Below are 57,671 nucleotides of genomic sequence, written 5' to 3' on the forward strand. Positions count from 1 at the left end.
AAACCTTATCGCTATGATGATTACTCAGGAAGACTTCCAGCAGGCCAGAAGGATCAGTGCCGCTATACAGGAATTTCTTTTTCAAACAGGATTGAAGAATGCGAGATCTACCGATGTTTATAAGACACTGGCAAGACGGGGCTTGATCGAAAAAGATCGTCACCGGGGACTCCATTTCAGAAAGTTTTTATCCCGGCTCAAGGAGGCGAATGTTCTAATGAAGCTTATCCCGCAGGTGCTCCTATACTACCAACGATAAGGGAGACACCGAGTGGCGTTTTAATCTCTCGAATAAGCAGATTGGCATAGGGCCGGAAGCAGGAAGGAAAGTAGCTGTAATTCACCAACCTTTAATGAATAGGGAAGATATTGCATTACTTATTGAGAGGGAAAGAGCGCATGTAGGAGGACTTCCGGTAAGGACAGATAAGGTGTATACTTCACAGGAATGGTTGATAAAAAAGAACTACTCAAGGGCATATGAGTATTGGAGTGATGCTAAGTATTTGATCCTTGAAAGAGTTTACTTGCAATCTAGAAATGTGAATGTGGTAGCCATATTGCTTCAGCGGCAACCACATATTGTCAGGGAAAAGCTTGAGGAAAAAAGATTGCTTGAATGATTACTGCCGCTTGAAATTCATAGTAGGATTCAGGAGTTAGACAAAAAGGCTTCCTGATCGCCCCCTGATACCAGTAATCGCGTGGGGATCGATCGGAAACCTTTCGATTAGTGATGCTAATTAAAAAGCAAGAACACAGTGAGAATAAGATGCGGCCTAATTGAGCCACAACAAAGATAGGGAAGTTTTTGGAATTTCCAAATTATGCCAAACTTTCTTCCAGCATTTCTTCTTTGTACCTGGCAATAAAGGAGATCCGGAAGCGTCCTTCTTCTCTGTAAAAGTAGGTCCTGCGGTCGCGGGAGAACTTGATCGGCGCTCCCATTTCCTTAAGGATCTTGAGATAATCATAGAGGCTGCGTTCGGAAATTCCGATCTTGTTTGCACAGTCAGCAGGAGTGCCGGTGGCCTTCAGTGCGATCAAATGATCAAGACGAATGAGGCGATGGAGTAAGGACTTCATAGCATAAGGTTTGTTGCCTTTTGCGGCAGGTTAAGTAAATTGGTTTTTTATGGCGCGACTAATGCCAGAGCTTTGACCTGGGTAAAAGGTTAAAAAGGTTTTGCGGGGAAAATACCGGCGGTGGGACCTGCCCAACAGGATGTCTGCAAATCCCAGCCGTCGGCTATATATATGGGATTCTACAAACCAGTGCCTTTATAGTTCAGGATATTCCTGTTGTAATACGGTAGCAAGATACGTAGGGCAAGGCGTTAATGTCAAATTTTGTTGGTTTACCAGAGGCAGCTTTTGGTGTTCAAAAAGTTGCTTAATTAATTTTCGATTACCTTTCTTACGTCGGCGGATTTAGTCTCGCCGATGAATACCTGCTTGAGGCGTTTCTTAGAGTCAAAGACGGTGGTATAGGGGATTGCTTTCGAATCGAAATACTTGAAGAAGGCGTTAGTCAAATCTCGGCCCATAGTAATATTGGCGCATTTGTCCATCTTGAAATAAGTATAGAATCCTTTCATATCCTTAAATGGATATGGTGTGACAAAGTAGATTTGTGTCCCCTTCCATTCTGCAATGTTCTTAACGATATCTCTGGCTTCGGCCTGACAGTGCGTGCACCAAGGAGAGAACCCAATGACTACGAAGGGACTGCCGGTGGGAATTTCCGCAGTATTCAATTTTGTAGTGCTGTCAGGTAGTAACACTTCGAATGCAGGCAAGAGCCTTCCTTCCTTTCCTGTCTTAACTGTCGACTTAGTCGTAAAGGCTGTAAATAATATCCAACCTAGCAGGAGGAAAGAAAGAACGCTAAATGAGCTTGTTAGCCATTGAAATTTGGGAGTCGGCGCCTGTCTGCGGTGAATCAGGATGGCCAGCCCGGCCAAAAACACGCAAATGCCATTGAATATTATATGCCGGTCCGGTGGCAGATTCTCTATTATGCCCCCACAGCTGCAGGACAGCTGATTGTCGATTAGTAAGATGGTGCCAACATATGCGGTAAACAAGACCATGAGGATAAAGGTTGCGTACAGGCCATACAGCTTCCATGCAGGGACGAACAGGGCAAAGGCAAGGATGATCTCAAGGATTGGTAATGCCCACACTATAACCCCGGCAAAATTGCCTACAATAGGGGATGACTGCAGCTCTTCCCTGAACGTATGCCAGTCGAGAAGTTTGGCAGTAGCCGTATATAGGAACAGCAGGATAAAGAAAAAGGCGATACTATCAACTAAGAGGGTGCGCTTCATTATTGCTCGGATTTGGTCAAATTGCTTTCCACGGCCTCCACGACAATAAGGTTAGAATTTTCAAGGCTGTTGTCGATCTGTTTGTCTTTTGTAAGGCCATACCGAAGGATGCAATAGAGGGCCCTGAACCCATCCTTCCAGTTGATCTTTTTCCCTTCACTGAACGTCCGTCCATAATAGGAGATACCTACTTCGTAGATGCGGATGTTAGGGACCCGGGCGACCCTTGCAGTGACTTCCGGCTCGAAACCAAACCGTTTTTCTTTCAGGGGCAGACTTTTTAGGATATCGGCCCTGAATAACTTGTAGCAGGTCTCCATATCTGTCAGGTTGAGACCACTGAACATATTGGAGAAGAAAGTCAGCCATTTGTTGCCGATGGAATGCCAGAAGAAAGAGGATGCGATGGGGCTTGCCGCCGAAGAACCTGGTGCCAAATACCGCGTCCGCATGCCCCTCCACAACGGGTTTCAACAAATTGTTGTATTCTCTTGGGTCGTATTCGAGGTCGGCGTCCTGGATGATAATATAGTCTCCGGTTGCCTGGCGGATGCCGGAATGGAGGGCTGCTCCTTTACCCCGGTTGACCTTATGGATGCAGTACTTAATATTGAGGTCGGTATTTTCCTGCATATACTGCCTGACACGAGCGTCGGTGGCGTCTTTGGAGGCATCGTTTACAATGACCACCTGCTTGTTCATATTATTGATCAGGTGTACCTGTTTGATTCGCTCGAGAATGGACATGATCGTCGCCTGCTCGTTATAGGCGGGTATAACAATTGAGAGAGTTTGAGCGGACGAATTGGCCCCGGAGTTCCGGTCGGGGATAAAGAGAAGGTGCTCTCGGTATTCTGGGCGGACGACTATGTCTTGCATGCGATAAGGTTTTGTTTAAGAAAGTTACAAAGGGAACGGCCTGCAAAAAAAAATACACGGTGCACCGAAAGCAGAATTATGTTTCCAAAAGGTATAAATGAGGACACAATGCAGCGAACTAAAATTCAATATATTATATGCACAATGCTGCCGCAGGAATTTATCATTTAAATAATTTGTTATTTTTATTATCTTGCTCTAAGAACCAAAGTGTCCCATCCAAAACTGCTCAAATCCAGAAATCTATTCGGGAGTTTTTAAACCTTGTTTCCTACTGAAGAACGTGACGGTCCCGACCAGCTGTGGCGGTGGTTGAAATATTGCATAAAGTATTGAAACAGGCTCTGTAAATGAAGGAAAAGACTCAAATCGATCAATCTGTATTCGAATCGTTTCTCCGTGGTGATCAGGTGGCTTTCACGAGGATCTACCACTCACTAAAGGGCGAGATTTATATATTTGCCGTCAAGATCACCAAGTCCAGAGAGGACGGAGAGGACATCACGGTTAAAGTGTTTATGAAACTCTGGGAATACAGAGATAGGATCGACTCCCTGGTCCACCTCCGGCGCTGGCTGTTCTTCACTGCGAGAAATTTGTGTATCAATGTGTTGCGGGAGAGACGCTACCCTCAGGAGTTTACGGATGAACTCCATTCCGAGACCGAGGCCAGGGGGTCTCACCCAGACCGACCCCCGCGAACACGCGAGATGGTCTGGGCTTCTTTGATGGAGGAGCTATGGAATATTGTAAATGCTCTACCGATCATGCGTAGGAAAGTGATGCTGATGCGCTTCCAGGAGAACAAGAGCATGGAAGAAATTGCCTCCTCTCTGAACCTAAGTGTCCAGACGGTATATAATCATATGGCCAGAGCCAAGGCCCAAATCCGTAAATTACTGGACAAAGGGCATTTTGAGGGCGAAGAAGCTTTCGTAATTCTGCTGCTGGTAGGTTTCTGCGACATCGCCTCATAGCGGCAAAAAAAATATTAATTTAATAATGGTAGACGATGGTAGTTTGCCGAATTTCCTCGTAATGGCTAAGAGGTTCTCTTTAGAGGGCTTCAAAAAGATGCAAAATTGGTTGTAAACGTCTGCAAAACAAGCAGAAAGGTTAGTTATTGATATGGCAGATACGTACAGAATAGCAACGCTCCTCTTGAAGAGGCTTGAAGTCCAGGACCTCCGACCCTCCGAAGAACTCGAATTGGAGGCTTGGCTCGATCAGGGAGACAACCGGGACTTCTACGAGAAGTCGATTACCCGCGAGACGCTGTATCGCTGGCTGAAGGAAAGAATGGAGATGGACGAGAAGAGAATGGACAAGCGATTCTTTGAATTGTTTGGCTCTCCGGCGCCTGTGAGACCGATTTTCTTCCGTTGGAAGTGGATTGCCGCCGCGGCATGTGTGTTGGTTTTTCTTGCCGGTGGATTTTTGATCTTTCATCGGCAGTCAAGGGTTTCCTCTGAGATTTCGCAACAACAGGTGACGCAGGCTCCGGTCGTACATCCTGGTAAGGATCGGGCTCATCTGCAGCTAGCAAACGGATCTGTCATCGAACTCGATTCAGCAAGGGATGGATCGATCGCCTCGCAGGGATCCACGGAGATCGTAAAGAATGGGTCGACAATCAGTTATTCCTCTTCAAAGGCTCCTGCGTTGGCCGATGCATTTAATATTTTGCAGACGCCACGGGCCGGGCAGTATTCTATGGTCTTGCCAGATGGTACGAAAGTCTGGTTGAACAATAGTTCGGGTTTGAAATATCCCGTCGCATTTTCAGGTAGCCAACGCCGTGTGGAACTATTGAATGGCGAGGCGTTTTTCGAAGTCGCTCCGTCGGCACGCAAACCCTTCACGGTCTTTCTACCTGGCGGCAACAATATCGAAGTACTCGGCACAAGCTTCAATGTATCCTGCTATAGCGACGAGCTGACCCAGAAAACGACATTGGTCGAGGGGAAAGTACGTGTGGCAGCCGGCAGTGGTGGGAACCTGATCTTGGTGCCGGGTCAACAGGCAGAAGAGTCGGATGGGAGGCTGGCCATCAATCATCCCGATGTGTACAGCGTGACTGCCTGGCGACGAGGATTCTTCAATTTTTCGGACGCGGATGTGCGGACGGTGATGCGGCAGATCGCCCGCTGGTATGACGTTTCGGTTGAGTATCAGGGCGAGCCTTCGGTCGAAAAGCTGGAGGGGTCTATATCAAGGAACCAAAACCTTGCCGAGACGCTTGCGTCGCTGGAGGCACTCCATATCCATACGAGTCTGAAAGACAGAACTGTAATTGTTCATCAGTAGAACCGGGGGCTTTGTCGATTATTTCGGCAGCCTATCCATAGCCATTTTACCTACCTACTATGCGTTTGACTTAGTCTCTAACGCATCTTGCCAACCGAACGCCTATTACGATTTTAAATTCTCGTCTTTGATAGTCGGCCATGCCGACGACCGAAGACACTACAGATACGTGAAATGTCACCTGATATCGATCGGGTGTATTTCGAGAGCTTTGATTATCCCTAAACCCGAAACAAGATGACACAAACCATTACTAACCAGCGGCAATTCTTGTCATTTCCGCTACATCCATCCTGATTTAGGCCAACACGTGGCCCAAACAAAAACCGGGAATGTGCTCGCGACACACCCCGGCTGATGCTCCTTTTTACAGAGCCTAGTTGGGTCACTCAATCCTGACGGTATCAGTTTGGCATCACCCAACTACTAACAAAATTATGAAAAAATGCATGAGAACGGCTCTTGCTGCCTGCAAGAGAAGCGCTGACTATTGTCAAAAAGATGGTACCGGCCTTGTAGCGGTCCGGGTAAAGGCTACCATCGCGTCATTTTCGCTCGCTATGAGACTTACGGCTGCAATATTGCTCATCGGGGCGCTCCACGTTCACGCCAGGGGTGTAGCTCAGAAAGTTAGTATCACCGGGACCAATTTGCCCCTGTCCACTGTGTTCCACGCCATTGAGGACCAGACAGGATACGGCGTGTTGATGGAGAAGTCGACGTTACAGGCTGCCAAGCCAGTTTCAATTAGTTTGACCAATGGGACAATCGACGATGTGATGAAAGTGTGCTTTTCATTTCAACCGTGGAAATTGACTTATACGATTTCTGGGAAAACGATCTCAATATCGAAAATACAATCAACGACCGGCAATTTGCCTCTGACGAATGCGCCGGAAATTGCAGGAATTGTCAGAAATGACGAGGGGGCTCCACTAGCAGGAGCTACGATTGAAATTAAAGGCTTGAATAAAAGGGGGCAAACAAATGAAAAGGGCGAGTTTACACTAAAGAACGTGCCCAATGGAAAATATAGCGTTGAGATCAGTTTTGTAGGGTATGAGAAATTTGTTACAGAAGTTAAAGTAGAGGATAATGTATTCAGGCTGTTTGCAGAACTTAAGCGATCTACGAATATTCTAGACCAGACACAGGTGATTGCATACGGGACAACAACCCAACGGTTCAGTACAGGCAATGTGACCACAGTAAAGGGGGCAGATATTGAAAAGCAGCCAGTGAATAATCCGTTACTGGCTTTGGAAGGGAGGAGTGCCTGGATTGTTCATTGCTCAGTCAAATGGCATAGCCGGTGGGGGGATAACCGTACATGTGCAGGGGCAGAATAGTATAGCAAACGGCAGTGATCCCCTTTATGTAATTGACGGAGTTCCGCTGGTTTCTCAGCTCCCAACTACGGGATTAGACAACGTATTAGGCAGCTCATCTGGAGGCGGCGGTATAGGGAATCCATTAAGTTATATTAACCCGGCAGATATCGAGAGTATTGAAGTATTAAAAGATGCTGACGCAACCTCTATTTATGGCTCACGCGCGGCTAATGGAGCTATTCTGATTACGACAAAAAAAGGTAAAGCCGGGAAAGCAAAATTGGACTTGAATGTCCAACAAGGCTGGGGAAAAGTCACACGAAGCTTGAAAATGATGAACACCCAGCAGTACCTGATGATGCGGCACGAAGCTTTTAATAATGATAGTTTGACTCCCGATGTGGGCGACTATGACATCAATGGTACATGGGATACGACCCGGTATACCAACTGGCAGAAGGCATTGATTGGTAATTCTGCTCAATACACCAATATCAATTCCAGCATATCGGGAGGAACCAATGCTTTACAATATTTAGTAGGGGGTACTTATCACCGTGAGACAACAGTTTTCCCTCTTCCAGGCAATTTCGCTGATCAAAAGGGATCAGTTCATTTAAGCCTGAGCAGTGCCTCCTCAGACCAAAAATTTCACCTTCAATTAACTAGCAATTATCTCATCGATAATAACCAACTGCCCAATTACGATCTGACTGCTTCTGCCGTTCAATTAGAACCTGATGCCCCAATGGTGTATAATCCAGACGGTACTCTTAATTGGGCACTCAACTCTTCAGGAACATCCACCTGGGTTAATCCACTGCAGAATCGATACAATTCGTATACTAACAAAACAACCAATTTCATAAACAACCTTATATTAAAATACACTATTCTTCCTGGTTTGGAAATAAGAAGCAGCCAAGGATATACGGTAACGGAGACCACCGATTACACTCCGTTTCCATTAATTGCAGTGGCTCCTGACCAGCAGCCTAATAGTCAGAGAGGGGCCGGTTACGGCAGTAGGAATCTAAATTCTTGGATAATTGAACCCCAACTTACTTACAATAGAGAAATTGGAAATGGCAGATTGAGCGGCCTCCTGGGAACTACAATTCACCAAAATAATAGCAAGGCCAATTCTTTGATTGCACTTGGTTTTAATAACGATGCGACTCTCGAAGACATCTCTCAGGCCACTGAGATTTTTAGCAATAGTTCAAGTATTACACAATATAAATATAATGCCTTATTTGGCCGTCTTAACTATAATTGGCAGAACAAATATTTACTTGATCTGACTGCCCGACGGGATGGAAGCAGCCGGTTCGGCTCAAAAAACCAGTTTCATAATTTTGGCAGCGCGGGTGCAGCTTGGATATTTAGTCAAGAGGGGTTTATGAAGAATATTCTTATTCTTAGTTTCGGGAAGCTAAGAGCGAGCTATGGTACCACGGGAAATGATCAAATTCCGGATTATCAATATATTAGCTTGTATGGCAGCCCTTACTTTGGAGGTGCCGGCTTGCCTTATCAGAATGTCCCGGCGTTGTACCCTCAGGGATTGCCCAATCCATACCTTGAGTGGGAAAATACACGCAAGTTGCAAGGCGGAATAGATCTGGGCTTTATAAAAGACAGAATATTGATCAATGTTACTTACGGACAGAATCGTTCCTCCAACCAATTGCTTGGGTATAAGTTGCCTTCTATCACGGGCTATGGCAGTATTATCCGAAATTTTCCGGCAACAGTGCAAAATACAAGTTGGGAGTTGTCGATGCAAAGCACCAATGTTAAGTCTAGTAGTTTTACGTGGACCAGCAGTTTTAATCTGACCATTCCTCGAAATAAGTTAATTGCATTTCCCGATCTCGCCACATCCTCTTATGGCAGTAATTTAAGAATAGGGCAGCCGATCGGCATTCGTAAAGCATCCCATTATTTAGGCGTCGATCCCTTAACAGGGATCTATCAATTTGCCGACAAACACGGAGCCGCTACTTTTTCACCAACATATCCTGATGATTATACCGCTCTGATCAACACACTGCCGAAATTTTATGGAGGATTTCAAAATCACTTCGCATATAAAGGTTTTCAAATTGACTTCATGTTTCAATTTGTAAAACAAATCGGCGCTCTTGTTATGTTTAATAATTGGAGCGTCCCTCCCGGTTCCTTCAACGATGCAGCGAGCAATCAGCCCGTAAGGTACTTGGACAGATGGCAAAAACCAGGCGATCTTGCAGCAATTGCGAAGTATACCGTCAATAAATACGCTGACGATGTTAATTACGCAGTGGGCAGCGATGCCGCTTTCGGAGACGCTTCTTATATACGGCTGAAAAACTTATCGATTGCATGGGAGTTGCCGAGTTCGTGGATAAAATCAGCCCATTTGCAGAATTGTCAGCTTTATATACGTGGGCAAAATTTGTGGACAATTACTAACTACCAAGGTTTGGATCCCGAGAATCAAACTATTCTTTCATTGCCTCCATTGCGAGTATGGACCGCTGGAATATACTTGAGTTTATAGCAGAAAAGCCTAACATTCAGATTTTAAAGTAAGAAATATGAATTCTCCATCTTCAGATACAAATAGCAACGTGCCGGCGAGAAGAATGTTCATTATAGTAGTGACGCTGTCGGCTATTTCAATCTTTTTCCAGATTTCTTGCAAAAAACTGGTAGACGTGAGTGCGCCGGTGACCAGCATTAACGCCGCAAATGTCTATACGACCGACGCTAGCGCAATCTCTGTCGTCACAGCTATATATAAAAGAATGACTACTGGTTATGAAGGGTTTACAGGACTTGGAAGTATTTCAATGTGGATTGGATTGTCCGCAGATGAACTGACATTATATAAAGGAGTTACAGACGCCCGATATCCTGCGTACTATCATAACGGATTAATTTCTAATACCACGCAAAATTATGGCACTGAGTTTTGGAGCCGATTTTATAATAACATTTTTGTTTGCAATTCTGCAATAGAAGGGTTAAATAATTCCACTTGGTCTGACACCAGCAGTCAGACAGCAACTTTTAGGAGAGGCCAAATTTATGCGAGCCTTTTTTTACTTCTATCTGACAAATATGTATGGGAATGTTCCACTTGCTACCAGCACAGATTGGAATATCAATTCCCTTCTTTCAAATATGCCTAGCCAACAAATATACCAACAAATTATTACCGACTTGAAAGACGCAGAGTCAATTTTGAGCACAAATTATCTTGATGGAACTTTGTTGAACAGCATATCAGATAGGGTACGGCCAACGAAATGGGCAGCAGCAGCGTTACTTGCAAGAGCATATTTATTCAGTGGAGATTACGCGAATGCAGAATCGACCGCATCTGTTCTTATTAATAACACATCATTGTTTACTCTGAGTACATCGTTGAACGATGTATTCTTGGCAAATAGCAAAGGAGTCTATCTGGCAATTACAGCCGACTTTTCCGGGGCATAACACAGAGGATGCCTGGTCTTTTGTAATCCCCTCGACCGGACCTTCTAATGTGTCTGGTGCTAATACTGGCCATCCTGTGTATTTAAGCCAAAACCTAATGAACACTTTCGATTCGGGTGATCAAAGAAAAGTTACTTGGATAGATAGTGTAACTGTGGCCGGCACGACTTACTACTATCCATTTAAATACAAAAGCGCAAAAAAATGATCCTGTAACAGAATATTTGATGGTTTTCCGCCTCGGAGAGCAGTATCTGATCAGGGCTGAAGCAAGAATTCAATTGGGCAAATCGGAAGGGGCTTCTGATTTGAATGCAATAAGAGTACGTGCCGGATTAGATGTATATGCCGGTTCAACAGATAAAGCTTCCTTATTAAACGCTATTCAACATGAGAGACAGGTAGAGCTATTTACAGAACTGGGGCACCGTTGGTTTGATATGAAACGCACTGGTAACTTGGATGCAATAATGGGCGCCCCGGGCAACGCATGTTCAGCGAAAGGCGGTGCGTGGCAATCTTACAAACAATTGTTTCCCATGCCATTCGCTGATATTACCCAAGATCAGAATCTGAAACAAAACACAGGTTATTGAATAAACCGTAACGCACGACTAACTGCCTATTGGAAATAGGGGCTGTTTGAGTATATATTGGTAGCCTTACAAAACTTGAATTTAAAGCCCAATAATAGATGGAAAGTTGCAAATTGAATGGGCGACAATGATTTCTATGTATTAGAAATATGGGTAGATCGTGGAAATTGTAATTTTTCGTTTCTTGCCTTAGAAACAATGGGTGAATATGTGGTCTTATCCGGAAAATGTTATCTGGAGATAAGGCGAGATATAGATGGAATATATGTCGGCTAGTCCTTGGAGTGATAAAATAATCGTGAAAAGCTGGGAAAGAGATGATTAAACATCTGTGCTTTTCTGAGTGATTACAATAAACCTGCGTATAATGGTGTGTCTATGCAAGATAATTTAAATCAATAAATTGAGATGCTTTCAAAAAAAGAGTCTTCCGCTGAGTATTCTTAAGCTGAAAAATACGATTAGCCTAGCAGTTGTTTTTATGCTTGTGACTGCTGATAGTTTTGCATTCGAACGACGGCCTGATTTTTCCGGGTCTTGGATACTGAAAGCGCGGCAAAGTTTAAGTGGGACAGACTATGCCGATGGGCTTCCTGAACAAATGAGAATATCCCAGAATAATTACACCCACACAATTACCATCCTAACAATCACCCCTACAGAACATGGATTGGACACGGGTAACTATACACTAAAACTAGGTGGTTCTCCAATTAATACGGTTTCGCCTAGTGGTAAAAATAAAGTAATTCGATTTGAATACTCAGCAGATAGCATGGGGATGACTGAGACAACTATGTATAGTAGACCCAATGAGAGCAATCCTTATCGCATATCAAAAATGTACTGGAGGTTAGCGGAGGGAGGATCGAATATCGAAATTGTAAGGGAGGATAAATTTGGGAAAGTAGAAGAGAATTGGTCGATTAAAGGGTTGTATGGACGAAGTGGCGCAGGAATAAGATTTGTGGAGGATGAGAACATGCAGCAGGTTAAAGCGAAGGCGAAAGCAGAAGGTAAATTTGTATTTGTGGATTGTTACGCTTCTTGGTGCGGACCTTGCAAAAAAATGGACAAAGATGTATATCCTCTTGATGATTTGGGCCGATTTATAAACGATCATTTCATTTGTATCAAGATGCAGATGGATACATCAAGGGCTGATGATGCAGAGAAAAAAAGCCGATATGCAGATGCTCACTTTTTGATTGAGCAATATGGAATTAATGCCTATCCAACTTTTTTATTTTTTTCTCCAGATGGGAGAATTGTACACAGAGATATGGGATATAAGACGGCCGATCGAATTTGTTTCAGTTGCGGATGCCGCATTGAATCCTGCCCAGCAATATTATACGCAAGTTGAGTATTATAAAAATGGTGCCCGTGAGTTTCCTATAATGAGGAATTTGGCGATACTATCTAAGCAATATGGATTTAAAGATCAAGCTTTAACTATTGCAAATGACTACAAAGTGAATTACATAGACAAGTTGAGCGACCCGGAACTGTGGAAAAAGGATCTGATTGACTTTGTGACTATACAATTCGGTGAATTATTTTACAACGAAGGGTCAAACTGGCAGGTTCTTTCAGTTATTCTATAAAAATCCTGCCAGGGGTGGATAGCATTATGAACTTTCAGGGATTTGCTGATGCGTACGTTAATAATGTGATCAGACAGGAGGGAGATTTATTCAAAAATATGGCATAAAGGCCAATTAATAAACACTAATCCGGATTGGCGTGATATCACAGCAGCGATTACCAATAAATATTCTAGTCAAAAGTTAGAGATCTTGTGGGATACTCACAATTGGATTTTTATAAGAGAACGAATAATTGGAAGGCGTACGCTAAAAAGGTTGATGAACTAGTTAGATTGGTCCCTCCTTGTGCGGGGTGCAAAAGATTTTATGAAAGCAGTGGGTGATATAAGTGACGACATATGGGCTTTGAACGGCGCTGCATGGAATATATTCTTGTCGTCTAATGATAAGCAAGTCATGCGTAGAGGGATTGAATGGACTGAGTTAGCTATCAAATTGGCAAAGAAGGCAAATTTAGATATGGCTTATATTTTTGATACAAAGGCCAATTTACTATATAAAGCCGGAAATATTCAAAAGGCTATTAAATGCGAGGAAATCGCAGCAAAACTAGATGAAAAAGGAGAAATGGCAAAATCTACGAACAGAAAAGCCAGTTATGTTTCTCCGAATAGGGAAACTATTGCGAAAATGAGAGAAGGAATTCCACATGGGAGTAGCCTAATTTTGAAGAAAATTGGATATTAGATGGGTCGATGCCAACCGGGATAGATATCATCGAGAAACATCTTATTGCAAGTCGTAAACGCACGACTAAGGCAGGCTGTTGTGACCTACACCGCCTCTGGTAATTACGAATTTAAGATGACAATGGATATTGCTAACCTTACAAAACCTGAATTTAAAGCCCTAATAATAGATGGAAAGTTACAAATTGAATGGGCGTACATTGATTTCTATGCATTAGAAATATGGGTAGATCGTGGGAATGGTAATTTTTCGTTTCTTGCCGTAGACACAATAGGTAAATATGTGGACATCTGTCAGTCTTATCTGGAAAATTTTATATGGAGGTATAAGGCGAGATACAAATGGGATATTGTGTCGACTGGTCCTTGGAGTGATGTGGTAATCGTTAAAAGCTGGGAAAGAGACGATTAAATATCTGTACCTCCCGGGTGATTGCTTTTCAATTGAACCGAAGTCACATTGGAAAACAGCCCAAAGGGGATAATCTATATTCCGTTCGGGAGCAGGCAAGGGAGATAAAAAAACATTCACCTTCTTTGCAGATCCAGTGACCATTAAAGCTCTTATCAAATATGAAGTATTTTTGTTTCGCTCCAAGTGCTGCTTGTCTCAAGTCTAATTGGCTTTTCTCAGAACGTGGTTACCTCCTCGGTTAAGCCCCAGCTTGATGTGGAGGCTTTGAAGAATTGGCCAGATATCACAGAACCTGCAATTAGTTCCAATGGTATGTATGTGTCATACACTATTGAAGAACCGTTCATTGGAAATAGGAGCTTATTTGTTCGTGCCATTAACGGGAATTGGGAAAAGCGATTTGCAGGCGCTTCCGACGGTTTTTTCTCAGACAACAATAGGCTTTTCATTTATAGAAGCGCTGATACTCTTTCTTTCTTGACACTTGGAACGGATTCTATTTCTAGAGTATCCGGTATTCTTGGCACTCGATCTCCAGAATTGGCAAAAGGGAAATGGGTGGCATACCAGCTAAATAATCCTGAGAAGGAATTGGACCTATGCAAACCTTATTACTGGAAAAAAAAGACAATTCAGTAATGTTGTAGGCTATTCATTCAACGAACGCGGTAATACCTTATTAGTGAAAAGAAGTGTTCATAAGGGAGAAAGACTGATATCTTCTTTGGACTGGGTAGATTTGGAATCCGAGAAGATTGACAACATCTGGTCCTCTTCAAGTGAATCCTTCTCTAACTCACAGATCACAGGTTTTAATTTAGACAGAGAAGGCACCCAGGCGATATTTATAGGTCCAAGTCCCTTGCGAGGAATGCCAAGCGGTAAGAAAAACAAAAAATGAAATTTGGTATTTCCGACTAAGGGATGAACAAGGCGAGTATTAAAGGTCACCGATCAGGCTCGGGAATTGTAAATGGATTGTTTGTAAGAGCCGCTATCCCGCAATTCAGTGAAGATGGCCGGTTCATATATTTTCTTTTGGAACTTCCGAAAAGTTGCTGACTGCGAAGCCAGAGTCTGGAGGTGTGGATGTGTGGAGTTATAAGGACACTTTAATTCAAAGTGTTCAGTTGGAGCACAAGAACGATAGAACGGTTTACAGCGCTGCGATTGCAAGTGACGGCGGGAATGTGATTCAATTGACTCGGGATTACGAAGACATCGCCGTGAAGCCTGCTAGAGGAGAGTTTGTGATTGTATCATACAGGAGAATGAGGCAGGGCGTTGGGGATATGTATTGGTTGGAAAGCCCAGTAAGCCACTACCTGGTATCACTTCGGGATGGTGCCGGAGACGGCTAGACACGAGAGGGGAGAGTGGGTTTTGGTTTTCACCGAGGGGACAATATTTGTTGTATTATGATTCGAAAAAACAGCAGTATTTTAGCTATAACGTGGAAACGACTAAAGCTGGCAGTGTTGTCTACGGCTATTCCTGCGGGTTGGTTAGCGTACCAAAATGAATATTATCGGGGAGAACCAGAAAATATGCCCAGACCTCCTGCCGACGGGGGTAACCGGCTGTTGGCTGGACAATGATGCTGCTGTATGGGTATATGATAATTATGATATCTGGCAATTGGATCTTGCCGGGGAAAAACCTGCGGTAAATATTACCCATGGGCTGGGTAGGGCTGGTCATATTGGGTTCAGGTTGGCCAATGGAACAAGGTACGACAATAATATTGTACATACTCGGGGCGATTCTTTGCTTTTGGTCGCCTATGATATGGAGAACAAATACAACGGTTTTTATCGCCTTTTGACAGGCTCGAGAAAAGGACCGGAATTGCTGGTGATGGGCCCTTGGACCTTTTTACACGCGGAGTTCTCTAGTGAGTTGGACGGGGGCATGCGACCTTTAAAAGCTGGAGCTGCCAACATTTGGGTCGCTAAGCGTCAAAGTGCAATGGAATCGCCTAATTTTTCTTAACACATGATTTTAAGACTTACAAGCCATTGACTCATTTACATCCGGAAAAGGATTACAACTGGTTGACCTCGGAATTGGTAAAATGGAATCAACTAGACGGAACTACAACTCAGGGCATTTTATACAAGCCGGAGAATTTTGATCCGCACAAAAAGTATCCGGTGATAGTCCATTATTATGAACAAATGTCTCATCGTTTGTATGAGTACCCATCTCCGGGATTTTCGGACGGCGAACCTAATATAGCCTGGTTCGTAAGCAGAGGATATTTAGTATTGACGCCGGATATTTACTACATTAATGGTATTGTAGGCAAAAGTGCAGAAAATACAGTAGTCTCCGCTGCGCAATATCTCGCCGGATTGCCATATGTAGACTCCAAGCGAATGGCTATAGCGGGACATAGTTATGCCGGGCACGAAACCAATTACCTGTTGACGCATACCGACTTGTTTGCGGCCGCTTTATCTTCAGCGGGTTGCAGTGATGCGGTTAGTCAATATCTTTCTTTGTCTCTCAATGGGTCTAGTAGCTATTTTATGGGAGACATTGAGTCTCGGATGGGGGTGTCACCCTCTGGCAGAACCCGCAGAGGTATATCGACGAATCTGCTGTTTTTTTAGCAGACCGGGTAACAACTCCTTTGTTGCTTGTCAGAAATAGACAAGACGAGCTTTTTCAACAAGGTACCGGACTCTTCGCTGCATTACGCCGGTTAGGGAAGAAAGTATGGATGTTGCAATATGATCAGGAAGGCCACGTCATAGGGATTAAAAGAAATCAAATTGATTTTACTATTCGAATCACTCAATTTTTTGGGTATTATCTGAAAGGAGAATTGCCGCCAGTATGGATGACAAGAGGGGTGCCGGCAAAGCTGAAGGGAATTCAGACAGGATTGGAATTGGACAATAGTGGATTACAGCCCTGATATATTGGCCAGACTACTGATAATTATTTGCGGCAAACCTAATAGAAGGAAAGCCATTGCATATCTGGTCAGGTGCGCAATTAGTGCCAGTTGTGACAGTGTAATAAGAGGGACCAATGAGCAGGGCGCCGGTAGTTTGTTTCTTTGCACAGCACTGGAAAGTCGAACAAATGTCCTTCGTACTCACATTTCCGAGACAGTAATTCCATCCGAACTTGGAACTTGTTTTGGCTGCTATACCGGCACCTATGACTGCTAAAACAGCGATGGCTGTTAACATAAACTTTGCTTTTTTCATAAAGGATTTCGCTTTTTTGACGCAAAAAGCTAAACTTTGTTTGAACAATAGGCTACACTTGTCGTGATCGTCATTTTGAAGGAGATAGTCTACAAACCTCCAGAAGTGATCCGGATATATTTATTCAAAAGCAAGTCCCCTGATTATATTTACATCAACTTGCCCAATCATTGCTTGCTTTAACTTTTTATTCTTATCATAAATAGCAATATAGGGAACGCCAGGAGTATTAAAGTACGGTCCAAAATAGTTGTTGTAATCCGCTGCTACCGTGATGTTAGAACATTTTTCAAACGAGTAACCTTTGTAGTAGTTTTTCACGTTTTCGAATGGGAAATTGGAGAAAAAATAGAACCGAATATCTTTGACTTTAGAAATTTCACTGATAATACTTTTCGTCTGTGCCTTACAATAAGGACAAAACGGACTGAAATAGAAAAGAACGACAGGTTTGCCTGGCGGAATGTTGTTAGTATTTAGGTGTGTGGTACTGTCCATCAAAAGCAGGTCAAAAGATGGCATCAGTTTTCCTTCGAATCCTGTGGTAATCGTAGGACGCTTTTCAGAACATGCAGATAGACTGATAAGAAATAGGAAAACAAATGTTTGTTTCATAATAGAGATATTTTGCGCATTATGATAATGGAGCTGTTTCTTCAGTAATTGTTTCAAAGTGCTTTGGCGCAGTGTCAATCTTCGTTTGAACTGATCTGGTTTTGTCTATTACAAACGCCAGCAAAAGACCCGCAAAGGTAAAAGTAATAGTCAAAGGAAATAATTGATAGCGTAATTCGATCGGCGCGGCCGCGACACTAAACATCATATTGCTGAGCCAAACAACAGTCATCCATAGAAGTATGTTTTTGCAATTGGGCATGCAGGATTTAAAACCGGCTAGGTTTGAAAAGGCAAGAAAGCCGAGAACAAAGACAAGATTAATGATTGCTAAACCGACAGGGAAGGCTCTCGTAATTTTAATTTGTTTGTCATTAAAATGCGGCAAAAAATACTTTGTTGTTCTCCCAATGAAACCACCTAACTGCTATTTGCTCTACTGTATCTCTTTCAAGATTATAGTAGCCAAGAAATCCCGTTGGGGGAGCATAATATTTTATAAGATTTGGCCATAAATAATATTGGGCGAAAGGGCCGGGATGGCGGGCGATTAAATAACGGCCATAATCTGAATATAAAGGTGCCATGGCTGCCCAACGAATGAAGAAAGAAGTTGTACTGTCTTTTTTCCACCGGTCATTCATATAAACCCTCAAAGGAGAATTGAAATCCCATAAATAGTAAATATCGACATTATGATCTGGGCGCATAAAGGAGGGAAATTGATTAAGGAATATCATATGCTGATTTACCAACCTATGCAGGTCCCTGAACTTTGTAGGCACAGTTAAAGAGGAGTCGAGTGCTGCGTGAGCATAGCCATATAGGGCATTAGACCCCATTTGCCAGCCTCCAAAGGCCGAAAATTGCAAGGTTCGGGTTTCGTTATAGTATTCTTGCCGTGTTCTGTTTATAAAAAGGAATAATAGCATCATAATCGATCCGATGGCGATTACCTTAACTCTCGTAGGCAATTGACGACTGAAAAGAATGACTATTATGCTTATAATCGGGTAATAAAGCGCATTGTAGCGAACGGTAAATGCCGCGACTAAAGTTAGTATGTGAAGTAGTAATGAAAGCCTCCGGATTTTGTATAGTAACCATAATAGTTGCGTAAACCAAATAGTACTCAATGTGGTAAACAGGGCATCGCTGGAAACGAAATTGGAAATATGTGGTATGAGGGGATTTAGAACACAACAAGCCATGATTATTCGGAATAGCCATTTGCCTGGAGAAAATAAATAGCGAATGGAGAACAGGAAATACAACAGACCAAATTCCAATAATAAATACTGAAACCAAACCAACGATATAGATAACCTAGTAATGGGACGAAATAGATCTAAAAACCACGAATATCCGATTGCCCACATGTTGATGAACTCATGATCATAAGCTGCCTGGAGATAAGAGAAAGAATCCGGCGGCATAAAGTTTGGATAAGGATACAAAAACTTAAATATTGAAAACTGTATTATTATTATAGCACCGGATAAATACAGTAATAACCTATTTTCCTTGTCGAGCCAAAGCCATGATCTAAAGGTTTGAGCTGATATTGTATTTTCAAATAACATATGAATGAGAATTGGATGAATGCCGATTCCCGGCCTTTAGTTAGGAAAATAGATCGCATGTTAAGCGGGCAATGTGGTTGACAGATCCGTAGTCGGGGACGGCTTTATGTCTTGTTTCACAGTTGCCATTTGAGCCAGCCAATCAATCAACAGACTCATAAAAGTCATGCTAAGGAGGATCGGAAACACCTGGAATCGAAGGGCAGCGGACGATGCGAAGATGGTGAAACCCGCATTCAGCAGCCACAACATGCCTGCCAGGAAAACACCTTTACGGAATTTCGTATCCTTGTTAAATCCTCCCAACATGGCAAAACTTAGCAATGCAAATAGCATAACTACGTTAATAACTCCTGAAAGAATAGGATAGAAGTTCAACATAGTTATTTTTTTTCCTCTCGTTCTGGTGTTAACAGCTCCTGTTTTATAATGGAACCAGGCTTGGGCAATTGGGGCTACACTGTCTCTATCTGAATTATAGCTTTCGAGAAATTCAACCGGTGGGGCATAATATTTTTGTGAATTTGGCCAAAGGAAATATCTCGCATAATGCTTCGGATATTTCCAAATGATATACAGACCATAATCTTTATAAATTGGTCCCATGGAGGCCCATTTCTTTAATTCTGAAGAAATGGTATCGCCTTTGAATGCGACAGTTTCTCTGTATTGATATAAGGGTAATCTTGGGGACCACATGTAAAATGTGCTCGCCATAATCTTTTCAATTGGATACTTTGCAGTATCGCGTGTATTGTCAAAATAAGTGCGGATCATGTTGTCTAAGTTCCGAAATCGTTTGGGGACAGGAGAGCGATCAGCGCTGTCTACGTAACGGTAAGCGTACATCGCATTGTTAGCTAATTGCCATCCGGCAAACGGAGAGTATTGCCAGTTACCTGTAAGCTGTTGAAAAAGGTTACCGGTATGTAATATAAACAGTCCGATCGAGAGGCCGGCGGCTGTTATTCCTATTAACTTTTTTAGGATGATTTGCCTAGAAAGAGTGAATGCTATAATCGATATGAGAATATAAATCAAGGCATTATACCGAAATGTAAAAGAAATAAATATGACTGCAGTATGACACGCAATTAGTCTGGAGGAAGGACGATGGATAATCCATAATAACAATGAAAACCAAGTAACGCTTAAAGCCGCAAACAGGGCATCGCTCGATATCACGTTGCCCAGGTATAAGAATAGGGGATTAATGACCATGAAGCAGAATAATATTATCTGTATTATTTTCCCCGGGTTATAGAGATAGAATAACGTAAATAGTAGAAATAGAGCACTGGCTTGTAGAGATAGGTATTGAAATGCTACAAGTAAAGTATCAGAATTTGTGAACGCACTAAAAGCTCTCAAGAACATCGAATATCCAATCATGTAAGTATTAATGCTCAGATTTTTTTCAGCAGTTTCCAAATATGCAAATGAATCCCCGTGTATATAACTCGCATAAGGATAAAAGAATTTGAATACTGCAAACTGTATCACAATTGCCGAGACTGCAATCCATAAAATGATATGATTGCGGCGGTTGTGAAAGATAAAACTCTTAAATGATGAAGTATTGACTGCTATAATGTTTTTTTCGTCCATATTTTTTGAGGATTGCTTCTCTACTCGTCACCATACAATCGATATTTGTTCGCTTTGTCGACGATTTAGGCCTAATTCATTTGAAGGAGCTGGCCGTTGAGGCCAGCTCCTCTCTTAATTTACTTAGAAACTAGGCAACTTTAGGGGTTGACCTGGAATTTAATAGAAGCATTACCATTGCATACCTGGTCGGATGCGCAAGTAGTGCCGGTTGTGACAGTGTAATAAGAAGGACCAATGAGTAGGGTACCAGTAGTTTGTTTCTTTGCACCGCCTTGGAAAGTCGAGCAAATGTCCCCTGCAGTTACATTGCCGAGACAGTAGTTCACTGAGAACTTGGAACTTGCCTTAACGGCTAAGCCAGCACCTACGACTGCTACAACAGCGATGCCAGTTAACAGCATTTTTGCTTTTTTCATAATGAAGGTTGCTTTTTGATGTAAAAAGCTAAACTTTTGTTTGAATAATTCGGCCTGTGCTTGTTTCTAACTTCTAACCGGGAGGCGACAGGCCATAAACCGCCGGGAAGTATCCGGATAAATTGTTATGACTTGTTGGATTGCTTCTTCGCCTTAAAAAGCTAACCTTTGATTTCAAACATGTGTTTGACAGGACAAATATCGATCAAGATCGTAGCTTGTTCGGGATGAATCATCGTTCTTTCGGGAGCAATAACCCAGCGAAAGAAAGAGTCCTAATTTTATCTTTTGAGCAAAATTCCACGTTCATCTTCTGTAGCACCTTTCTGTATTTACATCGCGGGGAGGTTTCCTAGATTGCGGATGTGTATTCCGGACGATATTTTTACAAATCATTAATTCTATCGATGCTGTCCCTTTTCCTAGGGGTCGGTATTTTGTATGGCCAATCTTCTTCTCTAAAGGGCTTGCTTGTTGACACTGCAAATGGAAAAAGTATTCAAAATGCCTGCGTCCTATTATTGAAATTGGAAGATTCCACTTTGATGCGATTTACTCGTAGTACCGCCGATGGAAGCGTAACAATGCGTGACCTGCCAGATGGAAAATATCTACTTTTGATTACTCATCCGGAGTTTGATGTGTATCATTTCTTGGTGAAGACGCCGGTTAATCTCGGAACAGTATACCTACAACCTAAGGGTACAACGCTGGCCGCGGCAATCGTCACCCAAAGTAGAGCAATTCTCCGAATTCGGGGAGATACCTTGGAATACGATGCCGGTAGCGTAAAAGTGAAAACCAATGGAAGTGTCGAAGATCTTTTGAAACGACTTCCTGGTGTAGAAGTGAACCAGAAGGGTGAGATTACGGCCCAGGGGGAAAAGATACAGAAAGTTCTTATCGACGGCGAGGAATTCTTCAGCGATGACCCCACTATTACAACCCGCAATCTCAGCGCTAGTATGGTTGATAAAATACAAATTCTGAATAAGGGGTCGGTCCAATCTGAACTTACAGGTATCCAAAGTGGTAGTTCCACAAGGACACTTAACATCTCCCTACGAGAAGATACAAAACAGGGACTGTTCGGTAAACTGGAAGCTGGGCTCGGATTTGAACCAAGACTACAATCAGAGCGCTTTACTCGCAACTTTCAAGGCCAAGCGAAAGCTGGCTATTTTTGGAATGGCTTCCAATACTGGTCAATTGCAGATTACAGGTGGTGGTCTTCAAGGTTTCGACGGAGGGGAGCCTATATCACTCCCTGCTGATGCTGGATCAGTAGATAATTTTGGGGTCAGCGATGTAAGTGGCGGTGTGCCCCGGATCGGCACCGGTGGGGTTCATTACTCGAATAGCTGGAACGGGGACGGCATTCGAAGTGGGACACATATGCTTGCCAATTATCGATTTATTAATAGTAGTATTGAACCATCTTCTCATACATATTTTCGACAATCCTTGCCGGATAGTATCTACGAACAGATTCAGCAAGCAAATTCTCATCGGGCTGACGACCGGCAAAGCTTGTCTGGCGTTTATGAACTCGCACTAGACTCCAGTTCTTGTCTCCGGCTATCCTTTGCCGGACTTAGTGGAAGTGAGCATAATCAGGATGTTTTCATGGATTCCACCTTGCTCAATCGTCGTGAGGTGAACGATAGCCGTCGCAACACTAATGCATATGTAGACAACCGAGGTTCTCTCGCCAACATCACCTGGCGGCGTAGATTCGTCGAACCTGGAAAGACGCTATCTGCGTACCTGGGTTTTAGTAATGATTATGAACGTGTATACGGCTACTTGTTTGCCGAAAACAATTTTTATCTGTCAGATAGTAGTCTATCTTTCAGGGATTCTACAGACTTACGAAAGGACAACAAAGGTAGCACCAGGAATCTCGAGGTTAGTTCCGTTTATTCTACTTTGATGTTCTCAAAGTTTATAGAACTGGTAACAGGCTATAGCCTAGCCTTTACTCATATCGAGTCTCGTCGAAATTCATTCGGGAGGGGGGATGGTAAATACGATACCTACATTGACAGCTTAAGCAGCAAGTATGATTTTGATATAGTGACCCAGCGTGTCCATTTGAACACCCAGATCAAAAAGAAGAGTTGGCTCTACACGTTTGGGACTGATATAAGTTATGCTAATTGCTTTCGGCAAGATATAATGGTGGATACCACAACACATTACCACTTCCTTAGTTTTTTTCCGAGTTTGCATGTTCGATGGAATATCAGCCCCATCCGCGCTTTCAACTTCCATTATTCAGGCAGCGCCACTCCTCCTTCAATCTCTCAAATCCAGCCTATCAAAAGCAACAGCGATCCCCTTAATCTGATAATTGGCAATGCGGGCTTGCAGCCTTCCTACCTTCACAGCTTTCGATTGGGATGGAATGATCATAAGCCATTGATGGGTAGGTATTTCTATTTTGACCTAGTCTACGGCTTTACTGTTCATGCGTTCAGCAGTCGTAATATTGTTGACAGCTTGGGTCGTACCCTTACGCAAACCGTAAATGTAAATGGGAATAAGAATGCGGTTATCTCATTCTTATCGGCATGGAGGCTTCGGCCGTTGAATATAGACTTAGGAGTGAGAGGTAATTTAATCTATACCCGATCGGTAAATTTTGTGAATGGACAATTGAATCGAAGTGACAATTATACACCTTGGGTCGGCGTGAATATAGGCCAAAATGTGCCTGATAAGTTTAATTTCAGTCTAAATTTTAATTATAACTATGCATGGTCGCGTAACTCTGTTAACCAGCGCGCAACCACTCAATATTGGACGGGCCAATGGATTGGTCAATTTGGTGTTAACCTGCCTTGGCAAATGGAAATTAACTCCAACGCCACTTATTCCTGGCGACAGAAGATCGGCCCGATGGATGCAAATAGTGCGTTCACCCTTTGGAATGCCGATTTGGATAAACGTTTCCTCCGAAACGCTTTGACAGTTCGTATTGGTGTCAATGACATTCTCAACCAGAATACTGGTATCAACAGGGCAGTAACAGCCAATCAATACACAGAAACCAGCTTCACGGCTATCCACCGCTACTGGTTGCTCTCTCTGATTTGGAATTTTCGAACAAGGGATAAGTCTGATAAGTAAGCTCAATGCGCTTATTCTGAGAACTCTCGACAGCAATATCTCGTACTCACTTACTGTTCTGTCGCTGCCTGTCGGAACTCACCCGGCGTCTTATTAAAGCGTCTTTTGAAAACTTTAATAAAGCTATTGACGGTTTTATACCCAGTGAGAGCGGCTATTTCTTTTATGTTCCGGTTAGGATCAGCAAGAAGATTGCGCGCCGCCAACATTCGCTCAGAAACAAGATATTCATACAACCCGTCTCCATAAGTCTGCCGAAAGCCGTTCTTAAGCTTGAACTCATTCATTCCAACTTTCTGTGCAATCTCACCAATCTTATAATGATAGCGGATATTCTTGCAGATCATCTCCCGGGCTTCATGGATGCCGTTGATCTCCTGATTAGAATAGGGGCTACGAGGCTGCTGCTGAGCAGACTGACGCAAGAGATGGAACAGTAGCGTCCGAGCAAGCAGATCGAAATACAGTGGATTAAAGGCCCTTTCTCGTGAATGATGGATAAGTCGGTAGATCATATCCTGTATTTCTCTGGTAAGGAAAGAATTATCTTCCGATAACATCGCGAACCTACCAGCACGCACCTTCTCCAAAAAACATTGAAGGATGGGGAAGTAAGGAGCCCATTCTTCAAGAATGGGTAAGCTGTATTGCAGGCGTATGCTAATGTATTCCCTGCCTCCTTCGTGTGAACTGGTAAAGTCAAATACAGGCGAATAAATGATGTTATACTGTCCCTCGCGCAGAAGAACGGCTCCGTGCCTCTCCACTTCCAGCCGGCTCTCATGCTGCAGTGCGATACAGGCGCTGAAGAAGGGGCCTTCATCCTGCATACGGAATACTGTTTTCCTATTGATGTGATATGCATGATAATAAATGGGGCCAGCAGCGCTGGGTAATTCCTGAAGGAGTAGTTTTCCATAACCATTGCTGGCAGCCTGTACCATACTTCCGGGGATAAAGTGGCTTCGCAGCTCGGTTGGAATCTCAGTGCTGAAGGGTAGTGCATCGTTGAGATTTAATGCAAATTTCATGATTGTAATTTGAGTGAAGTTAAAGACCCTGGTTACAAAAAATTAATCGATCAGAGCCGGCAAAGACTAGAAGGGGGTAGGGGTATGTTGAGTTGATTTGGGATTGTTGCTTGTGTTATCCAGCTATCGCAAGTTAATGCCAAATCCCCCTTATATGCAAATTTTGGAATACGCCTAAAAGCGATTTTTAGGTTACTTTAGGCAACTACCGCGCAATTATTGCCGTAAAGCTTGTTGGCGATCGGGACTACTTTTTAGGTTGAATAAGTTCATCTTACTTATAAAAAATGAACCTAAGAATAAGGGCAAATAAAGTCTTACTTCCCATAAAACTCCATAACGAAAGCAATAAAGGATATAAGGCATGCTTAGAACATGATATAATAGAATTGTACGTTTGTTTTCCTTGCTGTTGGAAGTAGTAATTGTAAGAAATAAAAACAAAGCCCAAAAGGAAATCCCAATTAAATTTATTTCGTATAATAGGTGCCCCGCGTCATGATACGACAAAAATATGTTTGAAGGGTCTTTTATTGTGTACCGTAAAAACAAATAGGTTCCTATAAACGCGGTACCTGGTAATGAAATTTCGAGCATAGTTTTTAATGGTAGACTAGACCGCTTAATAAGAAGCGTGGCTATGAGTGACACAGATAAAGCCGAAGATTCTCTATTGAGTGTAGAAAGAACGATGAGAGCACATATCGCTGTCATGGCAAGAATATAATCGTTCCTTTGATATTTGAGGAAAAGGTAGAAAATCAATAACTGAAAAAAATAGCTTGAGATGTCATAATAGTAAAGGGCGAATTGGGATAGGTTGATAACTATTATAGAAATAAAAAGGAAATACCATTTTTCTGAATCAGATAATGAGAAATGGCCTTTAGACTTTAGCAGCAAGATTATTATAATGCTGATGGCGCAGATAAAGAGAGTATTCAGAAGAAAGTAGGCGTAATAAAATCTTTCCGAGCCATCCTTGAGGCAAAATAAAGATAATGTGCGGCGAGGTTCTTCGGGAATAACATTTTGTAATGAGCCATCAATTTTTAACAATAAAAATTTACTTAATATCCTATACTTGAACACGTCATGGTCAAATTGGGCGTGAAAGGCATTTCTGGAAACGCGAACGGCAAAGCCATAATTAGGAGTAAATCCAAAATAGACAATCTCGCTCGTGACGACAGATAATAGGAGAGCAACAACAATAGCCGGAATAAGTCGAAATTTCATGAGCAAATCTAAACACATCTCCCGCAGAATATTTGCGAGATCGAAACTGCTGAAAACTTGCCGTACCGCCTTTCTTCACTCCCCATGGATCTTCCTATACGCCGCGGGCGTCAACTGAAAAATCGTCTTAAATGTCTTATTGAAGGACCGCTGTTTCTTATACCCACTATCCAACGCAATCGCTTTGATCGAGTCATCGGTGTCCACGAGCCGCTTCGCGGCCCGCTGCATGCGCATCTTGACCATATAGGCATGCACGGTGGTTCCGAGCTGCGCCTTGAAGCCCGACTGTAATTTTTCGCGGTTGAGGTTGAATTGACGGCAGAGGCCATCGATGGTGTGAGAATCGTATAGGTGTTCGTCGATATAGTCCCTGATCTGCAGGATCGAGCCGGAAGTCTTTTCTTTTCATACATGGATAGGTTAATGGCGGAGAAGGCCGGTTAAAATACCGAAATTTTTTATCGAATAACCCCGGCGGGACAAGCGGACTATCCCCGTTAGGGACTATTTTTAGCAATAGCTAGAGACTTACACGTACACGATTTTGTAAGATAATTCCTACTGTATGTCCATTGCACTGGCCTTTTAAGCCCGGAATCCACCGCCAAAAGGTGATTTTTCTTACCTTTCTACTTTACCGACCAAAAAACTTGCCCAAATGAAGCTCCTGATTTGCCTGTCCATTTTGCTCTTATCCGCCGGCCTCTTCGCACAACAACCCTTCAACGGGGTCGAATCCAACCTCGGTAACCTCTTCCGACTTTCGAACGCCAAATCCCGCAGCATCAGCCCCGAGAACTTCAACGGCGCCAAAGGCGGCGGCGGCAAAGCCACGACCGGCACTGGCGCCAACGCCTCCCGCGAACTCGGCCAGGGCTGGAAAGTAAGCCCCTCGGTAGACATAGCCCCCGGACAGACCTATACCATCGCCGAGATCGACGGCCCCGGCAGCATACAACACATCTGGATGACACCCACCGGCAACTGGCGCTACTCCATCCTCCGCCTATACTGGGACGACGAGACTACTCCCTCCGTCGAAGCACCCGTCGGGGACTTCTTCGGCCAGGGATGGGGACGCTACGCGGCCTTACAAAGCCTCGCCGTCTGCGTCAACCCCGGCAGCGCTTTCAACTGCTACTGGCCCATGCCCTTCCGCAAAAAATGTAAGATCACACTAGAGAATATCGACGTCCAAAAAATGGTTCTCTACTACCAGGTCGACTACCTGCTGACAGATATACCCAGCGACGCCGCCTATTTCCACGCCCAGTTCCACCGCACCAACCCCTCCCATACAAGACGGACTACGTCTTACTCGACAACGTAAAAGGCAAGGGCCAGTACGTCGGCACCTATATGGCCTGGGGCGTCCACAACAACGGCATGGGTGGGGAGAAGGCGAGATCAAATTCTTTATGGACGGCGACACCGAATTCCCGACCATCTGCGGCACCGGAACGGAAGACTATTTCTGCGGCAGCTATGACTTCGACACCCGAACAAAGAACGCCGCAGGCGTCCCCGAGTCGCACCTATACCGAATTCTCCGGCCCCTACACAGGCCTCCCACAAGTGATCCGCGGCGACGGCCACTACGACAGCCAGCAACGATTCGGCCTCTACCGCTGGCATATCACCGACCCCATCCGCTTCGAAAAAGCCTCAAGGTCACCATCCAGGCCCTCGGCTGGCGCGACGGCGGACGCTACCTCCCTCTGCAGGACGATATCGCCTCCACCGTATTCTGGTACCAGTCCGAACCGCATTCGCCCTTCCCGGCGCTGCCGAAAAAGGACCAGCTCGAGATCAACTAACGCCCAATGATAAAAAGAATAACCCCTATTTTCTTACTTCTAATCATCGCCCATACAACACCAGCCCAGCCGTATAAAAACCCAAACCTACCCATCGCGGACCGCGTCAAAGACCTGCTCTCCCGCATGACCACGGAAGAGAAGGCCGCCCAGCTGCGCAGCACCTGGTCCGCCCGCCCGCACATCAGCGAGAAATCTCTCGCCGACGCACACGTCATGGACTCCCTATTCGGCCAGGGCATCGGCATGATCAATCCAGACTTCGGCAATAACACCGAACAAACCCTCCGATACCGCACCGCCATCAGCGACTATATCCGCACCAAAACCCGACTTGCCATCCCCCCCATCTTCCTCGACGAGTCCCACCACGGCCTCATGGCCTCGGCAATCCGACGTCTTTCCCATGTCCATCGGCTTCGCCTGCTCATGGGATACGGCACTGGTAGAAAAAGTCTATACCTATATCGCCGCCCAGGCATCGGCCCGCGGCACATCCATGGTCCTCGCCCCCGTCATCGACGTGACCCGCGACCCCGCTGGGGCCGCACCGGCGAGACCTTTGGCGAAGACCCCTTCCTCTGCGGACTCATGGGCAGCGCGACCGTAAGAGGATTTCAGGGATCTACCGACGGCAGCATCGCACCCAACCATATAGCCGCTACCTTAAAACATTTCACCGGCCACGGCCAGTCTGAAGGCGGTGTCAATCAGGGACCGACCGACGTCCCGGAACGCGTCCTCCGTACCTTCCATATGGAGCCTTTCCGCCTCGCCGTCAGCCGCGTCAGGCCGGCCGGCATCATGCCCGCCTATCTCGAGATCGACGGCATACCCTGCCACGCCAATCGCTGGCTGCTCAAGGACGTACTCCGAAAAGAATGGGGCTACAAAGGCGTACTCGTCAGCGACTGGTGGGCCATTGACCAGCTGTTCCAAAAGCACCATATCGCCCCCGACAGAAAGACCGCGGCCCGTATGGCCTTGGACGCCGGCGTCACGGTCGACCTACCCATGGGCGCTAACTATACTTTGCTTCCATCCCCTGGTCAAAGAAGGGGCCATCCCCACCAAAGCCCTCGACTCGGCCACGGCCCTCGTCCTCACCCTGAAATTCAAACTCGGGCTCTTCGACCAAAAACAAGAATATTCCATGGCCAAAGCCCAGACCCGTATCGGCCTACCCGAAGGCCGGGCCCTCGCGTTACAGGCGGCGGAGGAGTCCATGGTGCTCCTCAAAAATGACAACAAGATCCTTCCTCTCGGCAAAACCCAGTATCACCGCATCGCCGTCGTCGGCCCCTGCGCCGCCACCAACTATACCGGCGACTACTCGGGCGTTCCCGTTCAAAATGTCTCGTTGCTACAAGGCATAAAGAACACACTCGGCCCGAATACAGATATCGTCTACGCCAAAGGGGTGGACCTCACCCTCAACGGCGACACCATCAGCCTGAACAATTTTCAGTATATCGACTCTATCATGCTGCCCGACCCCGAGACCAACAGAAGAAAGATCGATTCCGCCGTCGCCGTCGCCAGAACCGCCGACATCATCATCTGCGCCGTCGGCACCAACGAGCAGTTCGTCCGCGAGGCCGAAGAATCACACCACTACGGCGACGCCAGCACCCTCGACCTGCCCTCCCAACAGGACGAACTGGTCAAAGCCCTCGTCGCGACCGGCAAACCCGTCGTCGTCTACCTCGCGCACGGCCGCCCCCAGTCCATCAACTATATCGCCGAACACGCCAACGCCATCCTCGACGGCTGGTATACCGGCGAAGAGTCCGGCAACGCCGCTGCACACATCCTCTTCGGCGACGCCAACCCCTCGGGCAAACTCACGATCAGCATCCCCCGAAGCGTCGGCCAGATACCCGTCTACTACAATCACAAACCCAGCGCCCAATTCCTGCCCTATACCACGGAGTTGAATACCCCATTATATCCCTTCGGCTACGGGCTTAGCTATACGAATTATGCGTACTCCGCCCCACGTCTATCCAACACCAGCATTACCCCCGGCGGCTCCACCACGGTCAGCGTCGATATCACCAATACCGGCAAAATGAAGGGAGACGAGATCATCCAGCTCTATGTCCACCAGCAAACCAGCTCCGTCACCAGACCCGTCAAAGAATTAAAGAATTTTAGCCGCATCCACCTCGAACCCGGGGAAACAAAGACCGTCAGCTTCCTCATCGACCGGAACAGCCTCGCGTTCTGGGACCGGAATTTGCACTATACCGTAGAGAAGAGTATCTTTCAGATCATGACCGGCCCAAATTCCAACAGTCTGCAAACAGTAGAACTAACGGTAAAATGACATCCATGACTCGCCATATACTAATCATCCTAACCATTATGTCAACGTTATCCTGTAACAACCCGTCAGATCACGAGGCCACGACCCCGGCCCCAAGAGACAGCGTTCGCCGCAGTTTCGCGGACGACCTGCAGTTCCTTCGGAAATACGACAGCGTCGTCGTCCTCGAGTCCGGGACCTCCAGAGCCATCGTATCCCCCAAATACCAGGGCAAGGTCTTTACCTCCACCAACGCCGGAGACAAAGGTCCCAGCTTCGGATGGATCCACTACAAGGCCTTCGACGGACCCGCCGACCCGCATATGAACGCCTACGGCGGAGAGAACAGACTCTGGCTCGGCCCCGAAGGCGGACCCTATTCTCTCTTCTTCCCGCCCGGCGCAAAAATGGAATTTGCCAACTGGAAGACCCCTGCCGCATTCGACACCGAGGCATGGGACATCACCGACCACAGCACCCGCACGGTAAGCCTTAGGAAAAATATGCAGCTCACCAACTATGCCGGGACCCAGCTGAAACTCGCCGTCACCCGCAGCGTCACGCTCTCACGGACGGCAGCGCCATCGACAGCCTCCTCGGCCTGCCCTTCGACGCCTCCGTCAATATCGTAGGCTATACCACAGCAAACACCATCATCAACACCGGCGACAAACCCCGGACGGAGACAACCGGCATGCCCTGTATCTGGCTGCTCGATATGTTCAACCCCTCACCCTCGGCGGTGATCGTCATCCCGTATAACGGAGATACCAGCAAACCGGCGACTACCGGTTACTTCGGGGAGATCCCCTCCGACCGAATCAAATACGAAGGAAACGTCCTCTTCTTCAAAGCCGACGGAAAGAGCAGGGGCAAACTCGGCATCCACCCGCCCCGGGCCAAACATCTGATGGGCAGCTATGACCCCGACCACCACCTGCTGACCATCACCCAGTTCGACGTCGACCCCGGCGGCCGCTACCTCAACCAGGAATGGGCCACCAACAAACCGCCCTTCAGCGGCGACGCGGTCAACGCCTACAACGACGGACCGTTGGCCGACGGCGGACAGATGGGACCGTTCTACGAACTCGAGAGCGTCGCGCCCGCCGCGGCCCTCGCACCCGGTGCCTTGCAGATCCACCGCCACAGCGTCTTTCATTTTACGGGAACCGAGGCCTCGCTCGACAAGATCAGCCGGCAGACACTCGGAGTGCCCATCGAAAAGATCAAGACCATCTTTCAATAAAAAAACCCGCCTGGTGGCGGGTTTACGTTTGGGAAGAACAAGAAGACAGGCTATTAGTATGGTAATTCAGACGCTCGTTATTCTGAAATAAAACGGATCGTAAAGCTTCCGTCCTCAACATAGTAATAGCTTTTACGGCTGCGGGAGTACACGACAGGCGCTCCAAATTCCTTCATCAATCGGATGTACTCGTACATGCTGCGTTCGGACATGCCAATCTTTTTCGGCAAGTTCGCCAGGAGTGCCGGTCCCCTTGATTCGGATCAAATGGTCGATCCGATGCAATCTTTGGAAGATCTCTTTTTGCATAGCAATAAGGTTTTTTGGTGAATGGTTTTAACCATAATGAAGTTAAGATTCCCCGCCGTAATTCCATACCCGATATTGGTATGTTAGATATTTTATATAAAATATTATACAGGGAAACCCTCAAAAATCCGTCCTTTTTCTAACTATGTGGTTTTGCCGGTCAGCGGCTGGACGGCCTTCACGGCCTTTTCCGCCTTCAGCGGCGCGCGAGAACATAATTCTTGAAGGACATGATCTGGCGACCGCCTAAGAAAGTCTGCTCGATAAAAGTGAGGATGCGGTATTTCAATCGCTCGTGCTTATGGAGTGCAAAATTCGACGCCGTGCCCGACCGGCGCAGCTCGGTGGCCCCAGTTGAACAGCCGGATCCGCTCGTCCATCACGGCGGGGTGCGTATGCCTGTAGACGGACAGATGCGACATATTGCCGAAATCGAAGTCCGTGGACTCCTTGCTCAGCATCTCCTCGGCCCTGGCCTGCCCCTGATGAATACCCTCGAAAACCCTCCGCTTCTTCTGCATAAAATGGGGAGGACGGACCCATCCATAGTGATAGATATAGGCATTGACACGCGCCACCTTTAATTTGTGCGTGCCTTCCTTCTGGCGGTAGTTGACCCCGTCGAAGTTGGGTATCCGCCGGAAAGACTGCGCCGACTCCCAGTGAATGGATGTCCTTGTCGTTACGGACGATCCGGATCTCGTTGGCGTACCAGGCGTGGGAGGTGATATGGTGGTCGTAGTCGCCCCAGAAATGGCGGTATTTGAAAAGGATGCCTTCTACTGACTTATCGTGGAGCAGTTCTTCGCAGCGCTGCCGGATACGGGGCAAATCTTCCTCATGCACTACCTCGTCGCTCTGGACATAGAACAGCCAGTCTCCGGTGCAGGCCTGCTTGGCGATATCGGTCTGGTGCGCGTGTTCCATCCCCTCGGAAATTTCTCGAGGTCCCAGACGGTATGGATGATTTTTATTTTGTCGGAACCGATGCTTTGGATCTCCTGTAGCGTGGTATCGTCGGGGTCACAGTCGCCCAGCGCGACGACGAACTCGTCACAGATGGGGAGAATGGAGGCGATCGCCTGCTTGATGGGATAGTATAGTTTGGCACCGTTGCGCACCATGGTAAATCCGCTGATAGTCATTAGGCCGTTTTTTGGTTTAGAAACCGTAAGGGTCAATTCGTTTAATTGAAGTTAAAAGACGAACAAAAGATTGTGCTTGGTTGTCAGAAATTGATTAAGACGGAATTAAAGCGGATCATCGGGGCGACACGCCTATATATGCGGCTTAACATTAGGATAACCGGTAATTAACAGCGGATGATTAAAAAAGACCGGTGAAAAAGGAAGAAATGGTCGTTTGCAGATTCCCCGGGGGATTTTTCATGGTCTTCCCGGTATAATTCCTATGTGGATAAGCTTTGTTTGGTATAGTTTTCGCCTTCTTTGGGGCGTGTTCGCGCCGCGTGAGGGTTCAATTTGGTCGCAGTATAAAATCCGTTCCTATATGAGAAAGACGATCGTCATCAACGTACTCCTGATACTCGGGTACTACCTTATCCTCCAACTGCTGATCTGGATAGCCATGATTTTTCGATAGGCTATTCGCCTTCCAATAAATCCGGCCTCCTCTCTTCAGTCCTCCTCACCGACTCCTCGTGCCGCCAGTCCTCGATCTTCCGCGGATCGCCGCTGAGCAGGATCTCCGGCACGTCCTTACCACGCCAGGACGCCGGCCGGGTATAAACCGGTGGCGCCAGCAGACCGTCCTCGAAACTGTCGAACAGCGCCGAGGTCTCGTCGTTCAGCACCCCGGGATCAGCCGCCCGATCGAATCCACCAGCACCGCCGCCGCTAGCTCGCCACCCGACAATACATAGTCCCCGATGGAGATTTCCTTCGTCACATACATGTCGCGGATCCGCTGGTCGATCCCCTTGTAGTGCCCGCAGATGATCAGCAACCTGCCCTTCAGCGAAAGCCCATTGGAGATCCGCTGGTTCAGCCGCTCGCCGTCCGGTGTCACATAAATGATCTCGTCAAAAGGCGCGTCCTTCGACAACGACTCGATCGCTGCCGCCAGCGGCTCGGGCATCATCACCATCCCGGCGCCACCACCGTACTGATAATCATCTACTTGTCCGTATTCGTTGACCGCCCACTGCCGCAGGTGGTGGACCCGGATCTCCAGCAGGCCTTTATCTTTTGCACGCTTGATGATCGAATGGTTGAAGGGAGATTCCAGCAGCTCGGGCAGCACGGTAAGTATGTCGATGGTGAGGCTCATGACGCAAACCTACAAAAATCGGGTGTTTTTACGGTTGATGGAGCTAAAAGGTCTGGCTAACTTTATCGCGTTGACACCGGAACAAGACAAATTCAAGGACTTTTATTTCAGGAACGCGCGGAAACTCTACCTCTTCGCGGAAAAAGATCGACGACGAAGACGCCGCCCGCCATATCGTCGACGACGCCTTTATCGCCAACCAGGAGACCATCCTCTCCAAAGACGAGGACACCGCGATCAGATGGATGTATACCACCATCAAATGCGACTGCATCGACTTCCTCCGCAAATACAAGACTACCCCCGAAAAAAGATTGGAATACATCCGGTGGGCCCTGGCACAGCCAGACTTCTGGGAAGACGAGGAGATGGTCCGCACCGAACTGCTGCAACGACTATACGACGCGATCGAACAACTATCCCCCCGCGAAAAAGACGTCGTGCGGGCCCTGCTCCAGGACGGAAAGGCCAAAGAGGCGGCCGCTAAAATGGGCATCGCCGAGACCTCCTTCTCGAATACAAAAAGAAACGCGCTGAGAAAATTATTGCGTTTTTTGGGTGGAACCGACGCCGTCATCCTGCTGCTAATCAATCTCTTACTGACCGATGATTGGAAAAATTAAAAAATAAGTGTTCCGGGTATGGTAGAATCAGGTGGTTTTGACGAGATATAGAGTAGAAACCTATTCCTGAACAAACCCTCCTATTATCACATGAAACGACGGAAATTTCGTATTCCCAGGCGCATGCTCGACCTGGACGACGAAGCCGATTTTGGCAAGGACTGGACGAGATTCAACGAGATCGATATCCAGGCCCGCTGGAAAGACCTGCAGCCCCGCCTAAACGCCCCGGCGCCGGTCGAAAAACCCATGATTCGGGCATTCCGTCGCTACGCCGCCGCGGCAGTCATCACACTGCTGATCGGCGGAGTCGTACTATGGACCCTATCCAGCCGCCGCGAGACCTCTATCCAGACCCAGCCATCCGCAGCCACGACCACCCGGTGCTTACCGTGGCCTACGAAGGACAGGGCCCCATAGCCTTCGACGACCAGCTCGGCGAGAGCCTCGTAAAAAGGAAGGACTCGGCTTCCGTCGCCGCGGCAGACAGCTGCTCGTCAGCTACCTCAGCGCAGGTGCCAGCAACGGCAAACCCTTCACCGTCAGCTCGCCCTCCGGCGACAACTACGAGGTCGTCCTGCCCGACAGCAGCACGGTCCTCCTCAACGCCCGGACCGACCTCACCATCGGCACCGGCTATGGCCTAAAGACCCGCGCGACCCGACTAAAAGGCGAAGCCAATTTTGTCGTAAAACCAGTACCCGTAGCGACCCACGAGTCACCCGACACTGGCCTTCACCGTCGACGTGGTGACACCCGAACCGCTCAAACACCTCTTCCGTTCGATAGGCATGGAATTTCCGGGTCTCAGTATAACGGTGAGGGGCACCAATTTTGACGTCCGCGCCAACCCCGAAGACCACAGCATCCGCACCATGCTGCTTCGCGGCACCATCGAGGTCCGCCGCCCAGGCTCGGCGCCGGGAACACTAAAGGAGGGAAACGCGTACATATTCGGAGAAACCGGTCAGGCCCGGATCGTACAACTAAAAGACCTGGCCGGACAGGACGCATGGAAGAACAACGAATTCTATTTCGACAACGCACCCGTCGGGGCGATCATGGCCGAACTGTCCCGCTGGTACGGCGTCCCGATCAAATGCCCGGATGACTTTACCGACCCGTTCGTATTCACCGGCTCCCGCAACCAGCCCATCCGCTCGGTTCTCGACCAACTGAAAGCCACGCGCCACTTCAACTATAAAATTACCCGCGACACGATCTTCGTGTCACGCTGATCAGACACCACACCATTAAACCTTGTTCCGGCCCGCACCCGCGGGCCGGAACTCTATCCAAAATTTTACCTCATTTGATCAGCGCGTTCAGCCTCTTCTGCATCTCCTCCATCTTCCCGATCATAAAATGCCCCTGGGCCCCCGTAAGCCCCCCAGCGCGTCGATCAGCAGCTGCAAATGCTGGATATCCGAAAGCTTGTCTTCCACCGAGCCGACCTTTTCCCAGACATCTTCATAGCTCGCGACCACCTGGTCTTCGTATGCGTCTTTGGCGCCGGCGCCGGCCTGCGTGGCCATCACCAGCCAGTTGGCCAGCAGCAGATTCGAAGGACTGATCCATTCCTGAAAGATCTTGCTCCGCGGACCGGCGACATACAATAGCCGCAGACTGCCGATGGCGTCCTGTATCTGCTGTATGGTTGGCAAATGGGTGTCGACTGCGCCCCACTCCTGCCGCCCGGCGGCAACCAGCAAATTCTCCAGCGCAATCCAGTTGGACCAGGGATAGGCGTCGGGCTTTTGCTGATGGGAGATCCGGTAGTATTCGGCGGCTTTCCGGATAGCCTCCTCCATGCCCACGGCATCTGCCTTGTACAGACAGGTACGCCTTTTCCACGCACTGCCGCGGATATTGTAGCGCTCCGTCGTCGGACTCACCACAAGAAGAGCCGCGAGATAGTTGTCCACCTGGTCAAATTCAGCCACAAGGAACTTCGGGTCTCCTTTGCAGGAATCGGCCTGCTCCTTCAACAGCTTCGACCGCAGGTTGCAGTAGAGGTCCATAGCTCCCGTGGAATAAGAGCCCTGATCGGACCGGATCAGCTGTTCGTATTTGGCCGTGGCGAGATCGTATTTACCGAGGCTCTTATAGATCCTTGCTTCGAGTTCGGTGATACAGGGTCTGCGGAGACCGCGTTTGTCCGTCTCCTGTGAAATAGCCTCCAGCCTGCCCAGCAATTCTTCCAGCGGATAGTCACCCGTCCGCATATCGCTTTCCAGATTCATGAGGTCGGCCTCGGCCTGACTGGTTACGACATACTGTCTTTCCTTGTATTCCCTGTCACCCGTCCGCAATCGGAAAAAGGATTGCCATAACACTGATACGCCCCCAGGTGTTGTTGCCGGGGAATTCGTTATAGATGGTTTCCCTCGCGGCCCGCACCGCCTCGCCGAAAGGCTTACCCGCGAACATATTCGTATAGAACTGCTCTGCAAACCGGTTGGCGGCAGCATCGTTGACGGCCCATCCCGCTACCACCACGGCCTTTACGCCGTTCTCGATCAGCTGGGTGCCGATATTCGCGGCCAGCCTGTACCGGGCCTGTGAGTACTCTTCCGCCTTGAGATCTATATTGCCCAGATAGCAACAGTTGACAAAGACCAGGTCGGGGGTATCGCTCATCTGCGCGATCTGTGTCGTCGTCAGAAAATTGTCTTTGCCGATGACCATCCCCGACAGCCTGGGACAGTCGCGGTTGAAGATGCCGTGCCCGGCCAGATGGATGATGCGGTAGGAGCCGGACATCAATTTCTGGACGATAATATCCTGTTCTCTCCGGATCAGCGGAGTGACGTCGTAGTTGTGTTTTAACAATACGTCCGTGACGCTCTGCGCCTCCGTCTCCGCACCCAGCAGCTGCGGCAGAAAACCCTTCAGCTGGGGATCGCCGATGACCAGCGCCTTTTGGTTCGTGACGATCTCGATATTCAGCCGGGAATTCGAAGTGGACAGCTGCCGGATCATACCGGCATTGATACAAAGCGGTTTCGCCTCGGCGCCCTTGTGCTGCAGCAACTCCCAGGGATAACCCGCCGTATACTTATCCAGCACCCAGGCGATATTGCCATGACGCTTGAGCCTCGCCTTGAAATCGTTGGGCATCAGCAGCTCGAATATCGCCGCGGCCTTCTCCTGACTCCAGTCCCTGCTCACGGAAATAGTCTCGATCAGCCGGTCGATCACGCCTCCGATCGTGCACAGCTCCCGCGCCTCTTCCCTCGCCGCACCCGTAGAAATGGCGAACTGCATGCCTTCCACGACGTCTTTTTTGTCCTCGTTGCGGACGGCGCAGATCGTGATCCTGCTCCACCAGTCCTTCCCCTGATCGACGCTGACCATCAGCCGCGACCCATGACGCTCCCGGATAGCGTCCCCGGGCAGGATATTCAGCACTCCCCCCATTCCCTTACCCATATTGTGAATGGCGTAAAAACAACCCAGCGCCCTGTCCTGATACTGCTCGATGAATTCCACTTCCTCGATGAGTTTTGCTTTCTCTCCATAGAGACCCGTGATCCGATCATTGGCATTGACGACGCCCTGCAGGATCGAATGGATCGAGTTGTCGATGCTCAACCCGCCATAGCCACAGCCGATGATCAGCGAAGAAAGACCGACGGGACCGCTGAACTGACCGGCGTCCAGCTTCTTCCGGCCGTTGACGATCAGCAGGTATTTGGAGGCCGCCTGCTCTGCCGTACGGGCCAGGTCAAAAGCGGTCAGCTTGTCCTGCTGACCAATGCCCGCAATGATCGCCCCCTGAAATCCATCCTCCTTGTAGGTGAGCAGCACGTCACAGGTGCCCAGCGCGCCGGGATAGATCCCCAGCTTGTTTCTTTCTTCCAGCTGTCCCCCCAGCAGCTGGTCGATCCTTTTCTCCGCGTAGAGGACGCTGTCGTATTCGAAATGCCCCGCCAGAACAGGATATTCGGCATATTTCAGGTCGCCGTGCGCCACGCTGACTTTGACCGGCAGAACGCTGCTGGTTGTATTGGTTTCACCGGAAAGACCCATCAATGTCCTGTAAATGCCGGCTTCGGAAAGATCGAAATCCGCCGTCTGCGGTTTGCGGAATATTTTTTCCTCCCCGCGGACCAGCGGGCGAACGGTCGTGAACAGCGATGTCCGCCCCTTCCCGAGTATTTCTTTGATCCCACTGAACATATCGGGAGAGTCGGAAAGGTCGCCGTGCGTATGATTGACATAGTAGACGTTGTTATCCCTGATCATCGACTGCGGAATCCCCATATCCCATGTGACGCTCTCGTCGCCTTCGCCGGTACTCAGGAAAACCAGCTCTTTGCTGCCGTTGATGTCGTCGATCCGGTATCCGCAGGCCGTCTCACGCCCTTTTCCGGCAATATAGACTGCGTTTTTGAAATCCAGATCCGGCATAGCCGCGATCACGCTGGTCCGGTAGGCCCTGAAATCCGAGAGGTATTGGGCACTGACGGTGTCTCTCGGTACCGGCCAGGTGGCGTCCCCGAATGCAACGGCGATATCCACCCAGGTATTGGCAGAGGCAAAATCATTCGGAGCCGAATTGGTCAGCGGAAGCAGACCGAGTATTCCGGGAAACTGTGAGAACATATTCAGCAGTGTCCGTTTGCTGTGCTTCAGGTCGATCCTGCTCAGCGTCCGGATGATGGAGTCTTCTCCCATCAGGACATTCAGGATGCGGAATGAACCCAGCAGGGGAGAGCCCAGAAAGACGAGCTGGAAATTGGGAGAGGCGTTCAGCTGCTGCCAGGTCCCGGGATAGAAGACCATCAGGTCTCTGACGACGACTCCTCCCAGAGAATGGGCCACCACCTTGATAGGCTGTTTTAGCGCAAGCAAAGATCTGATCTGTTTATCCAGTAATGCGGCCGCGTCCTGAGAGGATTTTCGCCAGTCGAATGCAAAGGTCACCACGTCGTAGTCGGTGCTGAGGGCTTCGCCCAGTCGTCTGTAGGACGTTTCAATGATGTTTTTTACGCTGATACCGGTGGCAGACATATCGAGGTCCATCAGGGATCCGAACCCCATGCTAAGGAGTTTCAGCCATAACCGGTCGCCATTCCTGTCGATACAGGAGCCCATGATGCCGGGTAGCAGGACGGCGATCGGTCTCTTGCCGCTGGGATCGCCCTTGTAGTATTCGCCGCCGGGAACGAGTCCGCCGCGTTCGAATTCCGCGAAATCCGCCGGCATGTCCTCGGGCGCGGTCTGCAGCGCCAGCGCGATCATCGCATTCGTCCGTTCGTTCCTGAAGTAGTGGAAATGGTCGACATTGGTTCCGCTGTCGAAAAAATATTTAAGCCGGTTCTTTCGCTTCGATCCGGCATACATCGAATCTGTGTTTACGACCAGGTCGTTCTGTTTCATAAAGAACAGTCTCCCGGCAATGATCAGCAGTCCTTTGGGGTTGACCGACGGTTTGCTGTTGCCGGAAATGGCGATGACAGGTCTCTGTATGACAGTTTCCTGATTGTTCAGGATATTGATGAATGGCGAGTCGGGGTTCATCGCCTCGAGACCGGGCAGCACTTTCAGATTGTCCTTTTGACCGACGGCTGCCATCAGGAGGTTCTTGGTGGCATCGAAGATCGGATTCAGCTGAACAGCGGTCGTAACGCCAATCAGATGCAGCGAAAAGTTGAGGAAATGGTCCAGCCGTTTGGACAGGATAGTGGTTCCGCCCGCGGGACAAGCCACGCGGATGAAACGGCTCAATTTGAAACGTTTTTTCAGATAGGCCTGCTGCAACTCTTTAATGTCCTTCACGTCCTGGTCCCTTCCTTCCTTTTCAAGATAGTCGATCTCTTTTTCGGAGAATGCAACAGAGCTGCTATCATCGCTGCACCTGGCGAGTATCTCTCCCACCAGTCCTCCACGGGAATGGGTAATGATATGCAGTTCGATGTTTTCCGGCAGGGCGTCTATCAGATCGATGGCGTTTCGCAGCGGACTTTTGCTGAGGGATTCGTGCTGAAAGGCCAATATCCCCGATTTGTAGGTTCTGGTGGCGTACTCCCAGAGTCCGTTGCTGGGCAGATCGTTGAAAAAAGATTCTGCTGACGAGCTGTTGGTACCGTGAATGAACAACAGCGCGGGGTCTGTCTTACCCTGCCACTCGCTGGCGTTGAAGGGTGTCATCCCAAAGTTGGCGTCCACCCGAAATAGACCCCGGTCATTTTTCAGATGGGCTTCTTCGAGGTGTTTTGCCAGGTCGGTCATTAACTTCTCTGCGGCAGTATCTATGACTTTCCTGCCGAAGATATTCAGGACTTTCAGGGCGATATCCCCGATGATCCCCGCTCCGCGCCGGGGCGCTGGAGGGTCAGCGGTAGCCGGACGGTATTGTCAGCCCCCTGCTGCTGCGGCGCCAGCTGGCCGGGAAACAATTCTTCCAGCCCTTCATGAGAACAGACCCAGGTGGTGCTGTCGTCATAGACCAGCTCTACCATGTCATTGGGTCCCAGTTCGATATGAATGGTGTTGTCTTCCCCGCGGGTCGGGGCGGCGATGGCGACGGAGCGTTTTAGATCGACCTGCGCATAGGCCGGGTTGGTCCGGATTTCGACGGAATCGGTCTGGTCCGTGCCCGTGACGGTAAATTGATTGAATGGCATGGCGATATATAGGTTTGCTGACTGTGAAGATCCCTTACAAGTTCGGTCATTTTTCAGACTTTCATTACCGTAAAAACACCCGTTATTTCCTGACTGATTTTTTCTATTTTACGACCAACTCCAAAATTCCCGCCATATGCCAATCCCCCGCCTCGTCCATTTCGTGACTGCCGCGATCGTCGTCGTGCTGCTGGCCATCATCGGATGGCAGAATTTCGTTGCCTCGAAAGGGGACTCCTCCATGGGGTATCTGAGTTTCAACCGCGCGGCGCCGAAGGAAGCGCAGACCATTATGGACTTCTGGCGGGGTGATGACAAACGCGCCTCCGCCGTAAGGGCGATCGTCATCACGGACTATGTGCTGATCCTGGTGTATGTCGTGTATCTGTGCTGGAGTATTTCCGCCCGCAGGACCTCGGAGCAACGCCGCTGGCTGCGCCTGTGCCTCGCGGTGGGCATGCTGCTGATCCTCGCGGGGGCGGTGCTCGATATCTGGCAGGATACCACGATCCGGTCCTTTGTATCGGCTGCTCCCGGAGAGCCCGTCCATAGCCTGGCCTGGCTCACACGGATGAAGTGGGGGGCGCTGATGCTGGGAGTGCTGCCGCTGTTGGTCTCCTTCGTGACGCTACCGCGGGTGGAAGCTGGTATCCGGATTCCTCCGGACGATCTGGACCTATTTCCCCTCCCTGCTCTTCATATTCCTGACCATCTTTGCATTCTGGGTCGAAGGCCAGGGAAAGGATATCATGACGGCCTTCACCGAAGGCGGAGACTTCAACTACCGGCTGCTCTTTTTCTTTCTGGCCATCGGACTATGGGTCTATGTGACCTGGTATTCGTCGCGGGTTATTTTTTATATCCGGGACAACCGCGGCAGCGCGCGGGGCAAAGCGGAGGACCGTATCCCGGGCAAATTTTTCGAGAGCTATCCCCGCTTCGCCGGTAACGCCTGTTTCCTCGTCCTCGAACTGGCGGTACTCCAGTCGCCGCTGCTGGAACCCGCGCTGCCTTCATGGCTGGCATGGGTGCTCTTCGTCCTTGGAATGGCCCTCTTTCCTTTTCTGGATCGCCGCGTGAGGGCCGTATTGCCAAAAGATACCCGGCCTTTGGCCCGCCGCTTCTTCATCGTCTTCGTCGCCTTCTTCTGCCTGCTGATGATCACGGCTGCTTTCGACATCTCCCGGAAATGGTATACGCTGCTGGCGCTGCTGCTGATCTTCCAGGTCGTCTACTTCTTTTATATCAATCTGCACCATCAGGGCACGATCGTCAGGAGGGTTGGACCCGACGAGACGCCCGGCCCTTTTCACCGTGTCAGAAGATATTTTCTCGTTCCATCGGAAGAGAGCGGTTATCTGAAATGGTATCTCGTCATCAGCTTCGTGGCCGTTATTCTGGATCTGTTTGCCATCACCTGCCTGCCCTTTGCCGTAGACATCGGGCCCTTCCCTTTGCTGCTGCTGGCCTTTGGCGTGCTGCTCGCGTTTGGCAATCTGGTGTCTGCCTTTTCCGTAAAATACCAGCTGAATTTTCACCTCGTCCTTTTTCTCATCGCCATGGCGGTCGGTTCCCGCGAATCGCACCAGGTGCACAACATCTCGCCCGAGCCATCCGGCTACGCCAGCCGCCCCAGCCTGACGAAATATCTCGACAGCTGGCTGACAAGGGTAGACACCGCCAAAGACTTCGACGTCTATCTCGTGCTGGCCAACGGTGGCGCTTCCCGTTCGGGCTACTGGACGGCTTCCGTGCTGGGAAGACTGGAAGACGCGTCGATCTCCGGCGGCGGCGACCGGTTCTCGAAACATTTGCTTTGTCTCTCCGGCACCTCGGGTGGGGGAGTGGGCGTCGCGACATTCTTTGCCCTGCTCGATGACAAACAGCCCGCCGCCGGCCGGTCTTACGAACGCAGCGCCAGGAACTTTCTGCAGCAGGACTATTTTACCTTCACCGTAGCCCGCATGCTGGGGCCGGACTACTTCAGATATATTTTCCCGATTAATTGGCCCGACCGGGGTGCCGCCCTCGAAAAAGGCTTTGAAGAATACAACGATACGGCCGGCGGATACAGCCCGTCTTTCAACAAGCCCTTTTCACATTTCAAAGCGATGGATCCCCGCGACAGCGTGGCGCTGCCGATCCTCTTCGTCAACACCACGCAAATGCAGGACGGCAACCCCGGTCTCGTTACGAATCTCAGGCTGGAGCCGAAATGGTTCAACACCCGCATCGACGTACCCGCCATCCTCGAGGCCGAAGACACGGATATCAGCATGGCCTCCGGCGCCATCCTCGGCGCGCGGTTCCCCTACCTGAGTCCCGCGGGAAAGATAGGCACACACTATTTTGTGGACGGCGGCTATTTCGACAACTCCGGCGCCGGCGCCGTACAGGAGCTGCTGCGGGGTATCCTCAACACCTACGGCGCCGACAAGACCAGCATCAATTACAAGCGGCTCCGCCGCCTGCACTTCAAGGTGCTGCATATCCTGAACAGCCCCGTAATTGCCGACACCACCGATTTCAAGCCGGTGCCTCCCATAAAAAATGACCTTCTTTCACCGGTGCTTACCATCGTCGGCGCCTACGACATGCAAACGACCGTCAACGACGGCCGCCTCCGCAACCTCCTCGACGATATAAAAGCCAGCGGCATCCCGACCGACTATATCCCGCTGTCGCTGTACAAGAACGCAGACGAGTGGGCAAAGGATTCCTTGTATACGATCGTGAAAAAAGAACCGGCGTATCCGATGAACTGGTTTATCTCGGAAAAGACGCGGGGCAGGATGAACAGGCGTCTTGACCACAGCAAGACGATAGACAGTCTGGCGAAAACCTTTATTCTTCGTCCGGCGCCCCGCCCGTGAATTCGTCCAGCTCGCGCCGGTCCTTCTTCGTCGGCCGCCCGATCTTGCTCTGTCGCTTGCCGGTATTAAAGCTCGCCGACTGGAATTGCAGTCGTTCGATCTCTTCCGCAGGGGTAATATCGATATAGTAGTTGATCGCCTGGGCGTACTGCAGCCGGTGGTCCAGCAGACCCGTCACCTTGATCCGCCACCGTTTGTGCTCCGTTTTCACCTCGTACTCATCCCCGACGCTCACCGTTTTTGAAGCCTTGGCGGCGTCGCCGTTGTATTTTACTTTACCTTTAGTACAGGCCTCCGCGGCCTCCGACCGGGTCTTGAACAGCCGGATGGACCAGAGGTATTTGTCGAGACGTAATTTTTCCTTTTCGGGCATAGGGCAAAATTCGGTGTTTTTCCCGGTAAACCCACCCCCTTAATTGTGTAAATTACAGCTATGCAGGCCCCCGACTCACAGGCAGGACTCCGACTGGCCGACCAGCTGATTGCAGCTGCAAAGGCCGACGGAGCCAACTTCATCGACCTTGGCAATCTGGGGTTGAATGCCATCCCCAGCTCGCTGCTGATGCTAAAGGACCAGCTGAGCGGCATCTCCTTCGGGTCCGCATACGTTGACGCCAATGGCGTCGAACGATCCAACAGCTACAAGTTTGGAAAGAACTGGATCAGCAGTTTTGAGATGCTAAGCGAGTTTCCACTCCTGAACAGTCTGTCTCTGGCAGAGATGGAGATTTCCGGCGTTGCGCAGATCGGACCTCTGCAAAATCTGAAAACACTCGACCTGAGGGGTGGGGGCGGCATTTCGCTCGATGGCCTTCCTCTCCTCGGTGCGCTGACCTGGCTTAGCCTGCAGGACCGTAGCATCAATAGCCTCAACGCACTGTATTTTCTTCAGAGCCTGCGGACGATCAATCTAAAGGGCACAACAGGCGCAGACCTCGGTATCTTCACAAAGGCACCCTTTGCACACCTGACGTCGCTGAATCTGTCCAATGTGCCCAGGACCGGCGCGGACCTGCACTGCCTCAGCGGACTCACGTCACTGGAAAGACTATACCTCGGCAGCTGCGGTCTAAAAGACATCGACGGCCTCGCGACCCTGAAGAACCTGAAAACCCTCTCCCTCCGGTATAATAAGATTGGAGACCTCCGGTCCCTGACCGAACTGACAGCCCTCGAAGAACTGCACCTTTCCGGCAACAGGATCACCACTATCTCGCCGATCGCCAACCTTCGTCAGCTGACCGACCTGAGCCTCCGGAGAAACCAGGTATCCGATATCAGTGCACTCGCCGGCTGCACCCGACTCGAGAAACTAAGGCTCAACCAGAACCAGATCCAGGACGCATCACCGCTGAGCAATATTACCACCCTGAAAAGGCTCGCCATTAAGCAAAACCCGCTCCGCTCCCTGAGCTTCCTGACCAAGCTCAAATCTCTGATATACATCGGTCTGTCGGAGACCGGGATCGAAGACCTGACGCCCCTCGCCGGACTGACCCACCTGAGACGGCTGAACATCTCCGGCAACCCGGTAAAGGACCTCACCCCCTCCGCGACTGGTTCAGGGCCAACGGCGACAAAATAAGGATAGTCCTCAACGGCAAGGAGATCACCGGCACCTCGTTCTACCTCGTAGTCGACGCGATCCAGATGGTCAACCCTCCCCGCCAGTACCTCGAACACGGCGTTCCCGCCGTCCTGTCCTACTGGGACCGGCAGGACGAATTCGCGACCCGCAAAATAGACCAGGAAACCCTGTACGAGCTGAAGCTGATCATCGTAGGCAACAGCAATTCCGGCAAGTCCACCCTCGTCCACTACCTGACCAACAAACAGCTGCCCGCAAAAGCCCTCTGTTCCACACACGGGCTAACCTATTCGTCCTGGCAGCCCGACTGGAAGATCGACGACCAGGAGATAACGGTCAATATCATCGACTTCGGCGGTCAGGAATACTACCATGGCACCCACCATATGCTGTTCAGCAGGGGCGCCATCTATCTCCTGCTCTGGAACCCCGGCACCAACGATAACAAAATGATCGATACTCCCGTCGGGGACCGGACCACCAACGCGCTGATCAGACATTTCAACGTCCGGTACTGGCTGAACGCCATCGAGATCTACTCGGGATCCCTGACAAAGACCGAGCCCATGGACGCCGGAGCCAAAAAATACATTACCCCCGTACTCCTTGTGCAGACCTACGAGGACAAATACGGAAAATGTTTCCTGAATCTCCGGAAGATCCAGGAAGCCTACGACCAGTTGTTCGATTCGGTGAGCATCAGCCTCGGCGACGGGCAGGTGTCCGGACTGGAGATCCTGCATTGCCAGCTGGAAGCCATGGTCAAAAGGATGGCCGGCCAGATGCAGACGCGCTATCCCGCGGACTGGATCCGGATCAAGAGACGCATCGAAGACAACGAGGAGAACTACCAGATCCTTACCATCCCGCAGTTCAAGGAATATTTCGGACTGGACTATTCCGACGAGGAAGCCCGCATGCTCTGCATCTCGCTCAACTTCTGGGGCGTCGCTCTCTACCGGTACCGGACAGACGACTCGGACGTCGTCATCATCAATCCCCAAAATTTTACTGCCCGCGTCAACAAAATTCTGACGGACGACGTGCGGAAGAACAACGGCCTCGTCACGCAGGAGGCGCTCGATGAGGCGCTGCGAAAAGACAAGTCGATGACGACGGCCTTTATCAGGGTCCTGAAATTGTACAATATCCTTTTCGAGCTGCCCGCTCCCAATGGTCATCCCCGCTATATCGCACCCATGTATCTGGCTGAAACACCCGACTACATCCGGCTGCTGATGACCGGCTTCGTCGCCTACTACCAGATCAGATACGACGACTATTTCCACAAGGGCATCCTGCTGGAATGCTTTAAATTACTCGGCGACAAACTCTATGTCGAAGACAACCTCTACCTCTACTGGCAATGGGGCATCGTCCTGAAAAAAGGCGAACGCGTCATCTGCATCGAGTTCGACAAGGACAACCTCAGCACCGTCCAGATAAAAATGATCCGCATCGGCAACGAGCAACTGGGTGACGACGAGTTGCTGGAACATATCTTCGCGGCCTTCCGGCAGATCAACGAGGACCGCTATACCAGCGAGATCGAACTGTCGGCCGACGGAATAAATTTTGCTCCAAAGTCCTGGCTCCTGAAGCAGATCGAACTGGAGCACGAAAAAGTGGACATCGACGACACCCTGTATGCCACAAAAGATTTTTTATTTCTGCTCAGCGCCCGCGAAAAACCCCAGACCCGAAAAAAGTATTCGTATCCTATTCCTCAAAAGACGCCGACAGCATGCAGCTGCTGAGCATGCACCTCGAAACCTACCGCAAGGCCAAAAAGATCACGTACTGGCACGACCTCCAGCTGAGGGCCGCCGAACAATGGGACGAACGCATCCGCGAAGAGATGGAGAGCGCCGACATCCTCATAATGCTTCTGAGCCCCGCCTATCTGGGTTCCGACTATATCGTCGACAAGGAGATCCCCCTCGCCCTCAAACACGCCGCAAAAATCCCGGCCACCAAGACCGTCGCCTGGGTGCTGGTAAAACCCTGCCGGTACGAGATCTTCCCCGAAATAGCGGCGTATACAGTATATCCCCTCAAAGCCGCCGCACCCGGCGAGACCGCCGCCCGGCAAAGAGCCGTCTCGGAAGGACCCGAAGAACCCGACCGCATCTGGACCCGACTGGTCAGCGAAATACTTGAGAAATAGTTGCCGGCCGAAGATGTGGCATATTTTACTCAGCCCGCCTTTCTGCGGCATCGTGGGGAAGAATATCGGACTGGCATAATATTTACCCTGATATCCGCATGCCCAAAGGAAAAAGAACCCGGTTATTCCTGTTGTCCGCGCTGGCCGCGGTCATACTGCTGGTCATTGGCTGGCAATTCTACAAATACCGCATAGTCGACCGGCGACTGGCCCAGGCCGTCGCGGAGAAGACAAAAGGACTCTATATCCTTCACTATGAGAACCTCGTTTTCGACGAGGCCGCCGGCATGCTCCACGTAAAGAACATCGATATCAGACCCGACACCGCGGTCTACCGGCAAATGGTCATGGAGAACAAAGACCCTCATATGCTGCTGCAGATACAGGTCGGCGCAATCGATATTGCCCGGGTCAAGACCCCAAAAGCCCTGCTCTCCAAACAGCTGGAGGGAGGCAAACTGGCCGTGACGGACGCGCGCATCCGGATCATGGTCAGTCACTTCAAAAAAGACTCCTCCGTATATAACCCCACTCCGGACCTGGCGAAACAACTACTCGGCCGCCTCTTCAAAATAGCCATCGACAGCGTGCAGGTCAGCGATGGCGACGGTGCTCGTCGGCAGCATGGACAGCACGGAGACCTATTTCCGCGGAAACAAAGCGTCCCTTCTGCTGTCCCACGTTCTTATCGACAGCAGCGCGCAAAAGGACAGCTCAACCATACTCTTCGCCCGCGACCTGTCCCTCGACGTCCGGCAGCTAGAACTACCCGCCGGAAAGAAAAAATATACGATAGGGATAGACGGCCTCCGGTACACCAGCGCGGACAACACGCTCCGCGTGGCGCAGCTGCGACTTCAGCCGCGCCTTTCGGAGACCGCATTCGCCGCCTCCTTGCCGGTGCAGAAGGACAGATACGATTTTGTGCTGAAGGACATCGCACTCCACCATATCGACAGAAAGGAATTATGGCGTAAATCCATCCGCTGCGACAGCCTCGTCATCGGAGAAAGCGCATTCAAAATATACCGCGACATGACCCGCCCGCCCGACACGACCAGCAAGGTCGGGAAATTTCCGCAGCAGCAGCTGATGCGCCTGCCCTTCCCGCTGTCTATCCGCAAGGTCATTTTCAACCACTCTTTTATTGAATACAAAGAGCGGAACGCCAAATCCCGCAACAGCGGCAGGGTTCAGTTCCACGACGCGCGGGCGACCATCCGGAACGTCACCAACATACGGAAAGACATACACGAAGACAACCGCTGCGTTCTGGACTTCCACGCCAGATTCCTGAACAAGGCGCCCGTGGACGCCCGGCTCGTCATGCTTCTGAAAGACCCCAAAGGAAGGTTCACCATCGACGGCGGGATCGGCAGCCTCGACGTCGCCTCCCTCAATCCGTTGACCGAACCGATGGCGCTCACCCGCCTCGAGAAAGGAAAGATCGACCACCTGCAGTTCTCCATCCGCGGTACCGACTCCACCGGAGACGGCCGGGTGATTTTGACCTACCGGGATCTCAAAGTCTCTTTGCTGAAAAAGGACAAGGACAGTATCCGGTACGATAAAAAAGGACTCGTCAGTCTGGTTGCCAATCTGGTGGTGAAGAACTCCAGCCGGCCGGACAACCCGCGCGCAGAAGAAGTCCATTTTCAGCGCCTCGTCAACAAGTCGTTCTTCAATCTGATCTGGAAGACCCTCTTCACCGGCGTCAAAGAGTCGGTGGGAATGAAATAATGGATAGAAAGCAACATAGACGGTTGACCCTGGCCTCCGCATGGCCCGTGATACGGGACGCCTTCCGGCTGTTCCGGCAAAACGACCCGCTGCGTATGGCTGCCGCAACATCCTTTTTCGTCAGCTTTGCGCTGCCTCCCATACTCTTTATTCTGATCGTCATATTCGGATTTCTGGGCGACCCGAAGACCGTCGGGCGCGACCTCTTTCGCCAGCTGAGCGTCGGTCTGGACAGAAATATGGCGCAGCAGGTGCGCGACGTGGTCAGAAATATTCACCGCCTTCCCCTCAATCCGGGCATGCGCATCGGCGGGTTCGTCTTTTTGCTGTTCGTAGCCACCACTCTTTTCGAGATCGTAAAAATTCGATCAACCAGCTGTGGAAGATCAGGCTGAAGGAAAGGCCGCCGCTGGCCTTCGCACTGCTCAACCGGATGCGTTCCGTCGGGATCATTCTCCTGGCGGGGGTACTCTTCACCATTGTCCTTCTGGGAGACGTCAGCGGATGGACGCTACCCCTGCAGGTCAACGCTTTTTTGTACCGCCTCGTCATGCTGCTGGCGGTGATCGTCTGGTTCTTTGTCCTGCTGAAATGGCTTTCCTACGGTCGTCCGCAGTCACTGATAGCCTGGGAAGGCGCGATCTTTACCGGCCTTCTGTTCACCGTCGGACAGCAACTGCTCCACCGGGTCCTGAACTTCGACAACATGAAGTCCATCTATGGGACGACCACCTCCCTCGCCCTGCTGCTGCTCTTCGTATTCTACTGCTCGTTCATCTTCTATTTCGGCGCCTGCGTCACCTGGTCCCTCGGCCGGCAGCAGGGAAGGCCGATCCAGCCCTCCCGGCGGGCGGAGACTTTCGACTGATAGGCGGTCGGTCTTGTGAAAATCGCCCGGTCTTGTAAAAACGACCTACTTTTATCCTGCCAGTGGACACGACCACAATCATACGACAGGCTGCGCTCCAGCGACGGAACGCGACGATCATCCGGATAATGGTCCGCCTTTTCATGACGCTGTCCGTCATCGCCTGCTTCTTCGGCGGATTTTTGCTGGCCCTGGTTGGCGGGGTCGGCCTCTTCGAACCCAATCCAACCTATATGCCCTGGATTATCGCCGCCGCGGTCTATGGCTCCTTCTTCGTCGTCCCCTTCCTGCTCTGTCTTCCCGTCATCCTGCCGCTGGCGCTTCGAAATAAGAACGTCGACCAGATCATCGTCTTCCGGAAATTCAACAACAAGGCCTCGGGCAGGGCGATCCGAAAGATCATCCGGTCCTATGTCAGCAACTACGGACACGTCTTCACGCTCTCCGACAGCAATTTTAAGGTCAAATGGTGGATCCGCATCCCGCTGATGCTCGGGCAGACCAGCTTCTTTCATTTCCGACAGCGCATAATCAGGGACGCCAGCGGCCTGGCAGCACTCGCCCGCAAACTCCAGGACAAGGCCTGGCTCAACATCAACTGGCTGCTGTCCTCCGGCAAGATCTTCTCGGTCCGGACCTCCGACGAGTACTGGCACGACACGGCCGAGCTGCTGCTAAAGGACAGCCGCCTCGTCATCTTCGACATCCTGAGCCTGACCAGCGCCCTCGAATGGGAGATCGAAATGACCAAGAGCCACGGCCTCGAACAGCATATTATCCTCATCGCGGCAAAGGACAACGAGGCAGTGGTCAACGAATGGAAGAGAAAATATGACACACCCGACGACGGGTATTCGATCCCGGTATTTTACTATGACGCCTCCGGCAGGCTGCAGGACAGCGCCGGGCTGGAACAGACAGTCGCGGAGATCCTCGCCAAAGACCGGCCGGAGAGCCAGCCCATGGAGCAGGGGCTTGCGCTAAAAAAGCATTCGTCACCGCCGGCGCCGTTATCGTCAGCTTCGCCGCTGTTGTATTCTTCATACTTCCCTATCTAGTGCCCGACCTCCCGGGCAGGTATTCGCCTTTCGCCTGGCAGTCGATCCAGTCCTATATGCACGCCCGCCTCAACCGCGAAGACAGCGCGCACCTCGCGCCCATGCGCGAACGTATTCTCCGGCGCTGGCCGGCCGAGGGAGCAGGCATGTCCATCGGCTACGCGTACAAGCACGAGTCGGCCGAATGCAGCGCAGTAGCCGCTACCCTCCGGGACCTCGCCGATCCGTCTTTGTCGAAAGAATATATTCGCGTGGTAGAGGAGGGGAACCCGCGATGGCCGACATCGCCTTTGGCATCATCGATAGTTTGCACCTGCCGCATCGTCAGGAGCTTGCGCTTCGCTGGATCGCGCAGGATCGCCTGGACGGCAAACAAAAGGGACTCGCATGGCTGGAGCGCGATCCACCCGACAACAGCCGCCTCATCCGGATCCTTAGCAGGTCTTCCTATACGATCAAATACCCGCCGTACCGCCACGAATCCCGCACCACGCGCGAAGGCTCGCGGCCCGGCGCCACCATCCACGTCGACGGCCCGGAAGCGCTGATCCGAAAATACTATCTGCGCCTGTTCCGGCTGATGGGACAGGGTGGGGTAGACTCCGGCTTAATGCGAAACGCCTCGCTCAATCGCGACACAAGGATCCTGTTTTCGTTGCTTCTGCTCAGGTCGGGCAACGGCTGCTGTGTGGCGCCCCTTTTCGACTCTTACTATATCGATACCTGGTATAACGCACATCTACACCCGAGATATGATACGTACCTGAATTTATTCCCCGCAACGGTCCCCCGCCCCTTTCAGTCGTTAACCGACTCGCTGCTTTTACAGGCGCGACTGACCGGCCTGCCCTCCTTCGATTCTTTGCTTCGGTCCAGCCGTCTGGCCGACAGCACCCAGCTGCCCGCCAGCTACATATCGCTGATGCTCCACAACTATCCAGACGCCGACCTTTCGGCATTCGACCGGCATATGACGGGGCTGGCCCTGCCGCTGGCGCTATACGACTATTTACACGGGAAGGATGTCCGCCCCCGCCTGCCGCTGATCATTTCGCACCAGTCGGGCTTTGAGGATTTATTGAGATCCGACACGATCATGAACGAACGACTCCCGATCGCCTGGCTGCTAGCCCATACCGGCGATCCGCTTGCCGCGCAGGTCGCGACAGAGGCGGCCAAAGTCGTGGAAAAAAGCTTTTTGTTTTTAACAACTACCCCTACGCCGGTCGCGCGGCGGAGATCCTGAACATCTATTCCCAACATCGGCGCTAAATCCGCCGGGTTTTGCATAAATTACTGTTTCAAAATTGCTACCGTTGTCATTCAATAAAATAATCATCAGCAGCGGTCACCTGACAGACAAACCCGACCGGCCAAAACCCAGATTTCCCGAGTCGAAGTCGGGCCTGGTTTGGGAGCTCATGGCCCGGCAGCTCGATTCCTGGAAGGTCGGCCCCGGCGACCTCGCCATCTGCGGCGGCGCGCGCGGCAGCGATATCATTTTCGCGGAGCTCTGCGCCGATCGCGGCGCCGAAGTCTGGTTATTCATCTCCCTTGACGAAAAAGACTTTCTCGAGCAGTCCGTCGAACAGACGGACACCGACTGGGTACAGCGCTTCACCGCCCTCCGCCGGCACGATGGCGTAAAGACCATTTTCCAGAACCAGGAGGCGCCGCCGCCAAAAGGGCTTTCTCCGTTTGCCGCCGCCAATATCTGGATGATCGACACCGGCCTGCGGCTCTCGCACAACCCCGACCACCTCTATGCCATCCTCACCTGGGACGAACAGCCCGCGGGCGACGGCCCCGGAGGGACGTCGGATTTTGCAGACAGGGTCCGCAAAGCCGGCGGGCACCTGGCCATCATCAATCCGACAAAGCTGTAAGTCTATTGGTCGCTGATAACGACTAATTTTTGTATCATTGTTCTGTCCAAAAAACCTTGACTATGGCTCCGCCTCCATCAGGAGAAATTGACTACACAAAAGTCTGTTTCGTGATCATGCCTTTCGGCAGGAAGCCGGTCGGCGACAAGGAGATCGACTTCGATCTCATCTACCACACCGTTTTCGAGCCCGCTATCGCAGCCGTCCCACTTGCCCGAAGGCGGGCTGCTGATCCCCAAAAGGACCGACCAGGACTACTTCTCCGCCAACATCGACACCGAGATGTTCAGGTACCTGGAATATTCGAGATTCGCGATGGTCGATATCACCGGACTCAACGCCAACGTGTTTTACGAGCTGGGCGTCCGGCACCGCGGCAATCAGACTGGTACTGCCATATTCCGGCAGGAGAAGACCCCGCTGCCCTTCGATATCGGCCATATCAAGGCCTTCCCGTATGACTACGAACCCATAGAGCAGGTGCCGGCTTCCATAGAAAAAATTACAAAGGTCCTGTCGGAGTCGCTGGTTTACAACCGGATCGATAGTCCCGTACAGGTAGCGCTGCAGGACCAGCAAAAAAGCGCGCAGCAGGCCAGACAGAAGGGAAAAGAGGATTCGGAAGCATTCCAGATGGCAGCGACCAACGCGATGCGCAACGAAGACTGGCAGACCGCGATCGACAGGTATCAGGACGCGGTCAACGCCGACGAGGGCAACCCGCTGCTGCATACCACCCTGGGCCTGCTCCTCAGAGACCGGGGACACTGGCCCGAGGCAGTCGGCAATTTTGAAAAAGCCACGCAGCTGTCGCCTGACTATGCCGACGCCCGGCGCGAACTGGGAATCGCCCGTAACAAGCTGGCCCCGGACGCCGCGGCCTCCGGGGAGGACGACCTGCAGAAGGCCATTAGCCTGAACCCAAACGATTTCGACGCCTATGCCTCCCTCGGCGGTATTTATAAAAGGATGAAGGACTATGACCGGGCGCTCGATATGTACAACCAGTCGGTAAAGGTATCCAACGGACATCCATACCCGCTGTTGAACGCGCTGATCCTTCAGATCAGGAGCAAGGGGTTGGCGTCTATAAGTTTTCCCCAGAAGGTGTTTTTGCAGAGGGCCGAGATCTCCGTCAGCAAACAGGTGAAGAACGAGCCTCCCTACAATACGCCCTGGAGTTTTTTCGACCTCTCCACCATCTGTCTGCTCACCGGCAGGAAGGACGAGGCGATCGCGTGGCTGCAAAAAGGAGCGCCGTACGCAAAGGCCTCCTGGAATTTTGCGACCCACCTCGAGACGCTGACGCTGCTGAAAGACCGCAAGGACGAGTTGCCCGGCTGGGAAGACCTGGTCGGGATGTTGCAGCAGTTGTGATGCCGCCGTCAGGTGGTCGGGCAGCCAGACCAGGACCCCGGGATCTGCGCGCAGTGATGATCCCGCCATCTATCCGGCACAGTATTTTCTATACTATTCAAAAGACTATTTATGCAAAAGCCACGAAAGACACTGGTCGTATCCAGCCCGGAGTTCGTAGAAGGCGGGCTGATACCCACAAAATTCACCTGCAAGGGTAAGGGCTTCAACCCGGCACTGGTAATCGACGGAGTTCCAGAAGGTACCGAAAGCATGGTCCTTATCATGGAGGATCCCGATGCTCCCAAAGGCTTTTTTACGCACTGGGTGATCTTCGATATTCAACCCGCCAACAGCATTAGCGAGAATAGCGGCCAGGGGTAAGCGGACTGAACACCCTCGGCGAAATGGGGTATACACCACCCTGTCCACCCTCGGGTCTCCACAGGTATTTTTTCCACCTCTTTGCGCTCGACCGCGGACTCAACCTGCGGCCCGGCTCCACCAGGGCTGCGGTCGAAGAAGCCATGAAGCCTCACGTGCTCGCCTACGGTACCCTGATGGGTAAGTTCGGCGACGCCAGGCACCTTTCGCGCGAGGACTCCGCGACCGAAGGCTACCACGAAGAGCGCACCATCGTCGACGAATCCGGCGCGGGCGCCTGGCAGACAGACAAGAAGATTCAGCACTAGATCAGCAACCATCGGACGATCTTATCACATTTTGGCGGACTTTCATCACATTTGAATATTTTGTCGGATATCCGGGCGTAACATTACCGCCAAAACCTTCAAGATATGAAATACCTCTTCCTGACAGCCGCCCTCCTCATTTATACCTTCTCCAACGGCCAGACCCCGCCGGACGGCGCTACCCCTCAGCCTCCTCCCGATAATTCCATCAAAGTCGGAAAGACCGAAGAAATACATTCCAAAATTCTCAGCGAGCAGAGGCGCATCCTCGTGTCCCTGCCGGGCAGCTATTACGATGGCTATTTCTATAAACGCCGCTACCCCGTGGTCTATCTCCTCGACGGGGACTCGCATTTTTACAGCGTCGCCGCGATGATCAGACAAATGAGCGGCGACGGCGGCCTGGCCTTCCCCGAGATGATCGTCGTGGGGATCATAAACACAGACCGCAACCGCGACCTGACACCCACCCGCGACAGCACCGAGATCAGGATGGGCCGCGGCGCCGCGAACCACAAGTGGGGGAGGACCGAAGTTCATGTCATTTTTGTCGGACGAGCTGATCCCGCATATCGACTCCGCCTACCCGACAACACCCTACCGCGTCTTCATCGGCCACTCCCTCGGCGGTCTCATGGTCGTCGACGCGCTCGCCAACCACCCCGGGCTGTTCAACGGCTACCTCGCCATCGATCCCTCGATGTGGTGGGACAGGGCAAAACTCCTCAACCGGATGCGTGCGGCTCACGCGGACTACCGCGGTGCGTCGTTATTTTTGGCCGGAGCCAATAGCCTGCAGCAGGGATTGGATACCGTTAGCGTGATGAAGGACACGGCGACTATTTTCAGCCGCCATATGCAGTCGATCTTCAAATTGCGCAACGAGTTGATTGGCGCAAACCATCTCTACTTCGGCTGGAAGTACTACCCCGAATACGACCACGGCAGCGTGCCCCTCGTCGCGGAATACGACGGCCTGCGCAGCCTCTTCGACTTTTATAAATTCGACTTCCGCCACGACGAATTCGAAGACCCGGGCTTTAAAGGCGATACGCTGATGGCCGCGCATTTTGCGGAGATCAGCCGCCGGATGGGCTATACGGTCCCGCCGCCCGAACCCATCGTCAACAACATCGGGTATTCCCTGATGGGACACGGTCAGGCACAGCGGGCCTACTATTATTTTCATTTGAACATGGAGAACTATCCCAATAGTTTTAATGTCTATGATTCGATGGGGGACTGGTACCTGGCTCAGGGGCAAAAGGACAAGGCGATCGGCTCCTTCGAAAAGGCGCTGACCCTCCGCGAAAACCCCGATACCCGGAAGAAGTTGCTGCAGCTGCAGAACGTTCACCGGTAATTCGGCTTGCTGCTCTGAAGTCTCCGGCGCCCGCCCCTGGCTTCCGCTACCCCCGGCTCCCGCCCCCTGGCTTCCGCTACCCCCGCTCCAGCTACCCCTGGCATGCTTTTTTTGGCGGAGGTATAGAAAGGATTCTTATGGAAAATGACAAGCCAAAGGGCAAAGAGCTCTCGAAAGAAGAAGAGAACCAGAAGAACGCGGAACACCCTTCCAACGAAGGCAACGAACGCGCCCGCAAGCCGGACCCCGAGACCCTCGGAACGGCCGATCCCGAGGAACACATGAAAGGTCCCATATCTTCCTTTATGCAAAAAGTAAGGAAGGTCGCGGAAAACAACGACGACAAGGCCGTGCCG

General features: G+C 50.2%; 59 protein-coding genes and 2 pseudogenes (1 of these 61 cut by a window edge). 43 read left to right on the plus strand and 18 right to left on the minus strand.

Features of this window, described 5'->3' with window-relative positions:
* Nucleotides 1-13: 13 nt before the first annotated feature.
* Together ACQ86N_RS01280 and ACQ86N_RS01285 are read left to right on the plus strand one after the other, a co-directional pair.
* Nucleotides 14-259, plus strand: a complete 246-nt coding sequence (locus ACQ86N_RS01280; RefSeq protein WP_431213582.1) for a hypothetical protein — start codon at nucleotides 14-16, stop codon at nucleotides 257-259.
* Between the two features lie 94 nt (nucleotides 260-353).
* A complete protein-coding gene (locus ACQ86N_RS01285; protein WP_431213583.1) occupies nucleotides 354-623 on the plus strand; it encodes a hypothetical protein in 270 nt (89 codons plus the stop codon).
* Between the two features lie 202 nt (nucleotides 624-825).
* On the opposite strand, the gene ACQ86N_RS01290 is transcribed toward ACQ86N_RS01285, so the two are convergent.
* The 4 genes from ACQ86N_RS01290 to ACQ86N_RS01305 form a co-directional block, all read right to left on the minus strand.
* Nucleotides 826-1,086: a hypothetical protein gene (locus ACQ86N_RS01290; RefSeq protein ID WP_431213584.1), complete on the minus strand. Its 261-nt coding sequence runs from the start codon at nucleotides 1,084-1,086 to the stop codon at nucleotides 826-828.
* Between the two features lie 311 nt (nucleotides 1,087-1,397).
* Complete coding sequence (locus ACQ86N_RS01295; protein WP_431213585.1) at nucleotides 1,398-2,333, minus strand: TlpA family protein disulfide reductase; 936 nt, start codon at nucleotides 2,331-2,333, stop codon at nucleotides 1,398-1,400.
* On the minus strand, nucleotides 2,333-2,653 hold the full coding sequence (locus tag ACQ86N_RS01300) for a hypothetical protein (RefSeq protein WP_431218055.1): 321 nt from the start codon (nucleotides 2,651-2,653) through the stop codon (nucleotides 2,333-2,335). Before ACQ86N_RS01300 ends, ACQ86N_RS01295 begins: the two co-directional genes overlap by 1 nt.
* Nucleotides 2,541-3,212 (minus strand): glycosyltransferase family 2 protein, encoded by a 672-nt coding sequence (locus ACQ86N_RS01305; protein ID WP_431213586.1) that lies wholly within the window; start codon nucleotides 3,210-3,212, stop codon nucleotides 2,541-2,543. The genes ACQ86N_RS01300 and ACQ86N_RS01305 overlap by 113 nt, the downstream gene beginning before the upstream one ends.
* A gap of 350 nt (nucleotides 3,213-3,562) precedes the next feature.
* Here ACQ86N_RS01305 and ACQ86N_RS01310 point away from each other — a divergent pair, with 350 nt between their 5' ends.
* From ACQ86N_RS01310 to ACQ86N_RS01370, 13 genes are all read left to right on the plus strand, one after another.
* On the plus strand, nucleotides 3,563-4,189 hold the full coding sequence (locus ACQ86N_RS01310; RefSeq protein ID WP_431213587.1) for an RNA polymerase sigma factor: 627 nt from the start codon (nucleotides 3,563-3,565) through the stop codon (nucleotides 4,187-4,189).
* 184 nt (nucleotides 4,190-4,373) lie between these two features.
* On the plus strand, nucleotides 4,374-5,519 hold the full coding sequence (locus ACQ86N_RS01315; protein ID WP_431213588.1) for a FecR family protein: 1,146 nt from the start codon (nucleotides 4,374-4,376) through the stop codon (nucleotides 5,517-5,519).
* Nucleotides 5,520-5,968: 449 nt separating this feature from the next.
* The gene (locus ACQ86N_RS01320; protein ID WP_431213589.1) at nucleotides 5,969-6,868 is read left to right on the plus strand and encodes a carboxypeptidase-like regulatory domain-containing protein; all 900 of its coding nucleotides are present in this window, start codon (nucleotides 5,969-5,971) and stop codon (nucleotides 6,866-6,868) included.
* The gene (locus ACQ86N_RS01325; protein ID WP_431213590.1) at nucleotides 6,792-9,395 is read left to right on the plus strand and encodes a SusC/RagA family TonB-linked outer membrane protein; all 2,604 of its coding nucleotides are present in this window, start codon (nucleotides 6,792-6,794) and stop codon (nucleotides 9,393-9,395) included. The genes ACQ86N_RS01320 and ACQ86N_RS01325 overlap by 77 nt, the downstream gene beginning before the upstream one ends.
* Before the next feature lie 485 nt (nucleotides 9,396-9,880).
* Nucleotides 9,881-10,336, plus strand: coding sequence for a RagB/SusD family nutrient uptake outer membrane protein (locus ACQ86N_RS01330; protein ID WP_431217937.1), 456 nt, complete (start codon nucleotides 9,881-9,883; stop codon nucleotides 10,334-10,336).
* Between the two features lie 176 nt (nucleotides 10,337-10,512).
* Nucleotides 10,513-10,932 (plus strand): RagB/SusD family nutrient uptake outer membrane protein, encoded by a 420-nt coding sequence (locus ACQ86N_RS01335; protein WP_431217938.1) that lies wholly within the window; start codon nucleotides 10,513-10,515, stop codon nucleotides 10,930-10,932.
* A gap of 403 nt (nucleotides 10,933-11,335) precedes the next feature.
* Nucleotides 11,336-12,298 carry a thioredoxin family protein gene (locus tag ACQ86N_RS01340; protein WP_431213591.1) on the plus strand — a complete coding sequence of 321 codons (963 nt, stop codon included), beginning with the start codon at nucleotides 11,336-11,338 and terminating at the stop codon, nucleotides 12,296-12,298.
* A gap of 550 nt (nucleotides 12,299-12,848) precedes the next feature.
* Nucleotides 12,849-13,229 (plus strand): hypothetical protein, encoded by a 381-nt coding sequence (locus ACQ86N_RS01345; protein ID WP_431213592.1) that lies wholly within the window; start codon nucleotides 12,849-12,851, stop codon nucleotides 13,227-13,229.
* Nucleotides 13,230-13,310: 81 nt separating this feature from the next.
* Complete coding sequence (locus tag ACQ86N_RS01350) at nucleotides 13,311-13,643, plus strand: hypothetical protein (RefSeq protein ID WP_431213593.1); 333 nt, start codon at nucleotides 13,311-13,313, stop codon at nucleotides 13,641-13,643.
* A gap of 225 nt (nucleotides 13,644-13,868) precedes the next feature.
* Entirely contained in the window at nucleotides 13,869-14,285 is a 417-nt protein-coding gene (locus tag ACQ86N_RS01355) for a hypothetical protein (RefSeq protein WP_431213594.1), read from the plus strand.
* Nucleotides 14,286-15,164: 879 nt separating this feature from the next.
* The gene (locus ACQ86N_RS01360) at nucleotides 15,165-15,638 is read left to right on the plus strand and encodes a hypothetical protein (protein ID WP_431213595.1); all 474 of its coding nucleotides are present in this window, start codon (nucleotides 15,165-15,167) and stop codon (nucleotides 15,636-15,638) included.
* A gap of 62 nt (nucleotides 15,639-15,700) precedes the next feature.
* Entirely contained in the window at nucleotides 15,701-16,261 is a 561-nt protein-coding gene (locus ACQ86N_RS01365; protein WP_431213596.1) for an alpha/beta hydrolase family protein, read from the plus strand.
* Nucleotides 16,237-16,569 carry an alpha/beta hydrolase family protein gene (locus ACQ86N_RS01370; RefSeq protein ID WP_431217939.1) on the plus strand — a complete coding sequence of 111 codons (333 nt, stop codon included), beginning with the start codon at nucleotides 16,237-16,239 and terminating at the stop codon, nucleotides 16,567-16,569. Before ACQ86N_RS01365 ends, ACQ86N_RS01370 begins: the two co-directional genes overlap by 25 nt.
* A gap of 418 nt (nucleotides 16,570-16,987) precedes the next feature.
* Here ACQ86N_RS01370 and ACQ86N_RS01375 read toward each other — a convergent pair whose 3' ends face one another.
* From ACQ86N_RS01375 to ACQ86N_RS01390, 4 genes are all read right to left on the minus strand, one after another.
* Complete coding sequence (locus ACQ86N_RS01375) at nucleotides 16,988-17,482, minus strand: TlpA family protein disulfide reductase (RefSeq protein ID WP_431213597.1); 495 nt, start codon at nucleotides 17,480-17,482, stop codon at nucleotides 16,988-16,990.
* Between the two features lie 19 nt (nucleotides 17,483-17,501).
* Nucleotides 17,502-17,870: a hypothetical protein gene (locus ACQ86N_RS01380; protein ID WP_431213598.1), complete on the minus strand. Its 369-nt coding sequence runs from the start codon at nucleotides 17,868-17,870 to the stop codon at nucleotides 17,502-17,504.
* Entirely contained in the window at nucleotides 17,857-18,417 is a 561-nt protein-coding gene (locus ACQ86N_RS01385) for a hypothetical protein (protein ID WP_431213599.1), read from the minus strand. The genes ACQ86N_RS01380 and ACQ86N_RS01385 overlap by 14 nt, the downstream gene beginning before the upstream one ends.
* A gap of 708 nt (nucleotides 18,418-19,125) precedes the next feature.
* Nucleotides 19,126-20,673 carry a hypothetical protein gene (locus ACQ86N_RS01390; RefSeq protein ID WP_431213600.1) on the minus strand — a complete coding sequence of 516 codons (1,548 nt, stop codon included), beginning with the start codon at nucleotides 20,671-20,673 and terminating at the stop codon, nucleotides 19,126-19,128.
* An 826-nt stretch (nucleotides 20,674-21,499) separates the two neighbouring features.
* Here ACQ86N_RS01390 and ACQ86N_RS01395 point away from each other — a divergent pair.
* Both ACQ86N_RS01395 and ACQ86N_RS01400 read left to right on the plus strand, forming a co-directional pair.
* Complete coding sequence (locus ACQ86N_RS01395) at nucleotides 21,500-22,366, plus strand: hypothetical protein (RefSeq protein ID WP_431213601.1); 867 nt, start codon at nucleotides 21,500-21,502, stop codon at nucleotides 22,364-22,366.
* Nucleotides 22,281-24,224: an outer membrane beta-barrel protein gene (locus ACQ86N_RS01400; protein ID WP_431213602.1), complete on the plus strand. Its 1,944-nt coding sequence runs from the start codon at nucleotides 22,281-22,283 to the stop codon at nucleotides 24,222-24,224. The genes ACQ86N_RS01395 and ACQ86N_RS01400 overlap by 86 nt, the downstream gene beginning before the upstream one ends.
* Before the next feature lie 50 nt (nucleotides 24,225-24,274).
* Here ACQ86N_RS01400 and ACQ86N_RS01405 read toward each other — a convergent pair whose 3' ends face one another.
* Nucleotides 24,275-25,255 carry a helix-turn-helix domain-containing protein gene (locus ACQ86N_RS01405; protein WP_431213603.1) on the minus strand — a complete coding sequence of 327 codons (981 nt, stop codon included), beginning with the start codon at nucleotides 25,253-25,255 and terminating at the stop codon, nucleotides 24,275-24,277.
* Nucleotides 25,256-26,569: 1,314 nt separating this feature from the next.
* Complete coding sequence (locus tag ACQ86N_RS01410) at nucleotides 26,570-26,881, minus strand: helix-turn-helix transcriptional regulator (protein WP_431217940.1); 312 nt, start codon at nucleotides 26,879-26,881, stop codon at nucleotides 26,570-26,572.
* A 274-nt stretch (nucleotides 26,882-27,155) separates the two neighbouring features.
* Here ACQ86N_RS01410 and ACQ86N_RS01415 point away from each other — a divergent pair, with 274 nt between their 5' ends.
* The 7 genes and pseudogenes from ACQ86N_RS01415 to ACQ86N_RS01445 all read left to right on the plus strand — a co-directional run bounded on the left by ACQ86N_RS01415 (nucleotide 27,156) and on the right by ACQ86N_RS01445 (nucleotide 31,871).
* Nucleotides 27,156-27,827: a DUF2961 domain-containing protein gene (locus ACQ86N_RS01415; RefSeq protein ID WP_431213604.1), complete on the plus strand. Its 672-nt coding sequence runs from the start codon at nucleotides 27,156-27,158 to the stop codon at nucleotides 27,825-27,827.
* An 88-nt stretch (nucleotides 27,828-27,915) separates the two neighbouring features.
* Nucleotides 27,916-28,194: pseudogene (locus ACQ86N_RS01420) on the plus strand (DUF2961 domain-containing protein); the annotation flags it as partial.
* Nucleotides 28,076-28,324 carry a hypothetical protein gene (locus tag ACQ86N_RS01425; protein ID WP_431217941.1) on the plus strand — a complete coding sequence of 83 codons (249 nt, stop codon included), beginning with the start codon at nucleotides 28,076-28,078 and terminating at the stop codon, nucleotides 28,322-28,324. The pseudogene ACQ86N_RS01420 and the gene ACQ86N_RS01425, both read left to right, overlap by 119 nt.
* Nucleotides 28,321-29,559 carry a glycoside hydrolase family 3 protein gene (locus ACQ86N_RS01430; RefSeq protein ID WP_431213605.1) on the plus strand — a complete coding sequence of 413 codons (1,239 nt, stop codon included), beginning with the start codon at nucleotides 28,321-28,323 and terminating at the stop codon, nucleotides 29,557-29,559. Before ACQ86N_RS01425 ends, ACQ86N_RS01430 begins: the two co-directional genes overlap by 4 nt.
* Nucleotides 29,540-30,643: a glycoside hydrolase family 3 C-terminal domain-containing protein gene (locus ACQ86N_RS01435; RefSeq protein WP_431213606.1), complete on the plus strand. Its 1,104-nt coding sequence runs from the start codon at nucleotides 29,540-29,542 to the stop codon at nucleotides 30,641-30,643. The genes ACQ86N_RS01430 and ACQ86N_RS01435 overlap by 20 nt, the downstream gene beginning before the upstream one ends.
* A 38-nt stretch (nucleotides 30,644-30,681) precedes the next feature.
* Nucleotides 30,682-31,254, plus strand: a complete 573-nt coding sequence (locus ACQ86N_RS01440; RefSeq protein ID WP_431213607.1) for a DUF6786 family protein — start codon at nucleotides 30,682-30,684, stop codon at nucleotides 31,252-31,254.
* Entirely contained in the window at nucleotides 31,248-31,871 is a 624-nt protein-coding gene (locus ACQ86N_RS01445; RefSeq protein ID WP_431217942.1) for a DUF6786 family protein, read from the plus strand. The genes ACQ86N_RS01440 and ACQ86N_RS01445 overlap by 7 nt, the downstream gene beginning before the upstream one ends.
* 608 nt (nucleotides 31,872-32,479) lie before the next feature.
* Here ACQ86N_RS01445 and ACQ86N_RS01450 read toward each other — a convergent pair.
* From ACQ86N_RS01450 to trmD, 3 genes and pseudogenes are all read right to left on the minus strand, one after another.
* Nucleotides 32,480-32,758, minus strand: a complete 279-nt coding sequence (locus tag ACQ86N_RS01450) for a hypothetical protein (RefSeq protein WP_431213608.1) — start codon at nucleotides 32,756-32,758, stop codon at nucleotides 32,480-32,482.
* Between the two features lie 267 nt (nucleotides 32,759-33,025).
* Nucleotides 33,026-33,325: a hypothetical protein gene (locus tag ACQ86N_RS01455; protein ID WP_431213609.1), complete on the minus strand. Its 300-nt coding sequence runs from the start codon at nucleotides 33,323-33,325 to the stop codon at nucleotides 33,026-33,028.
* Nucleotides 33,326-33,783: 458 nt separating this feature from the next.
* Nucleotides 33,784-34,469 (minus strand): annotated as a pseudogene (trmD, locus tag ACQ86N_RS01460) (tRNA (guanosine(37)-N1)-methyltransferase TrmD).
* Between the two features lie 245 nt (nucleotides 34,470-34,714).
* Between trmD and ACQ86N_RS01465 the strand changes: the two are divergent.
* The 4 genes from ACQ86N_RS01465 to ACQ86N_RS01480 all read left to right on the plus strand — a co-directional run bounded on the left by ACQ86N_RS01465 (nucleotide 34,715) and on the right by ACQ86N_RS01480 (nucleotide 36,330).
* A complete protein-coding gene (locus ACQ86N_RS01465; protein WP_431213610.1) occupies nucleotides 34,715-35,092 on the plus strand; it encodes a sigma-70 family RNA polymerase sigma factor in 378 nt (125 codons plus the stop codon).
* 90 nt (nucleotides 35,093-35,182) lie between these two features.
* Nucleotides 35,183-35,512, plus strand: coding sequence for a hypothetical protein (locus ACQ86N_RS01470; protein ID WP_431213611.1), 330 nt, complete (start codon nucleotides 35,183-35,185; stop codon nucleotides 35,510-35,512).
* Nucleotides 35,485-35,739 (plus strand): hypothetical protein, encoded by a 255-nt coding sequence (locus ACQ86N_RS01475; RefSeq protein ID WP_431213612.1) that lies wholly within the window; start codon nucleotides 35,485-35,487, stop codon nucleotides 35,737-35,739. Before ACQ86N_RS01470 ends, ACQ86N_RS01475 begins: the two co-directional genes overlap by 28 nt.
* Before the next feature lie 102 nt (nucleotides 35,740-35,841).
* A complete protein-coding gene (locus ACQ86N_RS01480; RefSeq protein ID WP_431213613.1) occupies nucleotides 35,842-36,330 on the plus strand; it encodes a FecR family protein in 489 nt (162 codons plus the stop codon).
* Between the two features lie 120 nt (nucleotides 36,331-36,450).
* Here the strand turns inward: ACQ86N_RS01480 and ACQ86N_RS01485 are convergent, their stop codons facing one another.
* The 3 genes from ACQ86N_RS01485 to ACQ86N_RS01495 are packed head-to-tail and all read right to left on the minus strand — an operon-like array spanning nucleotide 36,451 to nucleotide 41,724.
* Entirely contained in the window at nucleotides 36,451-37,404 is a 954-nt protein-coding gene (locus ACQ86N_RS01485) for a tetratricopeptide repeat-containing protein (protein WP_431213614.1), read from the minus strand.
* Entirely contained in the window at nucleotides 37,391-41,329 is a 3,939-nt protein-coding gene (locus ACQ86N_RS01490; RefSeq protein ID WP_431213615.1) for a DUF7379 domain-containing protein, read from the minus strand. Before ACQ86N_RS01490 ends, ACQ86N_RS01485 begins: the two co-directional genes overlap by 14 nt.
* A 53-nt stretch (nucleotides 41,330-41,382) precedes the next feature.
* Nucleotides 41,383-41,724: a hypothetical protein gene (locus ACQ86N_RS01495; RefSeq protein WP_431213616.1), complete on the minus strand. Its 342-nt coding sequence runs from the start codon at nucleotides 41,722-41,724 to the stop codon at nucleotides 41,383-41,385.
* 749 nt (nucleotides 41,725-42,473) lie between these two features.
* Here ACQ86N_RS01495 and ACQ86N_RS01500 point away from each other — a divergent pair.
* A complete protein-coding gene (locus ACQ86N_RS01500) occupies nucleotides 42,474-44,597 on the plus strand; it encodes a hypothetical protein (RefSeq protein WP_431213617.1) in 2,124 nt (707 codons plus the stop codon).
* On the opposite strand, the gene ACQ86N_RS01505 is transcribed toward ACQ86N_RS01500, so the two are convergent.
* Nucleotides 44,569-44,970 (minus strand): RNA-binding S4 domain-containing protein, encoded by a 402-nt coding sequence (locus ACQ86N_RS01505; protein ID WP_431213618.1) that lies wholly within the window; start codon nucleotides 44,968-44,970, stop codon nucleotides 44,569-44,571. The two genes, ACQ86N_RS01500 and ACQ86N_RS01505, sit on opposite strands and share 29 nt — an antisense overlap.
* A gap of 60 nt (nucleotides 44,971-45,030) precedes the next feature.
* Here ACQ86N_RS01505 and ACQ86N_RS01510 point away from each other — a divergent pair, with 60 nt between their 5' ends.
* The 12 genes from ACQ86N_RS01510 (at nucleotide 45,031) to ACQ86N_RS01565 (ending at nucleotide 55,952) form a co-directional block, all read left to right on the plus strand.
* Complete coding sequence (locus tag ACQ86N_RS01510; RefSeq protein WP_431213619.1) at nucleotides 45,031-46,182, plus strand: leucine-rich repeat domain-containing protein; 1,152 nt, start codon at nucleotides 45,031-45,033, stop codon at nucleotides 46,180-46,182.
* Between the two features lie 65 nt (nucleotides 46,183-46,247).
* Nucleotides 46,248-47,942: a COR domain-containing protein gene (locus tag ACQ86N_RS01515; protein ID WP_431213620.1), complete on the plus strand. Its 1,695-nt coding sequence runs from the start codon at nucleotides 46,248-46,250 to the stop codon at nucleotides 47,940-47,942.
* Nucleotides 47,930-48,352 (plus strand): TIR domain-containing protein, encoded by a 423-nt coding sequence (locus tag ACQ86N_RS01520; RefSeq protein WP_431213621.1) that lies wholly within the window; start codon nucleotides 47,930-47,932, stop codon nucleotides 48,350-48,352. The genes ACQ86N_RS01515 and ACQ86N_RS01520 overlap by 13 nt, the downstream gene beginning before the upstream one ends.
* 840 nt (nucleotides 48,353-49,192) lie before the next feature.
* Nucleotides 49,193-50,092 (plus strand): hypothetical protein, encoded by a 900-nt coding sequence (locus tag ACQ86N_RS01525; protein WP_431213622.1) that lies wholly within the window; start codon nucleotides 49,193-49,195, stop codon nucleotides 50,090-50,092.
* On the plus strand, nucleotides 50,092-50,487 hold the full coding sequence (locus ACQ86N_RS01530; RefSeq protein WP_431213623.1) for a YhjD/YihY/BrkB family envelope integrity protein: 396 nt from the start codon (nucleotides 50,092-50,094) through the stop codon (nucleotides 50,485-50,487). Before ACQ86N_RS01525 ends, ACQ86N_RS01530 begins: the two co-directional genes overlap by 1 nt.
* 14 nt (nucleotides 50,488-50,501) lie before the next feature.
* Nucleotides 50,502-50,960 carry a YhjD/YihY/BrkB family envelope integrity protein gene (locus ACQ86N_RS01535; RefSeq protein ID WP_431217943.1) on the plus strand — a complete coding sequence of 153 codons (459 nt, stop codon included), beginning with the start codon at nucleotides 50,502-50,504 and terminating at the stop codon, nucleotides 50,958-50,960.
* Nucleotides 50,961-51,022: 62 nt separating this feature from the next.
* Entirely contained in the window at nucleotides 51,023-52,018 is a 996-nt protein-coding gene (locus tag ACQ86N_RS01540; RefSeq protein ID WP_431213624.1) for a hypothetical protein, read from the plus strand.
* 274 nt (nucleotides 52,019-52,292) lie between these two features.
* The gene (locus ACQ86N_RS01545) at nucleotides 52,293-53,264 is read left to right on the plus strand and encodes a hypothetical protein (protein WP_431213625.1); all 972 of its coding nucleotides are present in this window, start codon (nucleotides 52,293-52,295) and stop codon (nucleotides 53,262-53,264) included.
* Between the two features lie 70 nt (nucleotides 53,265-53,334).
* Nucleotides 53,335-53,904, plus strand: coding sequence for a hypothetical protein (locus ACQ86N_RS01550; RefSeq protein WP_431213626.1), 570 nt, complete (start codon nucleotides 53,335-53,337; stop codon nucleotides 53,902-53,904).
* A gap of 210 nt (nucleotides 53,905-54,114) precedes the next feature.
* A complete protein-coding gene (locus tag ACQ86N_RS01555) occupies nucleotides 54,115-55,281 on the plus strand; it encodes a tetratricopeptide repeat protein (protein WP_431213627.1) in 1,167 nt (388 codons plus the stop codon).
* A 111-nt stretch (nucleotides 55,282-55,392) separates the two neighbouring features.
* Nucleotides 55,393-55,644 (plus strand): YbhB/YbcL family Raf kinase inhibitor-like protein, encoded by a 252-nt coding sequence (locus tag ACQ86N_RS01560; protein WP_431213628.1) that lies wholly within the window; start codon nucleotides 55,393-55,395, stop codon nucleotides 55,642-55,644.
* A gap of 23 nt (nucleotides 55,645-55,667) precedes the next feature.
* Nucleotides 55,668-55,952, plus strand: a complete 285-nt coding sequence (locus tag ACQ86N_RS01565) for a YbhB/YbcL family Raf kinase inhibitor-like protein (RefSeq protein WP_431213629.1) — start codon at nucleotides 55,668-55,670, stop codon at nucleotides 55,950-55,952.
* A 45-nt stretch (nucleotides 55,953-55,997) separates the two neighbouring features.
* On the opposite strand, the gene ACQ86N_RS01570 is transcribed toward ACQ86N_RS01565, so the two are convergent.
* Complete coding sequence (locus ACQ86N_RS01570; protein WP_431213630.1) at nucleotides 55,998-56,492, minus strand: hypothetical protein; 495 nt, start codon at nucleotides 56,490-56,492, stop codon at nucleotides 55,998-56,000.
* On the opposite strand from ACQ86N_RS01570, the gene ACQ86N_RS01575 reads away from it, so the two are divergent.
* Both ACQ86N_RS01575 and ACQ86N_RS01580 read left to right on the plus strand, forming a co-directional pair.
* Nucleotides 56,491-57,315, plus strand: a complete 825-nt coding sequence (locus ACQ86N_RS01575; RefSeq protein WP_431213631.1) for an alpha/beta hydrolase-fold protein — start codon at nucleotides 56,491-56,493, stop codon at nucleotides 57,313-57,315. The genes ACQ86N_RS01570 and ACQ86N_RS01575 overlap by 2 nt on opposite strands.
* A 137-nt stretch (nucleotides 57,316-57,452) precedes the next feature.
* A protein-coding gene (locus tag ACQ86N_RS01580; RefSeq protein ID WP_431213632.1) for a hypothetical protein crosses the window boundary here: on the plus strand, nucleotides 57,453-57,671 show its 5' portion. The gene runs 60 nt beyond the window's last position; 219 of the gene's 279 nt are visible here — the first part of the coding sequence; it begins with the start codon at nucleotides 57,453-57,455; the stop codon falls past the right edge of the window.

It is taken from the genome of Puia sp. P3 (assembly GCF_050632245.1).
Classification (GTDB): Bacteria; Bacteroidota; Bacteroidia; order Chitinophagales; family Chitinophagaceae; genus Puia.

Excerpts from the sequence above, each read along its gene's own strand:
- ACQ86N_RS01280 (WP_431213582.1), top strand. The coding sequence starts at position 14 with ATGATGATTACTCAGGAAGACTTCCAGCAGGCCAGAAGGATCAGTGCC.
- ACQ86N_RS01295 (WP_431213585.1), bottom strand. The coding sequence starts at position 2,333 with ATGAAGCGCACCCTCTTAGTTGATAGTATCGCCTTTTTCTTTATCCTG.
- ACQ86N_RS01520 (WP_431213621.1), top strand. The coding sequence starts at position 47,930 with ATGCAGCTGCTGAGCATGCACCTCGAAACCTACCGCAAGGCCAAAAAG.
- ACQ86N_RS01575 (WP_431213631.1), top strand. The coding sequence starts at position 56,491 with ATGTCATTTTTGTCGGACGAGCTGATCCCGCATATCGACTCCGCCTAC.
- ACQ86N_RS01440 (WP_431213607.1), top strand. The coding sequence starts at position 30,682 with ATGTCAACGTTATCCTGTAACAACCCGTCAGATCACGAGGCCACGACC.
- ACQ86N_RS01415 (WP_431213604.1), top strand. The coding sequence starts at position 27,156 with ATGAAGCTCCTGATTTGCCTGTCCATTTTGCTCTTATCCGCCGGCCTC.
- ACQ86N_RS01375 (WP_431213597.1), bottom strand. The coding sequence starts at position 17,482 with ATGAAACAAACATTTGTTTTCCTATTTCTTATCAGTCTATCTGCATGT.
- ACQ86N_RS01565 (WP_431213629.1), top strand. The coding sequence starts at position 55,668 with ATGGGGTATACACCACCCTGTCCACCCTCGGGTCTCCACAGGTATTTT.
- ACQ86N_RS01470 (WP_431213611.1), top strand. The coding sequence starts at position 35,183 with ATGAAACGACGGAAATTTCGTATTCCCAGGCGCATGCTCGACCTGGAC.
- ACQ86N_RS01290 (WP_431213584.1), bottom strand. The coding sequence starts at position 1,086 with ATGAAGTCCTTACTCCATCGCCTCATTCGTCTTGATCATTTGATCGCA.
- ACQ86N_RS01435 (WP_431213606.1), top strand. The coding sequence starts at position 29,540 with ATGGTGCTCCTCAAAAATGACAACAAGATCCTTCCTCTCGGCAAAACC.
- ACQ86N_RS01395 (WP_431213601.1), top strand. The coding sequence starts at position 21,500 with ATGCTGTCCCTTTTCCTAGGGGTCGGTATTTTGTATGGCCAATCTTCT.
- ACQ86N_RS01430 (WP_431213605.1), top strand. The coding sequence starts at position 28,321 with ATGATAAAAAGAATAACCCCTATTTTCTTACTTCTAATCATCGCCCAT.
- ACQ86N_RS01320 (WP_431213589.1), top strand. The coding sequence starts at position 5,969 with ATGAGAACGGCTCTTGCTGCCTGCAAGAGAAGCGCTGACTATTGTCAA.
- ACQ86N_RS01455 (WP_431213609.1), bottom strand. The coding sequence starts at position 33,325 with ATGACTATCAGCGGATTTACCATGGTGCGCAACGGTGCCAAACTATAC.
- ACQ86N_RS01500 (WP_431213617.1), top strand. The coding sequence starts at position 42,474 with ATGACGGCCTTCACCGAAGGCGGAGACTTCAACTACCGGCTGCTCTTT.
- ACQ86N_RS01360 (WP_431213595.1), top strand. The coding sequence starts at position 15,165 with ATGAATATTATCGGGGAGAACCAGAAAATATGCCCAGACCTCCTGCCG.
- ACQ86N_RS01285 (WP_431213583.1), top strand. The coding sequence starts at position 354 with ATGAATAGGGAAGATATTGCATTACTTATTGAGAGGGAAAGAGCGCAT.
- ACQ86N_RS01510 (WP_431213619.1), top strand. The coding sequence starts at position 45,031 with ATGCAGGCCCCCGACTCACAGGCAGGACTCCGACTGGCCGACCAGCTG.
- ACQ86N_RS01390 (WP_431213600.1), bottom strand. The coding sequence starts at position 20,673 with ATGGACGAAAAAAACATTATAGCAGTCAATACTTCATCATTTAAGAGT.
- ACQ86N_RS01490 (WP_431213615.1), bottom strand. The coding sequence starts at position 41,329 with ATGACCGACCTGGCAAAACACCTCGAAGAAGCCCATCTGAAAAATGAC.
- ACQ86N_RS01465 (WP_431213610.1), top strand. The coding sequence starts at position 34,715 with ATGTATACCACCATCAAATGCGACTGCATCGACTTCCTCCGCAAATAC.
- ACQ86N_RS01545 (WP_431213625.1), top strand. The coding sequence starts at position 52,293 with ATGGCCGACATCGCCTTTGGCATCATCGATAGTTTGCACCTGCCGCAT.
- ACQ86N_RS01560 (WP_431213628.1), top strand. The coding sequence starts at position 55,393 with ATGCAAAAGCCACGAAAGACACTGGTCGTATCCAGCCCGGAGTTCGTA.
- ACQ86N_RS01570 (WP_431213630.1), bottom strand. The coding sequence starts at position 56,492 with ATGAACTTCGGTCCTCCCCCACTTGTGGTTCGCGGCGCCGCGGCCCAT.
- ACQ86N_RS01385 (WP_431213599.1), bottom strand. The coding sequence starts at position 18,417 with ATGATGCTATTATTCCTTTTTATAAACAGAACACGGCAAGAATACTAT.
- ACQ86N_RS01530 (WP_431213623.1), top strand. The coding sequence starts at position 50,092 with ATGGATAGAAAGCAACATAGACGGTTGACCCTGGCCTCCGCATGGCCC.
- ACQ86N_RS01515 (WP_431213620.1), top strand. The coding sequence starts at position 46,248 with ATGGTCAACCCTCCCCGCCAGTACCTCGAACACGGCGTTCCCGCCGTC.
- ACQ86N_RS01400 (WP_431213602.1), top strand. The coding sequence starts at position 22,281 with ATGGCTTCCAATACTGGTCAATTGCAGATTACAGGTGGTGGTCTTCAA.
- ACQ86N_RS01310 (WP_431213587.1), top strand. The coding sequence starts at position 3,563 with ATGAAGGAAAAGACTCAAATCGATCAATCTGTATTCGAATCGTTTCTC.
- ACQ86N_RS01345 (WP_431213592.1), top strand. The coding sequence starts at position 12,849 with ATGAAAGCAGTGGGTGATATAAGTGACGACATATGGGCTTTGAACGGC.
- ACQ86N_RS01300 (WP_431218055.1), bottom strand. The coding sequence starts at position 2,653 with ATGGAGACCTGCTACAAGTTATTCAGGGCCGATATCCTAAAAAGTCTG.
- ACQ86N_RS01495 (WP_431213616.1), bottom strand. The coding sequence starts at position 41,724 with ATGCCATTCAATCAATTTACCGTCACGGGCACGGACCAGACCGATTCC.
- ACQ86N_RS01305 (WP_431213586.1), bottom strand. The coding sequence starts at position 3,212 with ATGCAAGACATAGTCGTCCGCCCAGAATACCGAGAGCACCTTCTCTTT.
- ACQ86N_RS01405 (WP_431213603.1), bottom strand. The coding sequence starts at position 25,255 with ATGAAATTTGCATTAAATCTCAACGATGCACTACCCTTCAGCACTGAG.
- ACQ86N_RS01505 (WP_431213618.1), bottom strand. The coding sequence starts at position 44,970 with ATGCCCGAAAAGGAAAAATTACGTCTCGACAAATACCTCTGGTCCATC.